The 54,443-nt window shown below is 65.2% G+C and carries 50 protein-coding genes; 21 read left to right on the forward strand and 29 right to left on the reverse strand.

From position 1 onward, the window contains the following. Positions 1 to 127: 127 nt before the first annotated feature. Positions 128 to 1,501, reverse strand: a complete 1,374-nt coding sequence (locus Q376_RS0117665) for an L-serine ammonia-lyase (protein WP_027351431.1) — start codon at positions 1,499 to 1,501, stop codon at positions 128 to 130. Between the two features lie 180 nt (positions 1,502 to 1,681). Between Q376_RS0117665 and Q376_RS0117670 the strand changes: the two genes are divergently transcribed. After that, positions 1,682 to 2,608: a LysR substrate-binding domain-containing protein gene (locus Q376_RS0117670; protein ID WP_027351432.1), complete on the forward strand. Its 927-nt coding sequence runs from the start codon at positions 1,682 to 1,684 to the stop codon at positions 2,606 to 2,608. A gap of 97 nt (positions 2,609 to 2,705) precedes the next feature. Here Q376_RS0117670 and rpoD read toward each other — a convergent pair whose 3' ends face one another. The 4 genes from rpoD to Q376_RS0117690 form a co-directional block, all read right to left on the reverse strand. Then, positions 2,706 to 4,559, reverse strand: coding sequence for an RNA polymerase sigma factor RpoD (rpoD, locus tag Q376_RS0117675; protein WP_027351433.1), 1,854 nt, complete (start codon positions 4,557 to 4,559; stop codon positions 2,706 to 2,708). A 259-nt stretch (positions 4,560 to 4,818) separates the two neighbouring features. Then, on the reverse strand, positions 4,819 to 6,684 hold the full coding sequence (gene dnaG, locus Q376_RS0117680; protein WP_027351434.1) for a DNA primase: 1,866 nt from the start codon (positions 6,682 to 6,684) through the stop codon (positions 4,819 to 4,821). A 143-nt stretch (positions 6,685 to 6,827) separates the two neighbouring features. Next, on the reverse strand, positions 6,828 to 7,043 hold the full coding sequence (gene rpsU, locus Q376_RS0117685; protein ID WP_027351435.1) for a 30S ribosomal protein S21: 216 nt from the start codon (positions 7,041 to 7,043) through the stop codon (positions 6,828 to 6,830). A gap of 165 nt (positions 7,044 to 7,208) precedes the next feature. Next, positions 7,209 to 8,675, reverse strand: a complete 1,467-nt coding sequence (locus Q376_RS0117690; RefSeq protein WP_027351436.1) for an alanine/glycine:cation symporter family protein — start codon at positions 8,673 to 8,675, stop codon at positions 7,209 to 7,211. 152 nt (positions 8,676 to 8,827) lie between these two features. Here Q376_RS0117690 and tsaD point away from each other — a divergent pair, with 152 nt between their 5' ends. Genes tsaD through folK form a run of 3 tightly spaced genes read left to right on the forward strand, consistent with a single transcriptional unit; the run spans position 8,828 to position 10,775 of the window. After that, positions 8,828 to 9,877 carry a tRNA (adenosine(37)-N6)-threonylcarbamoyltransferase complex transferase subunit TsaD gene (gene tsaD / locus Q376_RS0117695; RefSeq protein WP_027351437.1) on the forward strand — a complete coding sequence of 350 codons (1,050 nt, stop codon included), beginning with the start codon at positions 8,828 to 8,830 and terminating at the stop codon, positions 9,875 to 9,877. Positions 9,878 to 9,885: 8 nt separating this feature from the next. Then, on the forward strand, positions 9,886 to 10,248 hold the full coding sequence (gene folB, locus Q376_RS0117700; RefSeq protein ID WP_027351438.1) for a dihydroneopterin aldolase: 363 nt from the start codon (positions 9,886 to 9,888) through the stop codon (positions 10,246 to 10,248). Beyond that, entirely contained in the window at positions 10,245 to 10,775 is a 531-nt protein-coding gene (gene folK, locus Q376_RS0117705; RefSeq protein WP_043448622.1) for a 2-amino-4-hydroxy-6-hydroxymethyldihydropteridine diphosphokinase, read from the forward strand. Before folB ends, folK begins: the two co-directional genes overlap by 4 nt. Before the next feature lie 13 nt (positions 10,776 to 10,788). On the opposite strand, the gene Q376_RS0117710 is transcribed toward folK, so the two are convergent. From Q376_RS0117710 to Q376_RS0117735, 6 genes are all read right to left on the reverse strand, one after another. Beyond that, positions 10,789 to 11,916 (reverse strand): tRNA nucleotidyltransferase/poly(A) polymerase-related protein, encoded by a 1,128-nt coding sequence (locus Q376_RS0117710; protein ID WP_027351440.1) that lies wholly within the window; start codon positions 11,914 to 11,916, stop codon positions 10,789 to 10,791. Further along, positions 11,913 to 12,233 (reverse strand): thiosulfate sulfurtransferase GlpE, encoded by a 321-nt coding sequence (gene glpE / locus Q376_RS0117715; protein WP_027351441.1) that lies wholly within the window; start codon positions 12,231 to 12,233, stop codon positions 11,913 to 11,915. Before glpE ends, Q376_RS0117710 begins: the two co-directional genes overlap by 4 nt. After that, a complete protein-coding gene (locus Q376_RS23330) occupies positions 12,230 to 13,081 on the reverse strand; it encodes a symmetrical bis(5'-nucleosyl)-tetraphosphatase (RefSeq protein ID WP_052365492.1) in 852 nt (283 codons plus the stop codon). Before Q376_RS23330 ends, glpE begins: the two co-directional genes overlap by 4 nt. Continuing rightward, on the reverse strand, positions 13,078 to 13,917 hold the full coding sequence (gene rsmA / locus Q376_RS0117725) for a 16S rRNA (adenine(1518)-N(6)/adenine(1519)-N(6))-dimethyltransferase RsmA (protein WP_052365493.1): 840 nt from the start codon (positions 13,915 to 13,917) through the stop codon (positions 13,078 to 13,080). Before rsmA ends, Q376_RS23330 begins: the two co-directional genes overlap by 4 nt. Positions 13,918 to 14,045: 128 nt before the next feature. Next, complete coding sequence (locus Q376_RS23335) at positions 14,046 to 15,431, reverse strand: peptidylprolyl isomerase (protein WP_162177920.1); 1,386 nt, start codon at positions 15,429 to 15,431, stop codon at positions 14,046 to 14,048. A gap of 184 nt (positions 15,432 to 15,615) precedes the next feature. Continuing rightward, positions 15,616 to 18,087 carry an LPS-assembly protein LptD gene (locus tag Q376_RS0117735; RefSeq protein ID WP_027351443.1) on the reverse strand — a complete coding sequence of 824 codons (2,472 nt, stop codon included), beginning with the start codon at positions 18,085 to 18,087 and terminating at the stop codon, positions 15,616 to 15,618. Between the two features lie 233 nt (positions 18,088 to 18,320). Between Q376_RS0117735 and Q376_RS23340 the strand changes: the two genes are divergently transcribed. The 5 genes from Q376_RS23340 (at position 18,321) to Q376_RS0117760 (ending at position 22,804) form a co-directional block, all read left to right on the forward strand. After that, complete coding sequence (locus Q376_RS23340) at positions 18,321 to 19,370, forward strand: aminoglycoside phosphotransferase family protein (protein ID WP_043448625.1); 1,050 nt, start codon at positions 18,321 to 18,323, stop codon at positions 19,368 to 19,370. Then, a complete protein-coding gene (gene murU / locus Q376_RS0117745) occupies positions 19,367 to 20,047 on the forward strand; it encodes an N-acetylmuramate alpha-1-phosphate uridylyltransferase MurU (RefSeq protein ID WP_027351444.1) in 681 nt (226 codons plus the stop codon). The genes Q376_RS23340 and murU overlap by 4 nt, the downstream gene beginning before the upstream one ends. Before the next feature lie 55 nt (positions 20,048 to 20,102). Beyond that, the gene (locus Q376_RS0117750) at positions 20,103 to 20,522 is read left to right on the forward strand and encodes an OsmC family protein (protein WP_027351445.1); all 420 of its coding nucleotides are present in this window, start codon (positions 20,103 to 20,105) and stop codon (positions 20,520 to 20,522) included. Positions 20,523 to 20,793: 271 nt separating this feature from the next. Continuing rightward, positions 20,794 to 21,582, forward strand: coding sequence for an adenosylmethionine decarboxylase (gene speD / locus Q376_RS0117755; RefSeq protein WP_027351446.1), 789 nt, complete (start codon positions 20,794 to 20,796; stop codon positions 21,580 to 21,582). A 136-nt stretch (positions 21,583 to 21,718) separates the two neighbouring features. Next, positions 21,719 to 22,804, forward strand: coding sequence for an AI-2E family transporter (locus Q376_RS0117760; RefSeq protein WP_027351447.1), 1,086 nt, complete (start codon positions 21,719 to 21,721; stop codon positions 22,802 to 22,804). A gap of 409 nt (positions 22,805 to 23,213) precedes the next feature. Here Q376_RS0117760 and Q376_RS23345 read toward each other — a convergent pair whose 3' ends face one another. The 4 genes from Q376_RS23345 to Q376_RS0117780 form a co-directional block, all read right to left on the reverse strand. Further along, positions 23,214 to 23,756: a prepilin peptidase gene (locus tag Q376_RS23345; protein WP_052365495.1), complete on the reverse strand. Its 543-nt coding sequence runs from the start codon at positions 23,754 to 23,756 to the stop codon at positions 23,214 to 23,216. Between the two features lie 69 nt (positions 23,757 to 23,825). Continuing rightward, complete coding sequence (nirD, locus tag Q376_RS0117770; protein ID WP_027351448.1) at positions 23,826 to 24,206, reverse strand: nitrite reductase small subunit NirD; 381 nt, start codon at positions 24,204 to 24,206, stop codon at positions 23,826 to 23,828. Beyond that, positions 24,206 to 26,776: a nitrite reductase large subunit NirB gene (gene nirB / locus Q376_RS0117775; protein WP_027351449.1), complete on the reverse strand. Its 2,571-nt coding sequence runs from the start codon at positions 26,774 to 26,776 to the stop codon at positions 24,206 to 24,208. Before nirB ends, nirD begins: the two co-directional genes overlap by 1 nt. Further along, positions 26,773 to 28,032, reverse strand: coding sequence for an NAD(P)/FAD-dependent oxidoreductase (locus Q376_RS0117780; RefSeq protein ID WP_162177921.1), 1,260 nt, complete (start codon positions 28,030 to 28,032; stop codon positions 26,773 to 26,775). The genes nirB and Q376_RS0117780 overlap by 4 nt, the downstream gene beginning before the upstream one ends. A 736-nt stretch (positions 28,033 to 28,768) precedes the next feature. On the opposite strand from Q376_RS0117780, the gene Q376_RS0117795 reads away from it, so the two are divergent. After that, positions 28,769 to 31,489: a nitrate reductase gene (locus Q376_RS0117795; protein WP_245598990.1), complete on the forward strand. Its 2,721-nt coding sequence runs from the start codon at positions 28,769 to 28,771 to the stop codon at positions 31,487 to 31,489. A gap of 16 nt (positions 31,490 to 31,505) precedes the next feature. On the opposite strand, the gene Q376_RS0117800 is transcribed toward Q376_RS0117795, so the two are convergent. Next, positions 31,506 to 32,153 (reverse strand): 3-demethoxyubiquinol 3-hydroxylase, encoded by a 648-nt coding sequence (locus tag Q376_RS0117800; protein WP_027351452.1) that lies wholly within the window; start codon positions 32,151 to 32,153, stop codon positions 31,506 to 31,508. A gap of 135 nt (positions 32,154 to 32,288) precedes the next feature. Continuing rightward, positions 32,289 to 33,647, reverse strand: coding sequence for an MFS transporter (locus tag Q376_RS23350; RefSeq protein ID WP_052365496.1), 1,359 nt, complete (start codon positions 33,645 to 33,647; stop codon positions 32,289 to 32,291). 419 nt (positions 33,648 to 34,066) lie between these two features. On the opposite strand from Q376_RS23350, the gene Q376_RS23355 reads away from it, so the two are divergent. Both Q376_RS23355 and Q376_RS23360 read left to right on the forward strand, forming a co-directional pair. After that, positions 34,067 to 34,696 (forward strand): ANTAR domain-containing response regulator, encoded by a 630-nt coding sequence (locus Q376_RS23355; protein WP_052365497.1) that lies wholly within the window; start codon positions 34,067 to 34,069, stop codon positions 34,694 to 34,696. Continuing rightward, on the forward strand, positions 34,693 to 35,934 hold the full coding sequence (locus tag Q376_RS23360) for a CmpA/NrtA family ABC transporter substrate-binding protein (protein ID WP_043448630.1): 1,242 nt from the start codon (positions 34,693 to 34,695) through the stop codon (positions 35,932 to 35,934). Before Q376_RS23355 ends, Q376_RS23360 begins: the two co-directional genes overlap by 4 nt. Positions 35,935 to 36,373: 439 nt before the next feature. On the opposite strand, the gene Q376_RS0117820 is transcribed toward Q376_RS23360, so the two are convergent. Genes Q376_RS0117820 through purD form a run of 3 tightly spaced genes read right to left on the reverse strand, consistent with a single transcriptional unit; the run spans position 36,374 to position 38,973 of the window. Continuing rightward, complete coding sequence (locus Q376_RS0117820) at positions 36,374 to 36,715, reverse strand: histidine triad nucleotide-binding protein (RefSeq protein ID WP_027351453.1); 342 nt, start codon at positions 36,713 to 36,715, stop codon at positions 36,374 to 36,376. A gap of 27 nt (positions 36,716 to 36,742) precedes the next feature. Beyond that, on the reverse strand, positions 36,743 to 37,615 hold the full coding sequence (locus tag Q376_RS0117825; protein WP_027351454.1) for a phosphoribulokinase: 873 nt from the start codon (positions 37,613 to 37,615) through the stop codon (positions 36,743 to 36,745). Between the two features lie 53 nt (positions 37,616 to 37,668). Beyond that, positions 37,669 to 38,973, reverse strand: a complete 1,305-nt coding sequence (purD, locus tag Q376_RS0117830; protein ID WP_027351455.1) for a phosphoribosylamine--glycine ligase — start codon at positions 38,971 to 38,973, stop codon at positions 37,669 to 37,671. A 127-nt stretch (positions 38,974 to 39,100) separates the two neighbouring features. On the opposite strand from purD, the gene Q376_RS0117835 reads away from it, so the two are divergent. The 8 genes from Q376_RS0117835 to mnhG all read left to right on the forward strand — a co-directional run bounded on the left by Q376_RS0117835 (position 39,101) and on the right by mnhG (position 47,151). Continuing rightward, entirely contained in the window at positions 39,101 to 39,829 is a 729-nt protein-coding gene (locus Q376_RS0117835) for a 16S rRNA (uracil(1498)-N(3))-methyltransferase (protein ID WP_027351456.1), read from the forward strand. Positions 39,830 to 39,880: 51 nt separating this feature from the next. Next, positions 39,881 to 40,783, forward strand: a complete 903-nt coding sequence (locus Q376_RS0117840) for a cation diffusion facilitator family transporter (RefSeq protein WP_027351457.1) — start codon at positions 39,881 to 39,883, stop codon at positions 40,781 to 40,783. A 467-nt stretch (positions 40,784 to 41,250) separates the two neighbouring features. Beyond that, entirely contained in the window at positions 41,251 to 44,079 is a 2,829-nt protein-coding gene (locus Q376_RS0117845) for a monovalent cation/H+ antiporter subunit A (protein WP_027351458.1), read from the forward strand. A 1-nt stretch (position 44,080) separates the two neighbouring features. Next, complete coding sequence (locus Q376_RS23365) at positions 44,081 to 44,470, forward strand: Na+/H+ antiporter subunit C (protein ID WP_052365498.1); 390 nt, start codon at positions 44,081 to 44,083, stop codon at positions 44,468 to 44,470. Next, a complete protein-coding gene (locus Q376_RS23370; RefSeq protein WP_043448633.1) occupies positions 44,467 to 45,999 on the forward strand; it encodes a monovalent cation/H+ antiporter subunit D in 1,533 nt (510 codons plus the stop codon). The genes Q376_RS23365 and Q376_RS23370 overlap by 4 nt, the downstream gene beginning before the upstream one ends. Further along, positions 45,996 to 46,493 (forward strand): Na+/H+ antiporter subunit E, encoded by a 498-nt coding sequence (locus Q376_RS0117860; protein WP_027351459.1) that lies wholly within the window; start codon positions 45,996 to 45,998, stop codon positions 46,491 to 46,493. The genes Q376_RS23370 and Q376_RS0117860 overlap by 4 nt, the downstream gene beginning before the upstream one ends. Before the next feature lie 11 nt (positions 46,494 to 46,504). Beyond that, a complete protein-coding gene (locus tag Q376_RS0117865; protein WP_027351460.1) occupies positions 46,505 to 46,774 on the forward strand; it encodes a K+/H+ antiporter subunit F in 270 nt (89 codons plus the stop codon). A 14-nt stretch (positions 46,775 to 46,788) separates the two neighbouring features. Further along, entirely contained in the window at positions 46,789 to 47,151 is a 363-nt protein-coding gene (gene mnhG, locus Q376_RS0117870; RefSeq protein ID WP_043448637.1) for a monovalent cation/H(+) antiporter subunit G, read from the forward strand. Between the two features lie 82 nt (positions 47,152 to 47,233). Here the strand turns inward: mnhG and hemH are convergent, their stop codons facing one another. The 9 genes from hemH to rlmB form a co-directional block, all read right to left on the reverse strand. Further along, on the reverse strand, positions 47,234 to 48,223 hold the full coding sequence (hemH, locus tag Q376_RS0117875) for a ferrochelatase (RefSeq protein ID WP_027351462.1): 990 nt from the start codon (positions 48,221 to 48,223) through the stop codon (positions 47,234 to 47,236). Between the two features lie 235 nt (positions 48,224 to 48,458). After that, on the reverse strand, positions 48,459 to 48,722 hold the full coding sequence (locus Q376_RS23375) for a hypothetical protein (RefSeq protein ID WP_155834405.1): 264 nt from the start codon (positions 48,720 to 48,722) through the stop codon (positions 48,459 to 48,461). 475 nt (positions 48,723 to 49,197) lie between these two features. Next, a complete protein-coding gene (locus tag Q376_RS0117885; protein WP_027351463.1) occupies positions 49,198 to 49,497 on the reverse strand; it encodes a hypothetical protein in 300 nt (99 codons plus the stop codon). A gap of 43 nt (positions 49,498 to 49,540) precedes the next feature. Beyond that, a complete protein-coding gene (gene dnaB / locus Q376_RS0117890; RefSeq protein WP_027351464.1) occupies positions 49,541 to 50,929 on the reverse strand; it encodes a replicative DNA helicase in 1,389 nt (462 codons plus the stop codon). A 222-nt stretch (positions 50,930 to 51,151) separates the two neighbouring features. Further along, entirely contained in the window at positions 51,152 to 51,598 is a 447-nt protein-coding gene (rplI, locus tag Q376_RS0117895) for a 50S ribosomal protein L9 (protein ID WP_027351465.1), read from the reverse strand. A gap of 12 nt (positions 51,599 to 51,610) precedes the next feature. Next, entirely contained in the window at positions 51,611 to 52,465 is an 855-nt protein-coding gene (locus Q376_RS0117900; RefSeq protein ID WP_043448644.1) for a hypothetical protein, read from the reverse strand. Between the two features lie 10 nt (positions 52,466 to 52,475). Continuing rightward, entirely contained in the window at positions 52,476 to 52,703 is a 228-nt protein-coding gene (rpsR, locus tag Q376_RS0117905) for a 30S ribosomal protein S18 (protein ID WP_027351467.1), read from the reverse strand. 22 nt (positions 52,704 to 52,725) lie between these two features. Next, the gene (gene rpsF, locus Q376_RS0117910; protein ID WP_027351468.1) at positions 52,726 to 53,151 is read right to left on the reverse strand and encodes a 30S ribosomal protein S6; all 426 of its coding nucleotides are present in this window, start codon (positions 53,149 to 53,151) and stop codon (positions 52,726 to 52,728) included. A 198-nt stretch (positions 53,152 to 53,349) separates the two neighbouring features. Continuing rightward, positions 53,350 to 54,126: a 23S rRNA (guanosine(2251)-2'-O)-methyltransferase RlmB gene (gene rlmB, locus Q376_RS0117915; RefSeq protein ID WP_027351469.1), complete on the reverse strand. Its 777-nt coding sequence runs from the start codon at positions 54,124 to 54,126 to the stop codon at positions 53,350 to 53,352. Between the two features lie 63 nt (positions 54,127 to 54,189). Between rlmB and Q376_RS25245 the strand changes: the two genes are divergently transcribed. Beyond that, the coding region (locus Q376_RS25245; RefSeq protein ID WP_043448649.1) for a hypothetical protein at positions 54,190 to 54,443 on the forward strand (254 nt) is incomplete at its 3' end.

A 54,443-nucleotide genomic window follows, 5' to 3' on the forward strand; every position in this document is an offset into this window, starting at 1 on the left:
CGCGCCTTTTGCGACATCCATGTCGCAAACCCCGGTGCAATCGATTGCCGGCCAGCGCGCTCTCGGAGGCGGCTGGAAGCCATCGTGGCATCTTCGAATACTTTGTCAGCAGTCTGCGACCCAACGCTCAGCACTCGATCGCGTTGACCGCAAGCCCTCCGAGCGAGGTCTCCTTGTACTTGCTCTGCATGTCGCGCCCGGTATCGCGCATGGTGCGGATCACCTTGTCGAGAGAGACGAAATGCTCCCCATCGCCCTGCAGGGCGAACTGAGCGGCGTTGATCGCCTTCACCGAGGCGATCGCGTTGCGTTCGATGCAGGGGATCTGCACCAACCCGCCGATCGGGTCGCAAGTCAGGCCGAGATTGTGCTCGAGTCCAATTTCCGCGGCGTTCTCGACCTGCTCGGGAGAACCACCGAGCAGCTGGGCGAGACCGGCCGCAGCCATCGCGCAGGCGACGCCGACCTCTCCCTGGCAGCCGACTTCGGCCCCCGAGATCGAGGCGTTCTTCTTGCACAGGATACCGATCGCCCCAGCGGTCAGCAGGAAATCGACCACATCCCGCTCGGATGCCCCCGGCTGGAACTTCATGTAGAAATGCAGCACGGCGGGGACGATACCGGCTGCGCCATTGGTGGGCGCGGTCACCATCCGGCCACCAGCGGCGTTTTCCTCGTTGACTGCGAGCGCGAACAGGTTGACCCAGTCCATCGCTGAAAACGTCGTCGCGATCAGGTTGCCACGCTCGGCGCGCGAAAGGCGCTCGTACAGCGCTGCCGCTCGACGCCGCACCCCCAGCCCGCCAGGCAAAATCCCGCGCTGGTGCAAACCGCGTTCGACGCACGCCTGCATAGCACCCCAGATGGTGATCAGCTTCGCCCGCACTTCTTCTTCGCTGCGCCAGGCGCACTCGTTGATCATCATCAGCTCAGCGATGCTCAGCCCATGCTCCTTGCACAGCGCCATCAGTCGATCCGCACTGTCGAAATCGAAAGGCAGGCTGGTCGCGCCGTCATCGGCCGGCTCGTTGACTTCGGCGGCCGACAGCACGAATCCGCCGCCCACCGAATAGTAGGTGTTGCCGTAGCGGCTACCGTCACGGTAGCGCGCGACCAGGCTCAGCGCATTGGGATGATACGGCAGCGGCTCCACCGACCAGAGCAAGTCACGCTCCCAGACGAACGCCACCGCCACACGACTGGCCAGCCGCAGCGCCTGGGACTCGAGCAGCTCCTCGATACAGGGTTCGATGATGCCCGGGTCGATGGATTCCGGAAGCTCGCCCATCAGCCCCATGATCACCGCTCGATCGGTAGCGTGCCCGGCCCCGGTGGCGGCCAGGGAGCCATGCAGGTGGACCTCGATGCCGACGACGCCCTCGAGACTGCCCTGCGCATCGAGCTCGTCGAGAAAACGCCGGGCGGCCCGCATCGGACCAACGGTATGCGAGCTGGAAGGACCAATGCCGATATTGAATAGCTCGAAGACGCTGATGGACATGGAATCAGATCCTTTCTGTGCTAGAGGCCGAGGCGCTTGGAACAGATCGCTTTGAAAGAGCCTGGCTAAATCCTATGAATTCTAGGCACAGCTTGAAGGCCACTAATACGCATCTCAATGGATACTTTCTAAGCCCGTGTTTAGTTATTCTAAACCATCGACGCTCGATGGACGTCTCACATGCAAAGACTCAACGCTACCACCTACGCCGGCCTGCACATCTTCGCCATCGCCGCCGAGGAGCTCTCCTTCACTCGCGCAGCCGCCCGCCTGAGCGTCACCACCGGCGCGGTCAGCCAGCAGATCAAGCAGCTCGAGGAGCGGCTGGGCTTTCGCCTGTTCCGCCGCCATCCGCGACGCCTCGAACTGACCGCCGAGGGCAAGCGTCTCGCCGCCACCGTGAGCGGCGCCTACACCGAGGTCGATGACGAAGTGCGCCGCCTCTCCCACGGACTGATGAGCGGCGAGCTGCGCCTTCGCTCGGTACCCTCGTTCCTGTCCAAGTGGCTGATGCCGAGGCTGCCGAGGCTGCAGGCGAGGTTTCCGGACATCGCCCTGCACCTGCGCGCCGAGGACAGCGACCGCGCGCTGATCGAAGGCGAGTTCGACCTCGCCCTCGATCTCAACGATGGCCACTACCCGGGGCTACGCACCAGCGCCCTGTTCGAAGAAGAGATATTCCCGGTCTGTGCGCCACAGCTGCTCAAGCGAAGGCCGGCGCTCTACCAGGCCAGCGACCTGGCCTACTATCCCCTGCTGCATGACGTGACCGCCTGGCGAGGCAGCGGAGAGCATGCCGAATGGGAGTACTACCTGCGCGCCATCGGCACCACCGGGGTCAACGTACGCCGCGGCTACACGTTCAATCGCAACAGCCTGACCATCGAAGCGGCGATCCGCGGCATGGGTGTCGCGATCGCCCGCCGGACATTGATCACCGACGAGCTGGCTTCGGGCAGGCTGATCATGCCGCTCAAGCGAGCAGTGGCCACCGGCAAACGCTACGTGATCGTGCACGCCCCGGGCGCACTGGACGATCCCAGGGTCCGGGCGCTGCACGACTGGCTGCTCGAGGAGGCGCAGCGCGATAGCGCACCCCTCGCCTGACCCCTGAACGAAGAAAGGCCCCGCCGTCGCGTGAGCGACGGCGGGGCCTTTCCATCCAAGGCGACTCGGCGGCCTCCTGGGCGACTGCCTTGCGCGACTACTCCTCGATGAAGGAGCGCAGCGCCTCGGAGCGCGAGGGGTGGCGCAGCTTGCGTAGCGCCTTGGCTTCGATCTGACGGATACGCTCGCGCGTGACGTCGAACTGCTTACCAACCTCCTCGAGGGTGTGGTCGGTGTTCATATCGATGCCGAAACGCATGCGTAGCACCTTCGCCTCGCGCGCGGTAAGGCCGCCGAGCACGTTGCGCGTCGCCTCGATCAGCCCTTCGCCGGTGGCGGAGTCGATCGGCGACACCATGGTGCCGTCTTCGATGAAGTCCCCAAGGTGCGAATCGTCGTCGTCGCCGATCGGCGTCTCCATCGAGATCGGCTCCTTGGCGATCTTGAGCACCTTGCGCACCTTCTCCTCGGGCATCTCGAGGCGTTCACCCAGCTCTTCAGGGGTCGGCTCGCGCCCCATTTCCTGGAGCATCTGGCGCGAGACGCGATTGAGCTTGTTGATCGTCTCGATCATATGCACCGGGATACGAATGGTGCGTGCCTGGTCCGCGATCGAGCGGGTGATCGCCTGCCTGATCCACCAGGTGGCATAGGTCGAGAACTTGTAACCGCGGCGATACTCGAACTTGTCGACCGCTTTCATCAGGCCGATGTTGCCCTCCTGGATGAGGTCCAGGAACTGCAGCCCGCGGTTGGTATACTTCTTGGCGATCGAGATCACCAGGCGAAGGTTGGCCTCGACCATCTCTTTCTTGGCCCGGCGGGCCTTGGCCTCGCCGATCGACAGCCGACGGTTGACCTCCTTGAGCTCAGCGACGGTCAGATTGACCAGCTCCTGCTCGAAGGCGATCTTACGCTGCGCGCGCAGCACTTCGACCCGATAGTCGCTGAGCGCCTCGGCATACTTGGAGTGGGTGGCGACGAAGTTGTCGAACCACTCGAGATCGGTCTCATGGCCGGGGAACGCGCTGATGAACGTCTTGCGCGCTACCTTGCAGCGCTTGACGAATATCTGCATGACCAGCTTTTCCTGCGTCCGCACCTGGTCGACGCTGAGCCGGATCTGACCGATCAGCCGTTCGAAATGCTTCGGCACCAGCTTGATCGGCGCGAACAGCTCGGCCAATCGGTTCTGCTGCGCGACGGCTTCACGCGAACCGGGACCATGCTCTTCGATAGCAGCCTTGACCAGCTCGTTCTGCTCGCGAATCTGCTCGAAACGGACGCGGGCAAGCTCCGGATCCGGCCCACCTTCATTGGTGGTCGAATCGTCGCCGTCCTCGCCATCCTCATCGTCGTCGTCGAGATCGCTGTCGCTGCCCTCGTCATCGGAGAGATTCAACTCCTCCTCGACCTCGGCAACCCCCGGGACCCCTTCATCCGGATCGATGAAGCCGCTGAACAGGTCGGACAGGCGCCCGCCCTCTTCACCCTGGGTACCGTCGAACGCCTCGAGGATGGAATCCACCGCACCCGGCAGGAAGGCCAGCGCCGACATCACTTCGCGGGTGCCTTCTTCGATCCGCTTGGCGATCTCGATCTCACCCTCACGGGTCAGAAGCTCCACCGTGCCCATCTCGCGCATGTACATGCGCACCGGGTCGGTGGTACGGCCCACGTCGGTTTCGACCGCCGCCAACGCCGCCACCGCCTCTTCGGCGGCGGTGTCGTCGGTCGAGCTGTCCGACATCATCAGAGTGTCCTCGTCGGGCGCCTCCTCAACGACGTTGATTCCCATGTCGTTGAACATACTGATGATGTCTTCCACCTGATCCGGGTCCGCGATGTCCTCGGGCAAGTGGTCGTTGACTTCCGCGTAGGTCAGAAAGCCCTGCTCCTTGCCCCGCGCGATCAACTCCTTCAGACGCGACTGCGGTGTGTGTCCAGCCATAGAAACCTATCTCGACGAAGAAAAATGGAAACACCCGAACGCTCGTACGTACATCACCAGGAAGAGAGCCGGGAGCGCCGAACGACGAAGTATAGCGTATCGACTCACAGAGCGCCCGGCCTCGCTGCGCCCTCGGTTTGAATCCTGAATCGGGTGTGCTAGATTGGCCAGTTAAATTTCGAAAGCATCGAAGCTTTCATCTTCTGCCCGCCTAGATGGGGGCCAGTGCGCTGAATTCAAGCCCGGAGCAGCCAACACCTCACCCGGGCCCTGCGTTAAGCACGCCGATCAACTCCCACAAACGCTTCTTTTCCTCTACCCCGAGCGCTTCGCCGCGCTGGCTGCGCGCCAGCAGCTCACGATACTCCTCCTCGGGAGAAAGTCGCTCGCGTCTACGCTCGAACAGCTCGACCAGCGCCTTGAGCTCGGCCTCCCGCGCCTGCGCGGGGATCATCGGCTCGCGGCGCATCAGCGCTTCGAGCTGCCGTCCCCGCTCGCTGCCGTAGAAGTGCGCAAGAATCACCTGCGACGAGCGATAGCCTCCAGCACGCAACAGTCGTGCCACTTCCTGCAGCAGCACGCCATGTTCGTCGTCGGGGCACCACCCCTCCCCCTCGGGCAGCATGCCGACCAAGGTCGGCGCATGCAGCAGCAGATGCAGCGCACGCAGGCTGAGCGGTACAGATCCCCGGCGCCCAGCGGCAGTGGCGCGCGCAGACGAGACCGGCGCCCTCTCCCACTGCGTCTCGTCATCCGCCCGGCCTGCCGGCTCGAATTGCATCGCCGCCGGATCGGCACGCTTGGTCGCGGGTGCGGCGAAGCGCTCGAGCTGATCCATTTCGACTCCGCTGCGGTTGGCGAGTTCACGCATCAAAAGCGAGCGTAGCAAACCTTCCGGAAGCAGGCGCAGACGCTCGAGCACCCTACTGACGAAGCGTTCACGCCCTTCGACCCGCTTCAGATCCAGCCCTTCGCGCGCCTGATCGAAAAGAAACTCCGACAGCGGGCTGGCGCATTCGATACGAGCCTCGAATGCCTCGCGGCCTTCGCTGCGTACCAGCGAATCAGGATCCTCTCGCTCGGGCAGGAAGAGAAAACGCGCCTGGCGCCCATCGATCATCACCGGCAACGCGACCTCGAGCGCACGCCGCGCAGCGCGGCGCCCGGCGTCGTCGCCGTCGAAACAGAACACCACCTCGTCCACCAGGCGGTAGAGCCGTTTGAGATGATCCTCGGTGACCGCGGTACCAAGCGTCGCCACGGCATTACCGATGCCATGCTGGGCGAGCGCGACCACGTCCATGTAGCCCTCGACCACCACCAGGCGCTCGAGCCGCGCCCCGCCGCGCCGGGCCTCGAACAGTCCGTAGAGCTCTCGCCCCTTGTGAAATACCGGCGTCTCGGGAGAGTTGAGATACTTGGGCTTGGCATCGCCCAGCACCCGCCCGCCAAAACCGAGCGTACGCCCTTTCCAGTCGCGGATCGGAAAGATCACCCGATCACGGAAACGGTCGTAGGTACGCCCCGTCTTCTCATGCTGGACCAGTAGACCGTATTCGGCCTGTACCGCCTCACTCACGCCGTGTTCGGCGAGGTGGCGCTTCAGCGCGTCCCAGCTTTCCGGAGCGAAGCCGATGGCGAAAGCATCGATGATCGAGGCATCGAGCCCCCGGCCATCGAGGTAGCGCCGCGCGTGCTCGGCCTCGGGCGCGCCCAGCCGGTGACGAAACCAGTCGCTCGCGAGCTCGAGCAGGTTCGCCCCCTCCTCACGCTTGCGCTCGCGCGCCTGAGCCTGCTCACGCTGATGAGGCGAAAGCTGATCGTCCTCGCGCTCGACCTCGATACCAAGGCGCGCCGCGAGCTGCTCCACCGCCTCGGGAAAACGCAGCCGATCGTATTCCATCAAAAAACGCAGCGCATTACCGTGGGCACCACAGCCGAAGCAGTGATAGAACTGCTTTTCACGGCTGACCGTGAAGGAGGGGGATTTTTCGTCGTGAAAAGGACAGAGCCCGCTGAGATTGCGCCCCGCTTTCTTGAGCGTCACACGCTCGGCGATCAGTTCGGCGACATCGGTACGCGCCAGTAGATCATCGATGAAGCGCTGGGAAATCTGTCCGGCCATGAGTTTCCCCACTGGGCAATCCACGATCGCCGCGCGTCAAAGCGGCACCACCTTCGCCCACGACGGCGACAAACACGAACGGCCGCCCTGGGGCGACCGTTCGAAACCCTCTGGAAGCGGCGGGCAACCGCTCCGGGTACGGATCAATACAGACGTTCGAAACGCTTGCGCTCGCGCTGCAGCTTCTTAGCGTGACGCTTCACAGCAGCCGCTGCTTTGCGCTTGCGCTCAGAAGTCGGCTTTTCGTAGTGCTCGCGACGGCGAACTTCGGAAAGAACGCCAGCTTTTTCGCAAGAGCGCTTGAAGCGACGCAGAGCGACGTCGAACGGCTCGTTGTCACGTACTTTAACGGAAGGCATTAAGCGATCACCACCTTAGGGTAAGTCGGTTCATTTCGATCGCATCCGAGAGGAACTCTCTCGACGCCGAGGCTGAAATAGCGCTCGCCGCCTTGCCCCCTGAACGCGGCCCAGTTACAGAGGTCGGAGATTATAGCGGCGAGGCAATAGCTTTGCAATCAGGCCTCAGCTCGCCTTTTCCTGCGCCAGCAGCGCCTCGCGGTCATCGCGGTGCGTGACCGGATCGCTGCCGTCCCAGCACTCGATGTTCTTCAGATCCGGCATGTCGTCGCGGTGGAAAATCGGCTCGAGCCCTGCCCTGCGCTGCTCCATATAGTGGCCCAGCAAGCGTGCCACGGTCCCCGAGAGCGGCAGGATCGCCACCAGGTTGATCAAAGCGAGCAGCGGCATGAACAGATCGGCCATCGCCCACACCATCGAGACCTGCGCCACCGAGCCGAGCAGTACGAACGCCACGACCAGCAGACGAAAGAGCAAGAGCCAGATACCGCCACCGAACATGTACTGGATGTTGGACTCACCATAGTAGTAGTTGCCGATCACGGAGGTGAAGGCGAACAGCAAGATGGCGAAGGTCAGGTAATGGACCGCCCAGCCGCCCAATTGCTGCGCCAGCGCCCACTGGGTCAGGCTGGCGCCGGTGGTGGCGTCTCCGTAGGCATGCTCTGGGCCGGCGAGCAGGATGATCAGCGCGGTCATGGTGCAGATCACCAGGGTGTCGAAGTAGACCCCGAGGGTCTGGACCAAACCTTGCTTGACCGGGTGGGAAACCGCTGCGGTGGCGCTGGCATTGGGCACCGATCCCATGCCTGCTTCATTGGAGAAGAGCCCGCGCCGAACCCCCATCATGATCGCGATACCCATGCCGCCGCCGGCGATCTCGCGCCAGCCGAACGCGTGGGCGACGATGTCGGCGATCACCCCGGGCACCCGCTCGAAGTCGAGCGCTACCACCACGGCGCCAATGCCGAGATAGAGCAGGGCCATCACCGGCACCACGGTCACCGATACCTTCGATATGCTCTGCACCCCGCCGAAGATCACCACCGCGGTGAGCAGCGCAAGCGCGATACCCACCGTCCAACTCAACGCGACGCTACCCTGCGGGCCGCCGAACGAGCCCTGCATCGCATCGACGATCGAATTGGCCTGTACCGAGTTGAACACCAGGCCGTAGGTGACGCTGATCATCAGCGCGAACGATACCGCAAGCCAGCGCCATCCGAGCGCCTGCTGAATGTAGTAGGCCGGCCCGCCGTGGTAGCGGTAGAGACGGCCGGACTTGTAGAGCTGGCCGAGCGTGGACTCGACGAACGACGTGGCACCGCCGAGCAGTGCCACCACCCACATCCAGAACACCGCGCCGGGCCCGCCCAGCGCGATCGCCGTCGCAACGCCTGCGATGTTGCCGGTGCCCACCCTCGAGGCGGCGGAGATGGTGAAGGCCTTGAACGAGGAGATCGAGCCCTCCTCCCCTTTGGTGCGTTCGCCGAGCACACGGAACATCTCGGGGATCATGCGGATCTGCATGCCTCGGCAGACGAGGGTGAGATAGAGCCCGCTGAGCACCAGCATGGGAATGGCGAGATAGGTCCAAAGCGATCCCGAAAGGGTATCGAGGAGCTCGGTCATGGAATCGTTCCTAGGCAGTCAACGATGAATGGCCGCGCCCGGACGTATGGCCGGACGAGAGAAAGCGGCGCATTCTGCGTGATCGAGAGGAAGACGTCTAATCACTAAAAGCATAAAATGCCCGGCTTTGACGCCAAACAGCGGAGACCAGCATGCGAGTGCTCGGCATCGAAACCTCGTGCGACGAGACCGGGGTGGCGCTCTACGACACCGAGCGGGGGCTGCTCGCGGACGCCCTCTACAGCCAGGTCGCGATGCATGCCGACTTCGGCGGCGTGGTGCCTGAGCTTGCCTCGCGCGACCATGTGCGCCGGCTGCTGCCGCTGATCGAGCAGGTGCTCGACGAAGCCGGCATAGCACGCGATGGCATCGATGCGATCGCCTACACGGCGGGACCGGGACTGATCGGCGCGCTGATGGTGGGCGCCGCCACCGCCCACGGTCTCGCCCGCGCGCTCGGAGTGCCGGTGCTCGGCGTGCACCACATGGAGGGGCATCTGCTCGCCCCGATGCTCGAACCCTCCCCGCCCGAGTTTCCCTTCGTCGCGCTACTGGTCTCCGGTGGCCACACCCAGCTGATCGACGTCACCGACCTGGGCGACTACCGGCTGCTCGGCGAATCGGTGGACGACGCCGCCGGCGAAGCTTTCGACAAGGTCGCCAAGATGCTCGGCCTGAGCTACCCCGGCGGCCCGGCCGTGGCTGAGCTCGCCAGCCGTGGAGACCCCGCGCGCCTGCGCTTCCCGCGGCCGATGACCGACCGCCCGGGGCTCGATTTCAGCTTCTCCGGACTCAAGACCCACACCCTGACCGCGCTGCGCACGCTCGATGCAGGAGGAGAGCTCGACGACCAGGCCCGGGCCGATGTCGCCCGCGCCTTCGAAGAGGCAGTGGTCGATACCCTGATCATCAAGTGTCGACGCGCGCTCGAATACAGCGCCCGTAGCCGTCTCGTCGCCGCGGGCGGGGTCAGCGCCAACCGCCGCCTGCGCGAGCGCCTCCAGCCCGGCCTGCGCAAGAGCGTGGAGAACGCAGAGGTGTTCTATCCTCGCGGCCGCTTCTGCACCGACAACGGCGCGATGATCGCCTATGCTGGCGCCCTGCGCCTGGCCGCCGGCGAACACGACCCAGAAGGACCCAGGCTCACCGCCCGCTGGCCGCTCGAGCGCCTCGCCGCCCCCGCCAGAGAACGCATCTCGTAGGAGCGATTATGGATCGGATATTGATCGAAGGACTCGAGTTCGACGCCGTGATCGGCGTCTATGACTGGGAGAAGCGCATTCACCAGCGCCTCACGCTCGATCTCGAGCTGGGCTGGGACATCCGCGCCGCCGCCGCTGGCGACGACCTCACCCAGACCCTCGACTACGCCGCGATCAGCGAACGGATCACCACCTTCGCCACCAAGCATCACTTCGAGCTGGTCGAGACCTTCGCCGAGCGGATCGCGGCGCTGCTCAAGGAGGACTTCGGCATAGACAGCGTGCGCCTCACCCTGCGCAAACCCGGCGCGGTGGCCAACGCCCAATCCGTCGGCGTACGCATCGAGCGCGGTGAGTGGAGCGGACGATGAAGCCAGAGGCTCGCTGGGTGCTGATCGGCATCGGCACCAACCTGGAGCGCGAGCGCCACGTCTCCCTGGCGCTGGACGCGCTCGAGCAGCGCTTCGGCACGCTCGAGATATCGAGGGTGTTCGAGAGCGAGCCGGTCGGCTATTCGGGCGGGCACAACTTCTACAATCTGGTGGTGGGATTCGAAAGCGGGATCGGCGTGGCGGAGCTCTCGGCCTGGACCAAGGCGCTCGAGCAGCGTACCGGCCGCCGCCCGGAAGACCCCAAGTACGGGCCGCGCCGACTCGACCTGGACCTGCTCTGCATTGGCGACCTGGACGGCGTCTTCGACGGCGTGGAACTGCCGCGCGGTGAAATCCTTACCAGCGCCTTCGTCCTGCGCCCGCTCGGCGAGAGCTTCGCCACACTGCGCCACCCTCACCTTGGACGACGATTCGACACGCTGTGGAGCGAGTTCGACCCCGGCGAACAGCGGCTCTGGCCGGTCGAGTTCAGCTGGCACGGCCGCCGGATCTCAAGACCAGATTAGGGCGCGTTCGCGCTCAACCGCCCAACGAGCGGCGTATCGCCTCACCTCGCGCCTCGCGCAGCCGCGTGCCGACTTCCGCCCCCTTGACCCCCGCGGCCACCAGCGCTCGTGGCGAAACCGCCTGTGCCGCCCTGGCCGCTTGGTCGAGCCGGGCGACCGGCAGCTCGGGCGCGACCAGCTCGATCAGCGCCAGCAAAGGCGCGAGCCGTTCAGGGCGACGCCACAGATCGATGCCCTCGCACCACTCGAGTATCGCCTCGGCGCTTGGATCGACAGCCAGACGAACGAGGCTGAACCTCAGCAGCCGCGCGCGCTCGCGGGGAAGATTGGGCAGTTTGAGCCGCTCAGCGAGCCTTCCCTGCTCGTCTTCATCGAGACCCGACACCAGTGCGGCCCAGCGGTCCTCGACCGCCTCCAGACCACCCGCCACCACCGCCTCGAGCCGTGCCAGCGCGACCTCCAAGCGGGCCGCAGCGGCGAGTTCAGGAAACCACACCGCCAAGGCACCACAGCGCTCGAGCAGCGCGAAGTAGGCCGAGGGAGTACGTTCACCGAGCGCCTTCTCGCTTTCTTTCCATACCCGCTCGGGCACCAAGTGGACCAACTCGCCCTGCGCTACCATATCGGCCAGCAGCGCGTCGGTGCGGTCGTCGAGATGAAATCCCAGATGGGCATAGCGGGCGAGAAAGCGCGCGACCCTCAGCACCCTCAGCGGATCTTCCGCGAACGCATCTCCGATATGCCTTAGCCTGCGCGCGGCGAGGTCACGCGCGCCACCGAAGGGGTCGACCAGCGAGCCGTCGGCACCGCGTGCCATCGCGTTGATGGTCAGGTCGCGCCGCTCGAGATCCTGCTCGAGCGTCACCTCTGGCGAGGCATGCACGACGAACCCCGAGTAGCCATGACCGGATTTGCGCTCGGTCCGTGCCAGCGCGTACTCCTCGTGGGTTTGCGGGTGGAGGAACACAGGAAAGTCGCGCCCGACCGGACGGAACCCGCGAGCGACCATCTCATCGACGGTGGCACCGACCACCACCCAGTCGCGCTCGACGAAGGGATAGCCGAGCAGCGCATCGCGCACCGCACCGCCCACCAGGTAGACCTCGAGGCCTTCGGTGGCGCGCGCACCGCTCGCACTCATGAGGCGACTCGGTCGGGATACTCCGCCTGCCAGGCGGTGAAACCGCCATCGAGGCTGTGGACCTCGGCGAAACCCTGGCTGGAAAGCCAGCCGGCGGCGCCCTGGCTCGAATTGCCGTGATAGCAGATCACCACCAGCGCCGCCGCCTTGTCGGCCTGGTCGAGAAAATCACCGAGATTGAGATTGTCGAGCCGTGTGCTGCCGGGAAGATGGCCCGATGCGAAGCTCATCGGGTCGCGGATATCGACCAGGGTCACCGCCCGGGATTCATCGAGCCAGCTTGCCAAGGTGGCGATATCGAGATGGGAAAAACTCATCGGCGAGACTCCGAGCGAGGGGTGAACGAAGGACCCTGGGTGCCGGCCGGCACCGCGATACGCTTGCCGCTCTCGAGTTCCAGCGCGGTCAACGCGCGGCCCCAGACGCAGCCGGTGTCGAGTGCTTCACAGTCGATCCGTGCGCCTGGCACGGCGCCTTCGAGCGCAGCCCAGTGGCCGAACAGCACCCGCAGGTTATCCTCCCGAGGATACTGAAACCACGGGATGAAGCCTGAAGGAGCGGCGTCCAACCCCTCCTTGGCGGTGAAGTCGAGCACACCGTCCTCGGCGATGAACCGCATCCGGGTGAAGGCGTTGACGATCGCCCGCAGCCGCTCCCAGCCGGTCAGGGACTCATCGAAGCCGGCGGGCCGATCTCCGTAGAGCCGGCTCATGAACTCGGTCCAGCGTGGCCCGCGCAGCACTGCCTCAACCTCGCAGGCCAAGCGACGCGCGGTATCGAGCGACCACTGCGGCGGCACGCCGGCATGCGCCATGCACAGCGGCTGCCCCGAACGCTCATCGCAGACCAGCAGCGGGCGTCGACGCAGCCAATCGAGCAGTTGGTCGCGATCGGGAGCATCGAGGATCGCATCGAGCGTATCCGAGCGCTTGAGCGACTGTGCACCGGCCGCTACCGCGAGCAGGTGGAGATCGTGATTGCCCAGCACCACCTGCGCGTCGAGGGCACGGGCGAGACGAAGGCAGTCGAGCGAGCGCGGGCCGCGATTGACCAGGTCGCCGACCAGCCACAGGCGATCTCTCCCCGTTTGGAAGTCGAGCCGCGAAAGCAGCGATTCGAACTCGTCACAGCAGCCGTGCAGATCGCCGATCACGTAGGTGCTCACGCCGGCGGCTCCCCGCGGTCGCGATGCCAGCGGTTGGCCAGACGCACGAACTCCTCGAGGCTCACCGTCTCCGGGCGCCGCCCGGGATCGACGCCGAGCTCCGCGAGCGTATCGGCGTCGAGCCAGCCCTTGAGATTGTTACGAAGCGTCTTGCGCCGCTGGGAGAACGACTGGCGCACCAGCGCGGCCAGCGCTTCGGCATCGTCGACCGGATGGGGCGGCGCCTCGTGGGGCACCAGGCGCACGATCATCGAGTCGACCTTGGGACGCGGCACGAAGGCCTCGGGCGGCACCACGAACAGCGACTCGACCCGGCAGTGGTACTGCGCCATGACCGAGAGCCGCCCCCACTGCCCCGACCCAGGCACTGCGGCAAGCCGCTCCACCACCTCCTTTTGCAGCATGAAGTGCATGTCGAAGATCGACCCACGCGCCGCGAGCAAATGGAAGATCAGCGGCGTGGAGATGTTGTAGGGCAGGTTGCCGACCACCCGCAGCGGCGCGCCCTCCCCCTTCAGCGCCGCGAAGTCGAAGGCGAGCGCATCGGCCTGATGGACGCGAAACCCCGGATAGTTGAAGAACTGGGTACGCAGCCCCGGCACCAGGTCGCGGTCGAGCTCGATCGCATCGAGTTCGCCGACCGCATCGAGCAGCAGTTCGGTGATCGCTCCCTGACCGGGGCCGATCTCCACCAGGCGCTCGCCTGGACGCGGACGGACGGCGCGGACGATTCGGGAGATCACCCCGCTGTCGCGGAGAAAGTTCTGGCCGAAGCGCTTGCGCGCCCGATGCCCACCGGTAGGCAGGAGGTCGACGCCGGGGACTGGTCTGGACATGACGGATTCCGATCGAGCTGGTCGCCATGCCACGCAGGCACGGCGGATGAAAAAAAACGACACCCGCCGATCGGCGGGTGTCGTCGAGTTTACCTCATTCAGGCGACGGCGTCGGTGTCGCCCGCGGGTCAGGGCTGCCCGCCCTGGGAGGTAGGCGTCAGCGCTCCGATCCCCGGATCGTTGGGATAGAGCCGATTGTCGACGTAGGCCTCTGCGCGAATTTCCTGCAGCCAGCCCTCGAGCTGGTCTTCCGCCTTGCGCTGGAACAGCGCGCGGCGCGCCTGCTCGCGCTGGGTCTGGACGGTGACGTCCTGCTGGCGGCGGTCCTCGACCTCGATCAGGTGCCATCCGTACTGGGTCTGCACCGGCTGGGAAAGCTCGCCGAGCGGCGCACTCTTGAGCACCGCGTCGAAGGCGGGCACGGTGTCCCGATCGCTGACCCAGCCAAGCTCCCCGCCAGCCAGCGCCGTGCCGCGGTCATTGCTGTACTCGCGGGCCAGGGCGGCGAAATCCTCGCCATTGAGAATCCTATCGCGCAGCTCGAGCGCAAGCTGGTGCGCCTGCTCGGAGGAGCGGATCGGGTTGGGGGATATCAGGATGTGCCGCGCCTGGTACTGCTCGATGATCTGCGGGGTCTGGTTGCCGCCGCGGCGCTCGAGCAGCTTGATCAGGTGGAACCCGCTGGCGCTGCGGATCGGCTGGCTGACGTCGCCGACGGTCATGTTGGGCACCACGCCTGCGAACAGCGAAGGCATGTCCGCCTGGCTGCGCCAGCCCAGGTCGCCACCCTCGAACGCCTGCCCGTCGGCGGAGTTACCGGCCGCCGCGGTAGCGAAGTCCTGGCCTGCGTGTACCTCGCGACGCACGCCATCGATTCGCGCACGCGCGGCGGCGACCTGTTCGTCGGTGGGATTCTCGGGCAGCGGCACCAGGATGTGGGCGATATGGTACTCGACCCCGGCAGCGGCGTTGGCGTTTTCCAGATACTGGTCGACTTCGCCGTCCGTGACCCGTACCTGGCTGCCGACACTGCCCTGCTGGACTTGCGAAATCAGCATTTCACGACGGATCTGCTCGCGCACATCGGCGAACGAGAGCCCTTCGCGCTCCACGGTGTCGGCGAACTGGTCGAGCGTCATCTGGTTACGCTCGGCCACCTCGCGCAGCGCGGCATTGAGCTGGTTGTCATCGACGCTGAGATTGGCACGGCTCGCCATCTGGAGCTGGATCTGCTCGACGATCATCCGTTCGAGCACCTGGCGGCGCAGCTGATCCTCGTTCGGCGGCTGGACACCATTCTGGGCCAGCTGGTCATGCACTTGGCGCATACGCTGCTCGAGCTCGCCACGCATGATCGCATCCTGGTTGACCACCGCGGCGATGCCGTCGATGGACTGGGCCTGCTGTGCTTCGGCGAGGGGGGTGAGCCCGAGAGCCAGGGTGAAACCAACGGAGGCGAGCACCGCCTTGGCCATCGGCGAGCGGCGCACGCACGCGATTGTCTTGCCTTTCATCATCGTCTGAACCTTGAGGTGAATCGAGAGCCGGCCCGCGGTCAGCCACCACTGGGCGCTCGGGCCGGCGAGCCTGGATGGCACTCGCGTTCTGCGCCCGGGCGCCGAGAGTGCGCCAAGCATCCCAACTGCGGCCCGGCTTGTCCAGGGGCTCGGCGATTCGCCGAGCCCCTGGGCCGGGAGATCAGAAGCCGGCGCGCTGATAGCCAGGGACCGCTTGTTCGAAGTACGTATCGGGATTCTGGCCGACGCCGCCCAAACCCTTGAAGATGAAGCGCAGGAACAGGCCGCGCTTGGTCTCATCGTCGCGGATGGTGTTGAGCGTATCGTCGTCATCGACGTACTCGCGCCAAGCGACCTCGATGCCATAGCAGCAGTCGTTGAACTGCACGCCGGCGAGGGTCTCGAGCGAACGGCTGTTGGTCTGGTCGTAGAGATAGCGCCCGACCAGCGACATCGAGGCATTCATCCGCCAGGCGAAGGAGACGTCGTATTCGTTGCGGTTGTAGCCGAGGCGGTCTTCCTCGTCACCAGAAGGGTCGAACCCTTCACGCTGCCAGCGATAGCCGAGATTGAGCAGGCTGCCGCTCGGATGGCGATAGCTCACATAGGTCTCGTTGCGCTCGGTGGCACCGTTTTCGGTGTCGTAGAACAGCGCGTAGCGGGTGCTCCAACGATCGTTGATCTGCCACTCCAGCTGGCCGATCGCGGGGGAGTAGTCGCGCACCAGATCATAGCCATAGCGGCTATTGACGTTCTGGTACTCGTCGTACTTGGTCGGATCGTCGTCGGTGACCCGGCGATCGTCGAAGAAGCGGCTCTGGCCGACCGAAGCGGTGAAGCGCTGATGCCCGGTCGCGTCGTCGAGGAAGCGCGAGCTGACCCCGTAGGAGACCTTGTTGACGTCGCCGATGCGGTCGATGCCGTTGAACCTGAACGGCGACCACAGCTGCGCGTAGGACGGCGCCTGCAGCGCGGTGTCGAACTGCGGCAGCTGGCTCTGGTCACGATACGGCACGTAGGCGTAGTAGAGCCTCGGCTCCAGGGTCTGACGCCAGCGGGAACCGAACAGCGAAGTATGACGCTCGAAGATCAGTCCAGAGTCGACGCTGAAGACCGGGATGGTGCGATGGGGGCTCTCGTCCCAGTCGTCGGTGGCGCCGGGGGCGACGTAGTCGTTGCCGGAAAGATTCTCCCAACTGAGATCGTACTGGGTCAAGAACAGCTGTGCCCGAGGCTCGAAGAAGCCCCAGCTCGGATCGCGGCGGAATCCGATCGCCGGCGCGATGTTGAGCCGGGCACCGGTGGCGGTCTCGGTCGGGTTGTTGAGACGGCTCTCGTCTATGTCGCGATAGAAGTAGGTCGCGCTCGAGTTCCACTCCTGATAGGTGCCGCTCGACTGTGTCCATCGAGCGTCGGCGGAGAGCGACGGAAGCTCGTAGAACGGCTTGTCGTTCGGGCTCACCGGGTAATCCATCACCTGGTAGCCGCGCGCCCTCGCCCGCAGGTGCCAGACGTCGCCGCGATAGTCTAGATTCGCCAGCCGCTCCAGGTTGTCGCGATTCTGCTCGTCGAAGTTGGTGCCGAAATCATCGAAGTAGTCGCCATCGCTGGCAGCGCCGTAGCGCAGGCTGTAGGTCAGCCGATCGCTGAAGCGACCATCGTGCATGTAGTTGAAGAACCAGCGATCTTCATCGTAGAAATCATCGTTGCGGCCATCCGAGCCGCCGTCGTCGGAGGGCAGATAGTTACCTTCGACCTGGCCCCGGTCGGTGCCGAACAGATAGCGGAACTGTCCTCCCAGCATCACGCCGCGGTCGGACATGTAGCGCGGCACGATGGTGGCATCGTAGTTGGGCGCCAGGTTGAGGTAGATCGGCTGGGCGTAGTCGAAGCCGTTATCGCTATTGAACCCGACGGTCGGATAGAGCAGCCCGGAGAGCCGTCGATCGTCGATCGGGAAACGCAGCCAGGGCCAGTAGAACACCGGCACGTCATAGAGCCGCAGGCGGGTACCGCTGGCGGTGCCGTAGCCCTCCTCGCGGTTGATCACGATCTCGTTGCCCTGCAGCTTCCAAAGGCTGCTCTGCGGATCACAAGTGGTGAAGGTTGCATTGCGCATCCGGTAGCGACCATCGGCCAGCCGTTCGACACGGCTGGCGTCGCCACGCGCATGGGAGGAATGGAAGACGTAGTGGGCGCCTTCGATGTCCGCCGCGTCGCTGTTCAGCGACACGCTGCCCTGCTCACCGCGAACCAGCACGTTGGGCTGGCGGTAGGTGATCGGCCCCTCGAGGGAGACGCGGTCACGCGCCTCGTTGAGCGTCGCCTGGCGTGCCTGGAGCTGCTGGTCCTGCTGGCGCAGCACCACATTGCCGGTGAGCGTGGTGATGCCGCCCTGGCCGTAGCCCGCATCGTCGGACTGCCCGCGCACCTGTTCAGGGTCGCTCGCCGCCTCGAGCTCGTAATCGGGCATCAGGTAGTAGCCGCTGCACAGTTCGTTGGACGGCCGATCATCCCCCCAGGCATGCCAGTCGAGCTGATCGGCCGGCAGCGACGGAAGGGGGGGCGCCGCCAGCGCTGGAGTCGCCGCTGGCAGCAGCGTATAGAACAGGCTCGTCAACGAGGCGGCGGTCCAGAGGGTGCGCTGGGCCATGGTGCTTGGTGTCCTTGCTCTTGGAGTCCAAATTTTCGTCATCGCGCAGCGCGCCTTGACGCGGACGCGTCGCGAAGTCATCTTCCCTGGCCATTGACGACGCGGTCGCGAGCGCCCGTGAAATGCGCCTAGCATGCGGTGACGAACCGATAGCGTCAACCTGAAGCGAAAGCGTCCGGGGACGGCCCGCGCCATCGCCGCGCCCTTATCCACCCCTTCTTCCAGGAGTATCGATGACTGCCCGTTCGTCCGCGCTGAGGCAATGGCTCGCGCATCGCCACGGCCTCGATGCGGCTATGCTGGTACTCGAATCGATCGCAGACGATGCCAGCTTCCGCCGCTACTTCCGCCTGCGACTGCCGCAGCCGGGCGGCACCCGGGTGGTCATGGATGCGCCTCCAGAACACGAGCCGAGCCGCCCCTTCGTCGCCATTGCGCTGGCCTGGGCCAACGCCGGCCTGCCGGTGCCTGCCATCCATGCGGCGGACCTGTCGCGCGGCTTTCTCGAGCTCGAGGACCTCGGCGACACCCTGCTGCGCCGCCGCCTGAACGACGCCGCCCCAGCGGTCCAGGACGCGCTGATCGACGACGCGATGGCGCTGTCGGTGCGCATCGCCTCCCAGCCCAGCACGGCGCTGCCACCCTATGATCGTCGCCGCCTCGCCTTCGAGCTGGGGCTGTTTCCCGAATGGGCGCTGGACCGCTGGCTGGGGATCGCGGCGCCCGCCTGCTTCACCGCGCTGTGCGAGCGACTGATCCAGCGCCTGCTCGGTCAGCCAAGGGTCACTACCCATCGCGACTACCACCCCGAGAACCTGCTGCTTGGCGCCGACGACGAACTGGCCGTGATCGACTTCCAGGGCGCGTGGGGCGGCCCGCTCGGCTACGACCCCGCCTCGCTGCTGCGTGATCGCAACCCGCCTTGGCCGATCGCGCGGCAGCATGCGTGGTACGCCACCCACCAGGCCCTGGCGCTGGAAGCAGGGCTTTGCAGCGAACGCTCGACCGAGCGCTATCTCTGCTGGATCGCCGAGGCCAGCGCCCAGCGTTCGATCAAGGTGCTGGGCCTGTTCTGCCGGCTGGCGCTGCGCGACGGCAAACCCGGCTACCTGCTCCGCCACCAGCGCCACTTCCTCGCCCACCTGCGCCAGGCCATGGCTGAGCTGACCGCGGCCGGCGGCGCGGACGCACCGCTCTGGCGTGCCTTCGATGAGTGGCTGGACGGCGAGTTCGAGCCGCGTATGCAGGCGCAGCTCGCTGCGCTGGCGGGGGCGGCGCGATGAGGGCGATGATCCTCGCCGCCGGTCGCGGCAGCCGGATGGCCCCGCTCACCGACGACTGCCCAAAGCCGCTGCTCGAAGCCGGCGGCAAGCCTCTGATCGTGCACCAGATCGAGCGGCTGCGCCGGATTGGGGTAACGGAACTGGTGATCAACGTCTCCTATCTCGCCGAGCGACTCATCGGCAGGCTCGGCGATGGCACGGCGCTCGGGGTCGATATCCGCTGGAGCGTCGAGCCACAACCGTTGGAGACCGCCGGCGGCATCCGCCAGGCACTCGGCCTGCTCGGTGACGCACCGTTCTTGCTGGTCAATGGCGACGTATGGAGCGACTTTCCGCTCGAGCGCCTGACCGCCCCGCTCGAGCGCGATCTGGCTCGGCTGGTGATGATCCCCGAAGCGGCGCACCATCCCGGAGGCGACTTCCACCTCACCGAGACCGGGCGGCTGCGCCTCGAGGGCACGCCGAAACGGGTCTACGCGGGCATCGCACTGATCGCTCCCGAGCTCTGCGCCGCACTGGCACCGGGTGAGAAGAGAAAGCTGGTCGAACCTTTGCGCCAGGCGATCGGCGACGACCGTGTGGCCGGGGTGCTCCATCGCGGTGAATGGCTCGATGTCGGTACCCCCGAACGCCTGGGCGAGCTCGATGCGCGGCTGCGCGGGATCGACCGAGCGTGAGCCGCCCGAAGCTTGATACACTGCGGCGAAAATCAAGCCATGGAGTCGATCCCGGATGAAAGCGCGTATCAAATGGACCGATGGACGCCAGTTCGTCGCAGAATCGGGCAGCGGCCACAGCCTGGTGATCGATGGTCATCCGGACCACGGTGGCCGCAATACCGGACCGCGGCCGATGGAACTGCTGCTGATGGGGCTCGGCGGCTGCTCGTCGTTCGATGTGATCGATATCCTCGCCAAGGCGCGGGCGCAGGTGACCGACTGCGTCGCCGAGCTCGAAGCGGTACGCGCCGACGCGGTGCCGGCGGTGTTCGAGAAGATCCATCTGCACTTCGTGGTCAGCGGCCATGCGCTGAAAGAGGCGCAGGTCAAGCGCGCGGTCGAGCTGTCCGCGCAGAAGTACTGCAGTGCCTCGATCATGCTCGCCAAGGGTGGGGTCGAGATCACTCATTCGTTCGAGATCCGGGAGTCCTGAGCCTGACCTCGGACGAAGCGTTCACCGTGCGGTAAAAAGCCGAGTGCATCCTCCTCGGGGGCTGTGCATAATACGCGGCTTTCCCGAATCGCGATGCCATTCGTCATCGTCCGCGAAGCGCCCTGCCTGGGGTCGTCTTCGCAAGCCACGCCCGCACCCGCCGTCCAATGGGGACAGTGGGCGCAGGCGCTCAATCGCGAGATCGTTCTCGCCAGGTTCCGGTGCCAGCTCTCCGGATCGAGCAAACCGCCACACTTCAGGAGGTTCGGAATTGACCGACAGGCTCCGACTCCACGGGTTCAACAACCTGACCAGCTCGCTGAGCTTCAACATCTACGACATCTGCTATGCGCAGACGCCGGAGCAGCGCGAGGCGTACATCGACTACATCGATGACCTCTACAGCGCTGATCGTCTGACTCAGATCCTCAAGGACGTCACCAATATCATCGGTGCGCACGTGCTCAACATCGCACGTCAGGACTACGAGCCCCACGGGGCGAGCGTCACCATCCTGATCGCCGAGCACGAGCTCGAAGCGCCGGTGAGCAGCGAGCCGGGCCCCGGGCCCTTGCCCGAGACCATCGTCGGCCATCTCGACAAGAGCCACGTGACCGTGCACAGCTATCCGGAATCACACCCGGACAACGGCATCTGCACCTTCAGGCTCGACATCGACGTCTCGACCTGCGGCATGATCTCGCCGCTGAAGGCGCTCAACTACCTGATCCACAGCTTCGACTCCGACATCGTCACCATGGACTACCGGGTGCGCGGCTTCACCCGTGACGTCGACGGCCGCAAGCTGTTCATCGACCACGACATCACTTCGATCCAGGACTACCTGGCCGAGGATACCAAGCGGCAGTATCAAATGATCGACGTCAACGTCTATCAGGAGAACACCTTCCACACCAAGATGCTGCTCAAGGACTTCGATCTCAACAACTATCTCTTCGACATCACCCGGCGCGACCTTTCCTTCGAAAACGCCGCGGACATCGAAGGGCGGCTGCGTCGCGAGATGCTCGAGATCTTCTACTCGCGCAACCTCGACTAACGACGCTTACGCCAATGCGACCGAGACCCGGCCCCGCGCCGGGTCTCGTGTTTATCGACCGGTCGAGGATTGGGGTAGACTGGGCGCGCCGCTTCCAGCGCGCTGCCGGACAATCGTTCAACGTCAAGGAAGGACTATGAACACTTCGATTCAACGCAAAGCATTTCTACTTTTGCTTGCCCTGGTCACCGTCGCCTTCATCTGGCTGCTGCTGCCCTACTACGGCGCGGTGTTCTGGGCGGTGATCCTGGCGATCATCTTCCAGCCGATGCAGCGCGGCCTGGAACGATGGCTCGGCGGGCGACGCAACCTCGCTGCGCTGATCAGCGTGCTGGCCTGCATCTTCATCGTCATCATTCCGGTCTCGGCGATCGTCGGTTCGCTGATCCAGGAAGGCGCGAGCCTGTACCAGCGGGTGCGCAGCGGCGAGATCGACTTCAACGCCTATCTCGCCCAGTTCCAGGCGGCGCTGCCGCCCACCCTCGAGGAGTGGATGGTGCGAGTGGGGATCGGCGACTTCGCCGAACTGCGCCAGAAGCTCTCTGCCGCGGCGATGCAGGTCAGCCAGCTGCTCGCAGGCCAGGTCCTGAGCATCGGCCAGAACACCCTGCAGTTTTTGGTCAGCCTCGGCATCATGCTCTACCTGCTGTTCTTCCTCTTCCGCGATGGGCGCTCGCTGGGCCGCGACATCCGTGTCTCGATCCCGCTCAGCGACGACTACACCCGTCAGCTGCTCGGCAAGTTCACCGCAGTGGTCCGTGCCACGGTCAAGGGCAACGTGATCATTGCCGCCATCCAGGGGGCGATCGGCGGGGTGACCTTCTGGCTGCTCGGTATCGAGGCCGCCTTGCTCTGGGGGGTGCTGATGGCATTCCTCTCATTGCTGCCGGCGATCGGCGCGGCGGTGGTGTGGGTGCCTGTGGCGGCCTACCTGCTGCTCACCGGCGACTACGTCAGGGGAGCGATCCTGGTCTTCGTCGGCGTGGTGGTGATCGGCTTGGTCGACAACCTGCTGCGCCCCCCGCTGGTCGGCAAGGAGACCAAGCTCCCCGACTACGTGGTGCTGATCTCGACCGTCGGTGGGATGTCGATGTTCGGCATCAACGGATTCGTCATCGGCCCGTTGATCGCGGCGCTGTTCATCTCCGCCTGGGCGCTGTTCAAGGCCGAGCAGCAGGAGCAGCCGCTACGGGACGACTCAAGCGACCCCACCGAAGAGTAGAAGCGCAAGCGGGGCGCCGGATCGCGCCCCGCGGCGCAGATTAATGACAAACCCCTTTTGACCCAGCGACGCTCTCGATCCTGGCGAGTCGAGAACCGTTTGGGTCCTAACGCGCCTCTTGCTCGCTTAGATGCGAGGGGCGGACCCCTCGCGCTCCCCCTAAAAGGGGACGCGCCGCCACGAGATCGCGAAACCCTGGCCGATCAATCGCTTGCCCTCGGGTCGGCGCGCATGGACGTCCCTGTCCGGGCGCGCCTTTTGCGACATCCATGTCGCAAACCCCGGTGCAATCGATTGCCGGCCAGCGCGCTCTCGGAGGCGGCTGGAAACCATCGTGGCATCTTCAAATACTTTGTCAGCAGTCTGAAGCGGGGCGCCGGATGGCGCCCCGCGGCGTCGCTTGCGCGGTTCAGCGACCGAGCGGGGCATGCCACCAGAGCCAGCCCCAGCCGGCGAGCGCGAGACAGGGGCCGAAAGGGATCGTCGCGGCGCCGGATCTCGCCAGCAGGCCCCATAGCAGCCCGAGCGGCGCCGCAAGCGCAAGCACCGGCGCCAGCGCACCGCACCCAAGCCAAGCGCCAAGGGCGGCGAACAGCTTGACGTCTCCGCCGCCCAGGCCTTCGCGACCGCGCAGCCGGCGATAGCCCCGCCGACACGCCTCGAGACTCAGATATCCAAGCGCCGCGCCCAGGATCGCCACAGCGGGCGCGGCGAACATGCCTGCCGCATTGAGCACCAGACCACTCCAGAGCAGCGGCAGCACCAGGCGGTCGGGCAGCAGCCTGCGCTCGATGTCGATCGACGACAGCCTGGCAAGCATCGTGCCCAGCCCGGTCATCGCCAAGGCCTCGGCGCCGATACCGAACCGCCATCCCGACGCCGCGCCAAGCACGCCGACAATCAGCCACCACCAGGGCTGCACCGCCGCCCGCCGCCAAATCCCACCCGCCATCGCGCTCTCCTCGTATCGGCCGCGTGCTTCGATTGCATCGGCCGCGCGCGAGCGCCTTTGACGCCTCCCTCAGCTATCCATGTCGATCTCGACCCAGCCGTCGCGCAGCCGCACGGGCCAGGTACGCAGCGCGATCTCCGGCGACTCGATGCAGCGCCCGTCGGCAAGGCGGAAGTGCTGCTTGTAGAGCGGAGAGGCGACCACCGGCTGCGCCGCGATATCTCCGACGATGCCCCGCCCGATCACGTTGGCGCCGGAAAATGGATCTCCATTGGCGAGCGCGTAAACGTTCCTCTCGCTGCCCGCGAGGAGCAGGAACAGAGCGATCTGCTCGCCCCGACACCAAGCGGTGACGCCAGCGCCGGGCACCAGCTCGTCGATGCTGCACAGTCGCCGCCACTGACCGGCGCTCTCGGCATCGAGGGCCTTTTCGCTTCTATCGAGGGTCATCAGGCACTCTCCTCACTGACGACCGAGGGAATCTCATCGGCACGCGCCGGGCGACGCTGGCCACGCTCGCGCACGTAGCGCAGTCCCGGGTCGCCCTGGGTCTGATTGACGAAGGTACGAAAGCGCTTGAGCTTCTCCGGGTCGGAAAGAGCGTTGGCCCACTCGCATTCGTAGCGCTCGACCACCAGCGCCATCTGGCGCTCGAGCTCGGCGCAGACACCCAGGCAGTCATCGATCACCACCGACTTGAGATAATCCAGGCCGCCATCGAGGTTCTCGCGCCATACCGACGTGCGCTGCAGGCGATCCGCCGTGCGCACGTAGAACATCAGCAGCCGGTCGATGTAGCGAACCAGGGTCTCATCGTCGAGATCGGTAGCGAACAGCTCGGCGTGACGCGGACGCATACCACCGTTGCCGCAAACGTAGAGATTCCAGCCCCGCTCGGTGGCGATCACGCCGATGTCCTTGCTCTGCGCCTCGGCGCACTCGCGGGTACAGCCGGAGACCGCGAACTTGAGCTTGTGCGGGGAGCGCAGCCCCTTGTAGCGGTGCTCGAGCCGTAGCGCCATGGCGACGCTGTCCTGCACCCCGTAGCGGCACCAGCTGCTGCCGACGCAGGACTTCACCGTGCGGGTCGACTTGCCGTAGGCGTGGCCGGTCTCGAATCCCGCGGCGATCAGTTCGGCCCAGATCGACGGCAGCTGATGCAGCTCGGCACCGAACATATCGATACGTTGACCGCCGGTGATCTTGGTGTAGAGATCGTACTTCTTCGCCACCTCACCGAGCACGATCAGCTTGTCCGGGGTGATCTCGCCACCAGCGATCCGCGGCACCACCGAGTAGGTACCATCCTTTTGCATGTTGGCCATGAAAGCGTCGTTGGTGTCCTGCAGCGGCGCGAGCGCCGGGTCGAGGATCGGCCGGTTCCAGTTGGAGGCCAGAATCGATGCCACCGCCGGCTTGCAGATGTCGCAGCCAAGCCCTCCGTTGCCGTGACGGCGCATCAGCGTGTCGAAGTCCTCGATACCCTCGAGCCGGACCAGGTCGAATAGCGCCTGGCGGGTGTGGGAGAAGTGCTCGCAGAGGCTCGCGTCGACCGCCATTCCACGCGCGGCCAGCTCGGCCTCGAAAGCCTGCTTGAGCAGCGCGCTGCAGCCACCGCAGCCGGTCGAGGCACGGGTCTCTCGCTTGAGCGAGGCCAGATCGAGACATCCCTGGTCGACCGCCGCGCGGATCGTACCCTTGCTGACGTTATGGCAGGAGCAGATCGTCGCGCTGTCCGGCAGCGCATCGATACCGAGCGCAGGAGCGCCCTCGCCCGCCGGCAGGATCAGCGCCTCAGGCGCAAGCGGCGCGGCGATCGCGTTGGCGACGTACTGCAGCAGCGTGTCGTAGAAGCTGTTGTCGCCGACCAGCACCGCACCTAGTACCCGCTTGCCGTCCTCGCTGACCACCAGGCGGCGATAGCTTGCGCTGCGCTCGTCGACGAAACGGTAGCTGCGCGCGCCGGGGCTCGCGCCGTGGGCATCGCCGATCGAGCCGACATCGACGCCGAGCAGCTTGAGCTTGGTCGACATGTCAGCGCCGGTGAACAGCTCGCTCGGCTGGCCGGCGAGCCGCTCGGCGACCAGTCGCGCCATCCGGTAACCCGGCGCCACCAGGCCGAACACCCGATCGCGCCAGGAGGCGCATTCACCGATCGCGTAGATCGCCGGGTCCGAGCTTGCGCAGTGGTCGTTCACCACCACCCCACCGCGCGCGGCGATCTCGAGCCCGCAATCACGAGCCAGCCCGTCCTGGGGACGGATACCGGCGGAGAACACTACCAGGTCGGTATCCAGCGCGGTGCCATCGGCGAAGCGCATCCGATAGCGATGGCCATTCTCCCCGGCGACGATCGCCTCGGTCGCCTTGGAGAGATGCACACCCACGCCGAGCGCCTCGATCCTGGCCGCAAGCGCAGCGCCGCCCTCGGCATCGAGCTGCACCGGCATCAGCCGGGGGGCGAACTCGACCACGTGGGCCTCGAGGCCGAGGCGCTTCAACGCATTGGCCGCCTCGAGGCCGAGCAGGCCACCGCCGACCACTACGCCACGGCGGGCGTTCGCCGCGGCAGCGCGGATCATGTCGAGATCGTCCAGGGTGCGATAGACCAGCCGGGCGTCACCCTCGCTGCCCGGAATCGCCGGCACGAAGGGATAGGATCCGGTGGCCAGCACCAGCCGGTCGAAGCGATAGCGCCCGCGCAGGGTCACCACCTCGCGCGTGGTGCGATCGATCTTCTCTACCTTCTCGCCAAGATGCAGCACTACGCCATGATCCGCGTACAGTCCGGCTTCGCCGAGCGCCAGTGAGGCAGCGTCGCGTCCAGAGAAGTATTCGGAGAGATGGACCCGGTCATAGGCCGGATGGCGCTCCTCACCGAATACCGAGATCGCGTGGTGATGATGCGCACCGAGCTCGATCAGCCGCTCGACGCAGTGGTGACCGACCATGCCGTTGCCGATCACGATCAGCGATGGGCGTCTATCGACAGGGACGCTGAGGTTCTTGTCCTGGTTCATGCGATCTCCTCGATCGGATCTTGACGTTGGGACGACCGGGCGATCGGCGCGGCGTCGAACAGCCAGTCGTCACCCGGCTCGACCGGCGTCCTGGCGAGAAAGTGGTGATACCAGGCAGGCCCGAGGCGGGTGTCGTTGATCAGATTGCCGGCACGTATCGCGCCCCCGTTGAGGCACAGCGCGCGATAATCCCCACTGCCAGGGTCGACGTAGCGCAGCCAGCGGTCGCCTGGGCGTGGATGAGGATCACCGAAGGCGTAGAGCGCGATACCGCTGATCTTCAGCCGCGTCGCGCTGGGAAGGGGTTCGAAGCCCCCGGGCTCGCCGCAGAGCACGGCGGCGAGTACCTCCACCTGCGCCCAAATCGGCTCGACCAAGCCAAAGGTGGCACCACGGTGCTCGCAACACTCGCCGAGCGCGTGAATCAGCGGATCGCTGCTGACCAAGCGGTCATCGACGCGGATACCCCGGCCGCACTCGAGCCCGGCATCCCGCCCCAGCTCGAGATTCGCCTCGATCCCGGCGGCATGGATCAGCCGCCGCGCCTCGATCCAGCGACCATCGTCGAGCTTCAGCGCCTGGAGCCGGCCATCGCGGTCGGCGCGCATTTCCGCCAGGGTGCGCTCGAGCTCGAAGACCAGTCCTCTCGAGGCGAGCCTGGCCGCCAGCTGCCTACCGCCCTCGGCGTCGAGCTGCCGATTCATCGGCCAGGCACCGCGATGCACCACGGTCACGCGCGCACCACGCTGGCGCAGTCCTTCGGCGGCCTCCAGGCCGAGCAGTCCGGCGCCGACCACGCACACCGGCAGGTCCGCCAGATCGTCCTCGAGCAAGGCATCGACATCACCGAGGGTGCGAAACTCGCCGACGCCTTCGCAGACGTCACCGAGGACGATGGCTCGCCGGGTGCGCGAACCGGTGGCGATCACCAGACGGTGATAATCCACCCTGGCGCCCGAGGCGGTGGTCAACCGACGCCTGCTGCGATCGATCGCGACCACCGGGTCGCCACGGTGGAGCTCGATGCCCTCGTCTCGATACCACCCGGCTGGACGTCCCCACAGCGCGTCGCGCTCGACTTCGCCCGCAAGCAGCGGCGAGAGCAGGATCCGGTTGTAGCCCACCGCCGGCTCGGCACCGATCAGCACGATGCGCAGACCGGTGCGCGCCTGGAATCCCTTGGCCACCAGCGCCTCGAGCAGGCGCTGGCCGGCCATACCGCCGCCGACGATCACCAGGGCCGGCCGCTCGTTCATCCCCATCCCGTTCCTCCTCGCACCAAGTCGATGTACCGGGCGAAAAACAAAAAAGCGCCTGAAGCTCCGAAGGGAGCTTCAGGCGCCTTTGCCTGATCTGGCGGGCCCTGGATTATTCTTGTTGGCACGGGCCGCACCGAGGGTGATCGCTTGTTGTCTTTGTCTTGCGATCCCTGCTTTTAGATGATGCCGATCCCATCGAAGTCGAAGCGGATGGCGATCAGGTCGCTCACGCGACCACCGGAGCGACGACGAGGATCTTCGTTGATCGGCATCATCGTGCTTGTTCGGCCCGCATCTCTATACAAGCGATACGCCAACACCGAAAAAATTTTTTAAATTCAAGTCATTAAAATCTTCCACTCTTGCCTCCCCCACCGCTGGAGTCTGGTCGACCACTCATCGATCTCGGTTTCAAGGTGCAAACACCCCCTTGATTGCACCGTCTCGGTGCCGTGAATCACCGAGGATTTGGCGCACGTTCCCCTTCCTCCCGCCCGCACGGAAACGAGGGCAAACTGGCCCGGTTATTGCTGCGTTTCGAGCCTAAAGCCGCCGCTGGACCAGGTCATCACGTCAATGCAGACGGGCCCGGGCGCCAGGGCGGATGCATCGACATCGAGCAGGAAGACCGAGCAAAGGGGCTCGTTTCGCATTCGCGAAACGAGCCCCTTTTGCGTTCGATGCCCTTTCAACCCCGCAGGCGAATACCACTGCGCGACCAAGAGGCCACGCGATGAGCGAGCACCAAGACCAAGCCGCTATGATCACCACTGCCACCACCTGCCCCTACTGTGGTGTCGGCTGCGGCGTGCTGGTCCAGCATGACCGTCAGATGCCGATCGCGGTATCCGGCGACCGCGCTCATCCGGCCAACTTCGGCCGCCTCTGCGTCAAGGGCAGCGCGCTGCACGAGACGCTCGGCGAGCACGGCCGCGTGCTTCATCCCCGCGTCGATGGCGTCGAGACTCGCTGGGACGATGCGATCGATGCCGTCGTTACCCGCCTGCGCGCGACCATCGAACGACACGGCGCCGAGTCGGTGGCGGGCTACCTCTCCGGCCAGCTGCTCACCGAGGACTACTACGTCGCCAACAAGCTGTTCAAGGGGTTCATCGGCACCCCGCACCTGGATACCAACTCGCGGCTATGCATGGCCTCGGCGGTGGCCGGACACAAACGAGCCTTCGGCGCGGATGCGGTACCCTGCTGCTACGAGGACCTCGAGCAAGCGCGGCTGCTGGTGATAGTCGGCAGCAACCTGGCCTGGAACCACCCTGTGCTGTTCCAGCGGGTGAGCGAGGCGAAGCGTCGCGATCCAGCGCTCAAGGTAGTGGTGATCGACCCCCGAATGACCGAGACCTGCGAGATCGCCGATCTGTTCCTCGGCCTGCGCGCCGGAGGCGACATTCGCCTGTTCAACGGTCTGCTCGCCTATCTCTCCAGCGAGGGCGGGCTGAACCGTGACTTCATCCGCACGCATACCGAAGGCTTCGAGGAGGCGCTGGCAGAAGCTCAGCGTGCCCCCGACACGGTGGCCGAGATCGCCAAGGCCTGCGGCCTGGATCCTACATCGGTCGAGACTTTCTACCGCTGGTTCGCCAGCGAGTCCCGCGTAGTGACCCTGTTCTCCCAAGGGACCAACCAGTCCGACCGCGGCACCGACCGGGTCAACGCGATCATCAACTGCCACCTCGCCGGTGGACGGATCGGCTACCCCGGCGCCGGCCCCTTTTCGATCACCGGCCAGCCCAATGCGATGGGCGGACGAGAAGTGGGCGGGCTGGCCAACCAGCTCGCCGCGCACATGGATTACCACACACCCGGCGCACTCGAGCGGGTGACACGCTTCTGGGCGACGCCGGCGCTCACGCCCCGGCTACCGTCGGCCCCTGGGCACAAGGCGGTGGCGCTGATCGAGGCGCTCGAGCGCGGTGAGATCCAGGCGCTGTGGGTGATGGCGACCAATCCGGCGGTGAGCCTGCCGGATAGCCAAAGGGTGCGCCGTGCGCTGGAACGCTGTCCGCTGGTGATCGTCAGCGAAGCGATGGAATCGGCGGATACGCTGGCCTACGCCGACATCGTGCTGCCGGCGAGCAGCTGGGCGGAGAAGGATGGCACGGTGACCAACTCGGAGCGGCGCATATCCCGCCAGCGCGGCATGCTGCCACCTCCAGGCGAGGCCCGTCATGACTGGCAGGCGCTGTGTGAGGTCGCAGCAGGGCTGGGCTATGGAGATGCGTTCGACTACCAGGCGCCGTGGCAGATCTTCGACGAACATGCCCGGCTCTCGGGCTTCGAGAACGACGATGCCCACGGTCGCAGGCTCTTCGACATCTCAGCGCTCGCCGGGCTCGACGCCGCCGGCTACGACGCGCTGGTCCCGATCCAATGGCCGGTCAACGTCACGGCACCGCACGGCACCGCGCGCCTGTTCGAGGATGGTCGCTTCGCCACGCCCAACCACCGCGCCCGGCTGGTGCCGATCGTCGACGAGGCTGAGGCAGCGGCGAATCGAGACTTCGTCCTCAATACCGGCCGGATCCGCGACCAGTGGCACACCATGACGCGCACCGCCCGCTCGACGCGATTGAATCGCCACCGCGCTGAGCCTTTCGTCGAGCTGCACCCGGACGACGCCGCGGCTTTGCAGATCCGCCAGGACGCACTGGTGCGGCTCGACAACCCACGCGGCAGCTTCATCGGACGGGCTCGGCTCACACCAGGGCAACGGCGCGGAGAGCTTTTCGTGCCGATCCACTGGAACCATCACTTCACTACCGCAGCCCTTGCCAGCGCGCTGACCGAGCGCCGCTGCGACCCCATTTCAGGCCAGCCGGCGAGCAAGTCGGCGCGAGTGCGGATCACGGCGCTGCCGACCCGGTGGGAAGCGAGCGTGCTGCTCGAGCGTATGCCAGAGCGCAACCGGCTTGCGGAGCTTGGGATCGACTACTGGGCCCAGACGCCACTACGCCGATGCGTGCGGCTCCAACTAGGTGCAAGCGTCGCGCCTGCCCGGAAGACGCTGTTCGAAGCCCTGTTCGGCGGCGAACCAACGCTTTGGAGCGAACCGAGCGACGGCGTCCATTTTCGCGCCGCTTGGCTCGAGGCCGGGCGGCTGCGTGGGTGGCTGCGGGTCGCTCCGGTGCCCTTCGAGTTCGACGATGACTGGCTCGATCTGCGCTTCGCCGACGCCAGCCTCGATCTTGACGCTCGACGCCGGCTGCTCGCCGGGCGCGGCCTCGATGAGCGTCCCCAGGGCAGGATCATCTGCAGCTGCCATCAGGTCGGCCAGCGGCCGATCCAACAGGCGCTAAAGGAAGGCTGTCTGGACGTCGAAGCCCTGGGCCAGCGCCTGCGCTGCGGTACCCAGTGCGGCTCCTGCATCCCGGAACTGAAGCGGATGATTGGGCAGGCCAACCATGCCCGTGAGGCGAATGTTTCGGATGCCGGTTGACCACCCTCGCCCGCTTCTAGATCCGTCGCGCCACGCTGGCGACGGCCTTGGATAGCGCAGCGAAACCGAGCCTCAGCGGCGCGGCGGCGCGCTTGCCGCCGGCCTCGAGCGCGATATGGGCCTGCTGCGCTTCACGCTCGGCGATGCGCTCGAGGATCGCCCGCGAGCGCTGATCGGCAGCGGGCAGTGCGCTCAGGTGACGATCGGTCCGGTCACCGATACGCTCGGCCTGGGCATTGACCAGGCCGAGGCCCCAGCGGTCGTCCAACCGGGCGCTGATCGCGCCGCCGCCGAGCGAGGCGAAATAGATCAGCGGCGCGAGCAGGCTCGGCTTCGCCTCCAACTCGCGCAGCCTCGCGCGACACCAGAGCAGCCGGTCGAACCCCTCTTCGGCGTAGCGCAGCATGCGCCGACGCCCTTCCTCGCTGGGCGCGCCGAGCGCCCGACCGCGATAGAGCGCAACGCTCGCCAGCTGGTCGATGTGGTCGATGCGCAGCAGCTGAGCAGCGGCGTGCCGCTCCTCCTCGGTGAGGCCGGCATCGTTGACGCCCACCGCGGGCGATGCCTGGGCAGGCACGACCGTCGATGGCGCCAGCGTACGCAGCGCAGCGTCGAACTGCTCGATCAACCGGTCGGTGAAACTGTACTGGCGAGACGGCGGCATGAGGGCACTCCCTTGGCGACTGCGAAAACACGCGACACCCTCCCATCATAGCCGCTCGCGCCGATACCGGCCCACTACGGCGCGCCCAAGGTCGCGCCGTACGCTATCCATCCCATCGCGCGACCGATCTTGCGTCTATACGTGGACGCCGAGACGTGCGAAGCGATTGCCGCGGCGCAGGTAGCAACCCCAGACGATGGCGATGCACAGCAGATAGAAACCGATGAATGCATAAAGCGCCATCACCAGCGATCCACTCAGACTGGAGGAGAGCGCGAAGCCGCGCGGAACCAGGAAACCGCCATAGGCGCCGACGGCTGCGATCACGCCGATCGCCGCTGCCGCATGGCGCTTGACCACATTCATCGCCGCATAGTCCCGGGTATCCACGCCGGCGCGGAAGATCGCCGGGATCATCCGGTAGGTCGCGCCGTTACCGACCCCGGTGAATACGAACAGCAGCATGAAAGTGGCGAAGAACAGCAGGAAGCTGCCGATCTCGAGCGCATGGATCACTCCCAAGGCGCCGATGATCATCATCGCGAAGGAGACCACCGTCATCCGCGCGCCGCCGAAGCGATCGGCGAGCGATCCACCGAGGGGACGGGCGAGTGAGCCGACCAGCGCGCCCATGAAGGCGAGTCCCAGGCTTACCTCGGGAAAGGCGATGGAGATCAGCGTCGGAAAGGCGCCGGAGAAACCGATGAAAGAGCCGAAGGTGCCGATGTAGAGCACCGACATGATCCAGGTGTGGCGATGGCGAAAGGCGCCGGCATAGCCTGAGAAGTCGGTCTTGGCGGTGCTGAGGTTGCTCATGTAGCGCCAGGCGAGCAGCGCCGAGAGCAGCGCCAGCGGGATCCACAGCAGCCCCGCCCGCTCGAGCGCGATACCGCTGCCCGACACCACCACCAGCGGAATCACCAGCAGTGCGACCGCGACGCCGAGGTTGCCGCCGGCGGCATTGAGCCCAAGCGCCCGGCCCTTTTCCGCCTCGGGGTAGAAAAACGAGATGTTGGCCATGGAGCTTGCGAAGTTGCCGCCCCCTACGCCCCCGAGCGCGGCGAGCAGCAGCATCACGGTGAAAGAGGTGCCGGGATTGAGCACCACGTAGACCAGCCCGAGGCAGGGCAGGATCAAAAGCAGCGAGGAGATCACCGTCCAGTTGCGCCCGCCGAAGCGGGGCACCGCGAAGGTATAGGGGAATCGCAGCGTGGCACCGACCAGGTTGGGCACCGCGATCAGCCAGAAGATCTGATCGGGGGTCAATGAATAGCCGACTCGATTGAGCATCGGCGCGGTCACCGCCCAGAGCTGCCAGACGGCGAAGCCGAGAAACTCGGCGAAGATGGAAAGCCACAGGTTGCGCTTGGCGATGCGCTGCCCATGGGTCTGCCAGAAATGCTGGTCCTCGGGATCGAAATGCTCGATCCAGCTGCCGCTGGCGACTAGGGGCGTACGGGCGTCACGAGACAACGGGGTAGTGTTCGATTCCACGATCGATTCTCCGCAGGTCGGAAGGAGATGACGAAACGTTATGAATCGACGCACTCGTATCCGGCCGGCGGATCTGGTCCACGTCGAGATGCCCGGCCCGGGAGGAGCGGCGGCATCTACGCGCCTTTAGCGAAGCAAGCGGCGTACCAATCAGCGCCATTCGGCGAGAAAGGCTCGGATATCCCCCAGCGGACTTGGTTCGAGGGCCAGCCAGGGTGGCGATAGCGCACCACCGGCGTGCATCTTGGAACCACCGCGCATCATCCAGACACCTGCACGCGAACGCTTGTCGCCGCGTCGCACTTACGGGAACATGGCTTACCGGAACACGGCTCACCCGGACACGCCGTAGCCGGGCGACGCGCAAGCCCCGCCGTTGCCACGCCGATCCCCTGACCGTCCTTTACCGAGGAATCTCGATGAGCGTGCGAGTGCTGATCGTCGATGCGCGTTCCGAGCGCTCGCACACGCTTGAACGCGCGCTCGTCGAAGCCGGCTTCGAAGTGCTGATGGTCACCGACGAGTCCTGCGACCTGCATGGCCTGGTCGAACGCCTCGAGCCCGATGCGGTGCTGATCGATACCCGCCTGCCGAGCCGCGACGTTCTCGAGCACCTCGGCCATATCAACCGCCGATACCCACGACCGATGATAGTGTTCTCCCGGGAAGCGGATTCGGCGCTGACCCGGCAGGCCGCGCGCGCAGGCGTCAGCGCCTATGTGGTCGAGGGGCTGGTGCCTTCGCTGGTGCGTTCGCTCATCGATGTGGCGATCGAAAGCTTCGAGACTCACCGCCAGCTCAAGCATGAGCTCACTCGCGCGCGCGAGACGCTGAACCAGCGGCGAACCATCGACCGCGCCAAGACCGCGCTCATGGAGCGTTACGGGGTCAGCGAGGCAGTCGCCTATGGGCAACTGCGCAAACTCGCCATGGACCGCAGAACCACGGTATTCGAACTCGCCGGGGAGCTGCTCGAACAGCTCGTCGACACCCGGCCGCGCAAGCCTGGGGCAAAATCGCCCGATGGCGACGAAGGAGACGATCGATGAGCGCGCTTGAAACCCACCACCTGCGCCTGGCGATGCTGCCGCTGTCGGACAGTGCACCGCTGGTGGTCGCCGCCGACCAGGGCTTCTTCGCCGAGGAGGGACTCGATGTCGAACTGCGCGTGGAGAGTTCGTGGGCCGCGGTGCGCGATGCGATCCAGCTCGAGCAGGTCGAGGCAGCCCACCTGCTGCCGCTGATGCCGCTCGCAGCGACCCTCGGGCTCGATGGCCGCCCCACGCCGATGCTCTCAGCGTTGACGCTCAACCTCAACGGCAATGCGATCAGTCTCTCGCGCCCGCTGTTCGAGCAAATGTGCACGCTGCTTCCCGAGGCCACCGCGCACCCGCAGCGGCGTGCCGAGGCCCTCGCTCGGGTGATAGCGGCAAGGCGCGAGGCAGGTCTCGAGCCTCTCAGGCTGGCCTGCGTCCACCCGTTCTCCTCCCACCACTACCTGCTGCGTGCCTGGCTCGACGCCGCGGGGATCGATCCGGACCGCGACGTGGAACTGCGGGTGGTGCCACCCCCGCTGATGGCCGACCAAGTGGAGGCGGGGTGGGTCGATGGCTACTGCGCCGGTGCGCCCTGGAATGACCTCGGGGTCGAGCGCGGCGTCGCAGTCATCGTCTGCGAGGGCTACGCGATATGGCACAACGCCGGGGAGAAAGTACTGGGGGTTCGCGAGCAGTGGGCCGAACGTCATCCGAACACCCACCATGCCCTGCTGAGAGCGCTGATCAGGGCCGGCCACTGGCTCGACGCCGATGCCGAGCATCGACTCGCCGCATGCCGGATGCTGATCGACGGCGGCTATCTCGCGCTGCCCCACAGCGTGGTCGAAGCGGAACTCCATGCTCGCTTCGTTGCCGGTGAGGGGCGCGACGCCCAGCGTGACATCCACTTCGCCCGCTTCAATGCCCAGCACCCTTGGCGCACTCATACGCTTTGGTTCGCAGCGCAGCTGTATCGCTGGGGCCACTTCGACGACGAAATCCGGCTGCGCGAGGCGGTCGAGCGCTGTGTACGTCCGGACATCTATCGGGCCGCCGCGCATTCGCTGGGGATCGCGGCCGCTCGCACCGAGCTCTGCTCGCTAGGCGAGCATGCGCTGCCCCACCGCATCGATGCCGATGACGGCGGCAGCCTCCTGCTCGGCGCCGATTCGCTGCTCGAGGGCGGACGCTTCGATCCCTCCGCGCCTTTCCCTGCAAGCCGCGCGCAAAAGCCATCGAGGCAGCGGTGAACGACGGCGGCCCGGGCTAGGTGCCCAGGCCGCCATCACAGACTGCTGACAAAGTATTTGAAGATGCCACGCTGGCTTCCAGCCGCCTCCAAGAGCGCGCTGGCCGGCAATCGATTGCACCGGGGCTTGCGACATGGATGTCGCAAAAGGCGCGCCCGGACAGGGACGTCCATGCGCGCCGACCCGAGGGCAAGCGATTGCCGGCCAGGGTTTCGCGATCTTGTGGCGGCGCGTCCCCATCAGGGGGAGCGCGAGGGGTCCGCCCCTCGCATCTAAACGAGCGATAGGTTCGTTGGGGCGAAAACGGTTCTCGACTCGCCAGGATCGAAAGTATCGCTGGGTCTAAAAGGGGTTTGTCATTAATCTGTGAACGACGGCGGCCCGGGCTAGGTGCCCAGGCCGCCGTGATCGATCGCGCAATGCTCGCGAAACCGGCGCCTCAGCCCGGCGGCCAGTTGAACCGGCGCCCGCCGAGCAGATGCATATGGATGTGGTAGACGCTCTGGCCCCCGTACTCGTTGCAGTTCATCACCACCCGATAGCCCTCTTCAGCGAAGCCGAGCTGCTTGGCGAGCCGGGCGGCGACGAGCGGCAGACGCCCGACCAAAGCGGCATCCTCCTCGGTGAGATCGTTGAGCGTGGCGATCGGCTTCTTGGGGATGATCAGCACATGGGTCGGTGCCTGAGGGTTGATGTCGTTGAAGGCCAGCACCTGATCGTCCTCGTAGACGATCTCGGCGGGGACCTCGCGGGCGATGATCTTGTCGAACAGCGTGCTCATGAAATCCTCGTGGTTATCGGCGGGGAACTAGCGGAAACGCCGCTGGGCGAGCAGCGACTCGATCTTCGGTGCGATGATCAGCTCGATCGCGAGCGGCATCTTGGCACCCGGGACCACCAGGGTATGCGGGCGGGTGATGAACGACCCCTGGATCATCGCCAGCAGGTAGGGGAAGTCGACCTGCATGCGATCGCGAAAACGGATCACCACGAACGACTCGGCGTCGGTCGGAATCGACTGCGGCTCGAAGGGGTTGGAGGTATCGACCGTGGGCACCCGCTGGAAGTTGATATGGGTGCGCGAGAACTGCGGCTGGATGTAGCGCACGTAGTCCTGCATCCGGCCGAGGATGGTGTCGACCACCGCCTCGTGGGAGTAGCCGCGCATGTTGATATCGCGGTCGATCTTCTGGATCCATTCGAGGTTGACCGTCGGCGCCACACCCACCAGCAGGTCTACGTGGCGGGCGATATCGTACTCGTCGGTGACCAGGCCTCCATGCAGGCCCTCGTAGAACAGCAGATCGGTGCCGGCAGGCAGCGGCTGCCACTCGGTGAAGGTACCGACCCGATGGCCGGCCTCAAGCATCCGCTTGTCTTCGGCATGGATGTAATGGCGATAGTCGCCGGTACCGCGCGCATTGTACTCGGCGAACAGCGCCTCCAAGCGGTCGAGCAGGTTGGCCTCGACATGGAAGTGCGAGAGCTGGTGCTTGCGCTCCGGCTCCTCACGGCGAATCCGCGCGAGATCATCGCGGGTATAGCGATGGAAAGCGTCGCCATCGACGTAGGCGGCATGCACCGCTTCGCGCTCGAACATGCGCTCGAAGGCGCGGCGCACCGTAGTGGTGCCTGCGCCCGACGAGCCAGTCACGGCGACGATCGGGTACTCACGCGACATCGACTCCCTCCCCTCTGATAATCCCGACGACCCGCTCGGGCCAGAGCCCCAGATTAGGCGTTTTCGCGCGCGATCGCACGATGGGCGATGTCGCGCCGATACACCGCTCCCTCCAGCTCGATCTCCTCGAGCCCGCGATAGCTCGCCGCCGCCGCATCGAAAACGCTCTCTCCCAGTGCCGTGACGCAGAGCACCCGACCACCGCTTGAAAGCACTCGTCCATCGCCGTCCATCGTGGTACCGGCATGGAACACCTTGGCGCCGAGCGCCTCGGCGGCGTCGAGCCCAGTGATCGGATCGTTTCTGCGGTAGCTTCCGGGGTAGCCGCCGGCCGCGAGTACCACGCCGACCGCCGGACGCGGGTCCCAGTCGCAGGCGACCCGGTCGAGCCTTCCCTCCAATGCCGCAAGGCAGAGCGCGACCAGATCGGAGCGCAGCCGCAGCATGATCGGCTGGGTCTCGGGATCGCCGAAGCGGCAGTTGTACTCGATCACCTTGGGCGCGCCTTCGGCGTCGATCATCAGCCCGGCATAGAGGAAGCCGACATAGCGCGCGCCCTCTTCCTTCATCCCGCGCACGGTCGGTTCGATCACCTCGCGCATGATCCGCGCGTCGATCTCGGCGGTGACCACGGGTGCCGGCGAATACGCCCCCATGCCTCCGGTATTGGGACCGAGATCGCCGTCGAGCGCGCGTTTGTGGTCCTGGCTGGTGGCCATCGCCAGCACCTTGTCGCCATCGACCATGACGATGAAGCTCGCCTCTTCACCGTCGAGGAACTCCTCGATCACCACCCGCGCGCCGGCATCGCCGAAGGCGTTGGCCTCGAGCATGTCGCGCACCGCCGCGCGCGCCTCCTGCTCGGTGGTGGCGACCACTACCCCCTTGCCGGCGGCAAGGCCGTCGGCCTTAACCACGATCGGCGCAGCGCGGCCTTCGACGGCGAGCGCATCGAGGTAGGCAAGCGCCTCGCCGACCTCGGTGAAGGTGCGGTACTCGGCAGTGGGAATCGCATGGCGGGCAAGGAAGTCCTTGGTGAACGACTTCGAGCCCTCGAGCTGGGCGGCCTTGGCGCTGGGGCCGAAGATCTTGAGCCCCTCGCGCTCGAAGCGATCGACGATGCCGGCGACCAGCGGCGCCTCGGGACCGACGATGGTCAGCTCGACGGCCTCGCGCTTGGCGAAATCGACCAGCGCATCGAAATCGTCGATATCGATCGCCACGTTCTCGAGCTTCTCCTCGCGTGCGGTACCCGCGTTGCCCGGAGCGACGAAGACACGCTCGACCGCGCTCGACTGCGCCGCTTTCCATGCCAGGGCGTGCTCGCGGCCGCCACCGCCGATGATCAATACCTTCATGGATACCATCCCGCTTGAACTTGAGTCGGATTCAGCCGCCGATTATGCCAGAAAACCGCGCCAGCGGCGGCGCGACCGAGATGTGCCCGAACTGCTATGCTAGCGGCTGGCAATGAGTCACGAATCGATGAACCTGATCCTGTTTCCCTCCGAATCCCTGCACCACTCCCCCGATGGAACCGCCTATGTGGAGCTACGCGATCCACGCAGGCTGCGCCATCTCCACGAGGTGCATCGCGCCACCATCGGCGAGCGCTACCAGCTCGGCGAGATCGACGGCGATATCGGCGAAGGCGAGCTGCTCGCCTTCGACCGCGGCCTCGCGCGCTTCGCCTTCACCCCGCGCCGCGCCGCGCCGCAGCCGCTGGACCTGCACCTGCTGCTGGCGCTGCCGCGTCCGCGCATGCTCGCACGCAGCCTCGAGAATATCGCCACTCTCGGGGTCAAGCGCCTGACCCTGCTCCACACCGCGCGGGTCGAGAAGAGCTACTGGCAGTCCCCGGAGCTGGGAGCGGAAAAGATCCGTCAGCATCTCGAGCTCGGGCTCGAGCAGGCCCGCGACACGCTGATGCCGGCGGTCGAGCTGGTCACCCGCTTCAAGCCGTTCGTCGAGGACCAGCTGCCCGCGCTGCTCGAGGGGCGCCGAGGATTGGTCGCCCACCCCGGCGCGGCGGCAGCCTGTCCACGCGGATTGCCGCTCGATGCGCCGCTGCTGCTGGCGATCGGTCCCGAGGGAGGGTTCATCGACTACGAGGTCGAGCGGCTGATCGACGCCGGCTGTGAAGGCATCCATCTCGGCGAGCGTATCCTGCGGGTAGAAACCGCAGTGGTGGCGCTGCTCTCCAGGCTCTACTGAGCCCGGCGCCTTCTCCCCACCCATCCCTCCCATCAATCATCGAGACCAATCATGGCCTCACTCGAACAGCGGCTGCTCAAGCAGTCGACCCTGATGATGGCGCTGGTCGCCGTCTGCGGTATTTTCTTCGGCCTCTTCGCCGCTTCGCAGTCGATCCTCTTCGATGGGATCTTCTCGGTCGTCGCCACCCTGATCAAGATCCTGATGCTGGTCACCGCCCGGCTGATCGCCCGTGAGTCGAGCCGTCGCTTCCAGTTCGGCTACTGGCATCTCGAACCGATCGCGATGCTGGTCGAGGGCGGCTTCCTGCTGCTGATCGCGGTCTATGCGATGAGCTCCGGCATCCTCGGCCTGCTCAGCGGCGGCCACGCGATCGACTTCGGCCTGGCGTCGATTTATGCGGCGCTCTTCACCCTGATCGACTTCGGCTACTACGCCTACCTGCGCCGGCGCAATCGGCGGCTGAACTCACCGCTGGTGCGTTTCGACACCCTGAGCTGGATGACCGACGGCATTCTCTCCCTCGGCCTGCTGTGCGCCTTCGTCTGCGCCTGGATACTCGCCGATACCGGATACCGCGCGCTGACCCCCTACCTCGACCCGCTGATCCTGGTGGTGATTTCGCTGATCATCGCGCCGACCGCCCTTCGCGCCTCGATGCCGGCGTTCAAGGACCTGCTGCAGATGGTGCCTAGCTCACTGGATCAACAGGTGCGGGAGACGATGCAGGCGTTCGTCGCACGCCACGGGCTCGCCGGCTTCACCTCCTACGTCCAGCGCAGCGGACGGGCGCGCTTCATCGAGATCCACGTACTGCTCGCCGAGAATGCAGAGATCGGCACCATCGCGCGGCTCGACGGCTGGCGGGAAGAGATCGCGAACGCGCTCGGGGAAGCGGCGCCGGAGCGCTGGCTGACCATCTCTTTCACCAGCGATCCACGCTGGGCGCAGTGATCCTGGAACCCGCCAGAAGGGGGATGACGAGAGGCCAAGCGGCACGGCGAGGAAAATGTTGGCTTAAGCTTGGTTTGCTGGCGACCGACACTGATGAATGTTACATTTTTGGAGCTCGAACATTAACTTAGCGTCGCTCGAGCGGTGTACCGAGCGCTGTCGTGAATTCATTTTACAGCTAACTAATGAAATCGCCGCGACAGCGCGAAGGGAGCTCCAATCGACCCTGGGTCGGCTGCCATCCCCTTCCCCGAGCGTTTCGCCGAGCACCGAACCAATTGCCATCCTCGGCTTGGCCGTGAGCCACCTAATCCGCCTGAATCCGCGCAAGCGAGAAGTTCCCGCCTGCCACGGCGACAGGCGCCCGGCTCACAGCACCCGGCCGATAAAAAAGCATGCATGCCCTTCGCCACGACGTCGAACCGGACGAGGCAGGGCCCGTCGAACCGAAGCCTGAGAGCGCGTACATGACCTTGCCGTTGATCGTCCTGCTCCCGCTGCTGGGCAGTCTCGTTCCCCTCCTGGGCGCGCGTGCCGGGCGCACGGGAAGCGCCTGCCTCACCGCCATACTGCCGCTGTGCGCGCTGGTGTTGACCATCTTCCTCTCGGTCTCGGTATTCGATGGCCAGATCGTCCGCTACAGCCTGCCATGGGTGCCGCAGCTCGGACTCGAACTCGCCTTCCGCCTCGACGGCCTGTCACTGCTCTTCGCCCTGCTGATTCTCGGCATCGGTCTGCTGATCATCGTCTATGCGCGCTACTATCTGGCGCCCGAGGACTCGATGGCGCGGTTCTACAGCTACCTGATGCTGTTCATGACCTCGATGCTCGGGATCGTCACCTCGGACAACCTGCTGCTGCTGTGGTTCTTCTGGGAGCTGACCAGCATCTCGTCGTTCCTGCTGATCAGCTTCTGGACCCACCAGAGCAGCGCGCGCAAGGGGGCCAGGATGGCCCTGGCGGTCACCGGCGCCGGCGGCCTCTGCCTGCTCGCGGGCTTCATGCTGATCGGCAAGATCGTCGGTACCTTCGATATCGGCACGATCCTCGATTCGGGTGACATGATCCGCGAGCATCCCGCCTACATGGTGGTGCTGGTGCTGGTACTGATCGGCGCATTCAGCAAGTCGGCGCAGTTCCCCTTCCAGTTCTGGCTGCCCCACGCGATGTCCGCGCCCACCCCGGTGAGCGCCTACCTGCACTCCGCCACCATGGTCAAGGCGGGGATCTTCCTGATGATCCGCCTCTACCCGGTGATCAGCGGCACCGATGCCTGGTACTACATCGTCACCCTGGTCGGGCTGTTCACCATGTTCTACGGCGCCTACATGGCCATGGTGCAATACGATCTCAAGGGACTGCTCGCCTACTCGACGATCAGCCACCTCGGCCTGATCACCATGCTGCTCGGCCTCGATACCCGGCTCTCCACCCTCGCCGCGGTCTTCCACGTAGTCAACCATGCGATCTTCAAGGCGTCGCTGTTCATGGCGGTGGGCATCGTCGACCATGAATGCGGCACCCGGGACTCGCGCAAGCTCGGCGGCCTGCGCAAGTACATGCCGTTCACCGCCGCCCTCGCCACCGTGGCCGGCGCCTCGATGGCCGGGGTGCCGCTGCTCAACGGCTTCATCTCCAAGGAGATGTTCCTCACCGAGAGCCTGCAGACCCAGAACCTCGGCGGACTCTCCTGGCTGATCCCGGCGCTTGCGACGGTAGGCTCGGCACTTTCGGTGGCCTATTCGCTGCGCCTGGTGGTCGATGTGTTCTACCGCGGCGCACCGCGCTTCCTGCCCAAGGAGCCCCACGAGGCGCCGAGGCCGATGCGCCTGCCGATCGAGGTACTGATCCTTCTGTGCCTCGCGGTCGGGATGTTCCCGGCGCAGATCGTAGGCCCCCTGCTCGACGTGGCGATGAGCGCGGTCGCCCCGAACGCCATGGACGGCCAGGATCTGTCGCTGTGGCACGGCTTCAACCTGCCGCTGATGATGAGCATCGCGGCGATGGCCTTCGGCGCCGTGCTCTATTTGCTGCGCGGCGGGCTCAACAGCTTCCGCCGCGACTTCCTCGTCACCGACGCCAAGTACGTGTTCGAGGGCGCGGTGCAGCGCGCCACCGCGTTCTGCGCCCGCGCCCTGGACCGCTTCGACTCACGTTCGCTGCAGCGCTACGTGTTCCTGATGATGGCGATGATGCTGGTGCTGGCCAGCTTCGGCCTGCTGCGCATGCCGGTGCTGATGGGTGAGGTGCCGATGCAGCCGCTCGATCCCTACATCATCGTCGGTGCCACGCTGATGGCCACGGGGGCGATCGCTACGGTCTACTTCCAGCGCCAGCGGCTGATCGCCTTGATCTGCCTGTCGATCACCGAGCTGATGGTGATCCTCACCTTCCTGCGCTTCTCCGCACCGGATCTCGCGCTGACGCAGCTGGTGGTATCGACGGTCACCGTTATCCTGATGCTGCTGACCCTGTTCTTCCTCCCTCAGCAGACGCCCAAGGCATCGAGCGGGATCCGCATCCTGCGCGACCTGATTCTCGCCGGGGCGATCGGCATCGTGATCGCGAGCATCAACTTCGCGGTCCTGACCCAGCCCTATGAGACCATCGGCAACTTCTTCACCGAGCAGGCCAAGCCCGGCGGCGGCGGCTACAACGTGGTCAACGTGATCCTGGTCGACTTCCGTGGCTTCGATACCTTCGGCGAGATCGCGGTGCTCGGCATCGCCGCACTCGGCGTGCTCAAGCTGCTCAACCGGATGAAGATCTTCGTGCCGACCACCAGCGCGGAGAACCGTCCCTGGTCGCCGGAGTACTACCCGACGATCTTCGGCTCGGTTTCCCAGGTGCTGTTCCCGCTGGCGCTGATGGTCTCGGTCTACATCTTCCTGCGCGGCCACAACCTGCCGGGCGGAGGATTCATCGGCGGGCTGGTCGCCGCGTCGGCGCTGATCATGCTCTACATGGCGCGTGGCGTGGAATGGACCCTGCGCCGGCTGCGGGTCGACTACCAGCACGTGATCGCCGCCGGCCTGCTGGTCGCCGCCTTCACCGGCATGGGCGCCTGGGCCTTCGGCGAGCCGTTCTTGACCTCCTGGTTCGACTACTTCCACCTGCCGCTGATCGGCGAGCTCGAACTCGCCACCGCCCTGGTGTTCGATCTCGGCATCTACCTGGTCGTAATCGGCTCGACGATGATGATTCTCGCCAATCTGGGCAAGCTGGCGACGCCGCACAGCCCGGCGCGCGAAGCGCGCAAGGCGTCGACCAAATCCACCACGATGGAGCACCATTGAGATGGAAGCGCTGTTTTCCGCCGCGGTCGGAATCCTGACCACTTGCGGCATCTACTTGACCCTGCGAGGGCGCACCTTTCCGGTGGTCCTCGGTCTGACCCTGCTGACCTACGCGGCCAACCTGTTCCTGTTCTCGATGGGGCGGCTCAAGCTCGGCGCCAGCAATCTGGTCAACGACGGCCTTCCCGATGTCGACCCGCTGCCACAGGCACTCGTACTGACCGCCATCGTGATCGGCTTCGCGATGACAGCGTTCGTGATCATCCTGGCGATTCGCGCTCGCGGGGATCTCGGCAGCGACCACGTCAATGGGCGTCGGCGCCAGTCACGGCGCAGCAAGCACGATGACCCGCTCGAGCTCAACCAGGCTCGTGGAGGCATCAAAAGGTGAGTGACCATCTGATCATTGCTCCCATCGTCCTGCCGCTGCTGCTCGGCGCGCTGATGCTGTTCAAGCGCGGCGACAGCCAGCGATTCCACCGCACGCTCGCCGCCATCGGCATGGTCGCGCAGCTGGCGGTGGCGATCACTCTGCTGGTCCAGAGCAGCGACGGTACGATCCGCAGCTACGCGCTGGGCGGCTGGCAGCCGCCGTTCGGGATCATTCTGGTGCTCGACCGCCTCGCCGCCTACATGGTGCTGATCTCCACCCTCCTCGGCTCGGCGGCGCTGCTCTATTCCTCCGGCGGTCAGGACGCCCGGGGCAGCAACTTCCACGCGCTGTTCCAGTTCCAGCTGATGGGGATCAACGGCGCCTTCCTGACCGGCGACATCTTCAACCTCTTCGTCTTCTTCGAGATCCTGCTGATCGCCTCCTACGGACTGATCCTGCACTCCGGCGGACGCAAGCGGACCCTGGCCGGGCTGCACTACGTGGTGCTCAACATCGCGGCGTCGTCTTTCTTCCTGATCGCGATTGGCACGCTCTACGGCACCCTCGGCACGCTCAACATGGCCGATCTCGCGGTGCAGGTCACCAATATGGATCCGCGCCGCGCCGCGCTCGTGCAATCGGCCGCGCTGCTGCTGATGGCGGTGTTCCTGCTCAAGTCGGCGATCCTGCCGCTGCATTTCTGGCTGCCCCGCGCCTACGCCGCGGCGCCGGGGGCGGTGGCGGCGATCTTCGCGATCATGACCAAGGTGGGTATCTACTCGATCCTGCGGGTGTATACGCAGGTCTTCGGCGACCATGCCGGAGAGCTCGCCAACTTCGCCCACGTCTGGCTATGGTGGGGCGGCCTCGCCACCCTGGCGATCGGCGGCATCGGTGTATTCTCGAGCCCTGACCTACGCCTGCAGGTCAGCTACCTGACCCTGATCTCGGTCGGCACCATGGTCGCCGCGCTCGGCATGAGCCATCCGGCGAGCTATAGCGCCCTGCTCTTCTACCTGCCCCATACCACTTTCATCAGCGCGGGACTGTTCCTGCTCTCCGAGGTGATCGGCCGCCAGCGCGGACGCGCCAGCACCCGCATCGTCAAGAGCCGGCGGCTGCGCCAGCCCTATCTGCTCGGTGCGCTCTACATGGTCGGCATGCTCGGCATCCTCGGTTTGCCGCCGTTCTCCGGCGCGCTGGCCAAGACCCTGATCCTGTTCAGCGCCCAGGGCAGCGAGGGAGCATGGCTCTGGCCGCTGGTGCTCGGTTCGACCCTGCTGGGCATCGTCAGCATCTCGCGCGCCGGCACCACGGTGTTCTGGCGCTCGGGCGCGAGCGCCTCGACCAAGGGGCCGCTGCTCAACCTGCGCACAGGCGGTGCCGTGGTCATGCTAATCGGCGTGGCCGTGCTGATGCCGATCTTCGCCGGCCCGATTAGCGCCTACACCGATACGATCACTGCGCAGCTGCTCGATACCAATGCCTACACCGAGGCGCTGCTCGGTATCTCCATCGACACCGCCGGAGAGGAGAGCGGATCATGAAACGCTTCTTCCATTGGCTCATCACCCATCCCTTCATTTCCACGTTGATCTTCTTCACGTGGCTGCTGCTCACCTCATTCACCCCGGGCAGCGCGGTACTGGCGTTCTTCCTCGCCCTGATCATCCCCAAGCTCACCGATGCGTTCTGGGTGCCGCAGCCGAAGATCCACAAGCCGTTCAAGCTGGTGCTCTTCGTCTTCCACGTGTTCTACGACATCATCGTCGCCAACCTGGCGGTCGGGCGTAAGGTGCTTTCGCCTAGCCATCATTCACGGCCTGGATTCATCATCTATCCGCTGGCGATGCAGGAGCCATTTCCGATCACCCTGCTGACCAGCACGATCTCGCTGTCGCCGGGCACGCTGTCGGCGCACCTGCGCCCTCACGACAACACCCTGCTGATCCATGCCCTCGACGTCGATGACCGGGAGGCGCTGGTCAACTTCATCTACGAGCGCTACGAACGCCCGCTCAAGGAGATCTTCGGATGCTAGGTTCGATGTCGATCCTCGAATGGGGGATCTGGATCAGCGCACTTCTCTACATGGTCGCGTTCTGCCTGAACGCCTACCGCGTCCTGATCGGCCCCAGCCTGCCCGACAGGATCGCGGCGCTCGACACCATGTACATGAACGCGATCGGCCCGGTGATTTTGATGGGTATCAGCACCGGCACTCGCTTCGATTTCGAAGCAGCGATGCTGATCGCGATGTTCGGTTTCCTAAGCATCGCCGCGCTGTGCAAATATTTGCTGCGCGGCATGATCATCGAGTAAAGGAGGCAATTCCAATGGAATACCTGGGCTTTTTGGTCGAGCTCGTCGTCGCCCTCCTGCTGGTATGCGGCGGCCTGACCGCAGTGGTCGGCGGTATCGGCATGGTGCGATTCAACGACTTCTACATGCGCATGCACGGGCCGGCGATGAGCTCGACGATGGCGCTCGGCTGCATGATCCTCGCATCGATCCTGTTCTTCTGGTTCCACACCGGCACGCTGCGTTTTCCCGAGCTGATCCTTACGCTGTTCGTACTGATCTCCGCGCCGGTGAGCGCCCACCTCCTGACCATGAGCGCACTCCATCTGAAGCTCCCGCGGCAGTCCAATACCCAGGGCGGGCCATTCGAGCTCAACGAAAAGATCGACCAGGACTGAGCGTTCGGTTCTTTTCGGGCCAGCAAAGGAAAAAGGGCCGCCTCGCAGCAGTGCGAGGCGGCCCTTCTTTTGCACTCGATGACTACCAGCCTTGGGTGTGCTGGACGACCAGATCGGTGAAGAGCGCCAGGTGATCCTCACGGTCATTGAGCGCGGGAATGTACGCATAGCGCTCACCGCCCGCCTCGAGATAGTTCTCCTTGTTCTGGATCGCTAGCTCCTCGAGGGTCTCTAGGCAGTCGGCCGCGAATGCGGGACTCATGATGTCGATGGCGTCGAAGCGCTTCTGCTTGCCCCAGGCAGCGAGCGTCATGTCGGTGTAGGGCTTGAGCCACTCCTCGCGCCCGAATCTCGACTGGAAGGTCATCGTCCACTCCCCATCCTCAAGCCCCAGCGCTTCGGCAAGCAAGCGGCTGGTCGTCGCACATTCGCTCGCGTAGGGATCGCCCTCCTCCGCGTAGCGCTTCGGCACGCCGTGGTAGGACATCACCAAATGGCCTCGATAACCCTGATGATCCCAATGCTCACGGACGCTGGCGGCGAGCGCCGAGATATAGCCCGGATGATCGTGGTAGCTGCGTACGGTGCGAAGCTCCGGATGCGCCGGGCACGAGGCCAGAACACGCGCCAAGCTGTCGAACACCGAAGCGGTGGTGGAGCGAGAGAACTGTGGATACAGAGGGAGCATCAACAGCCGCTGCACTCCCTTGGCCCGCAGCGCCTCGATCGCCTCCTCCATGCTCGGTCGACCATAGGTCATCGCAAGCTCGACCGGGATCTCCTCGTCGAAGCGCTCAGCGAGGCGCTCGGCAAGCGCACGCTGCTGACGGCGCGACATCACCAGCAGCGGTGATCCCTCATCGGTCCAGATCGAGCGGTAGGCCTTAGCGACCTTGGGCGGGCGGAAAGGCAGCACCACGCCATAGAGTATCGGCAGCCATATCGGCCGTGGCGTATCCACCACCCGGCGGTCGGAAAGGAACTCAGCCAGATAACGCCTGACAGCGGGAGCGGTAGGTGCCTCGGGCGTACCTAGATTGACGAGCAGTACTCCGAAACGCGGACTTGGCATCAACGACTCCTTGATTCTTCGACTCCGTCTCTCCTGGAGGCGGTGGCTGCCTTGGTACCATGCGGCCATCCCACCAGAACTGGCGGCATTATAGCTCCTGGGAAGAGATAGAACGGGCCAATCCTGTCTATGACAGCGGATTGAACGACACTATGAGACGCCGGCTATAGCGGCGTCTCGGCGGGAAGTAACGAGTGGGATTGAAACTAGGTGCGCGCCGAATGGTACGACATGGTCACAACGCCAGCGCGGTGCGCTCGCTGGCGGGGATATCGATCTGCGCGGCTTCGACCAGAAAGGCACGCTTGACGCCGAGGGTCCGCAGTACATCGAATGCGGCATCCAACGAGCGGAACAGTTGGGGCCGCCCCTTGCGTTCCAACAGCCAGACATGGCGGTCGTCACGACATTCGATCTGATAAAGCTGATTGCCTACCGAAGCTATGACGTTCAATTCCAATTCACCGAGTCGCTCGGTGTCATGCTCGAGTTGATGCATGTCCATATCGGTTCTCCTTCATTGCATCTTTATTGCTCTCTTGTTTCGCGGCGCGCCCTTCCTGGGCGCAAGGTCGCATGCATTGCCAGACCACCGCGAATGCGTACCGCGCCCTCCTGGGCGGTACGTACGGCCATGCTACCGACACCGAGTGTCAGCAAGATGACTGCTCCACTGTAGGACAACTAAAAGCGCCGTTCTATCCCTCACACCAGCGGGCGCATCAATGGGACGCCTCAGGCCCACCCTCTTCAGGCACGACTCAACCAGCTCTTGCGACCGATGGTCCAACGCTTCGAGGAGGGGCATGCCGGCAGCCGGCGAGGAGAAGAGCCGGGGGGAGTAGGTGAAAAGCCGAAAGAGAATGCGAGAGAACGCCGGCGGCGCTGGGACATTCAAGATCAAGAGCGCCCGCTCAAGCAGGCACTCTTGCCACCATGTGGTGGTCAACGGTCGAATCAGGACGAGGCGTCGCTCAGTCGCGCTGATAGGTGCTGGGGTCGATCGCGACGCCTAGGGAATTGCGATCGATCCATTTACCGGCCTTGGCTTCACGATAGCGGAACACCACCATGTCGCCGACCTTCACCGGCAGCTCGGCATCTTCCACCTGATAGGTATAGGTCTCGCCGCCTACCACCAGCACATGGCGATAAAGATCCGGCATGCCGAGCCACTCCTTGAACGGCCCTTCCCGATCGAGGCTCTCGAGCACACCGCGCGCCTCGAGCTTGGGTTGTCGACGCCGACCGCTGCGGCGAAATCCTGCTGCCATCTATGCCAATACCTCGTTTTCGAATCAGTGTAGAACCAGGAAATCACTCGTCGCCGAACTGGCCGTAGCTGTCCGGGGCAAGATCCTCGAAGCGGGTGTACTTGCCCACGAAGGCCATGTGCACGGTGCCGATCGGGCCGTTACGCTGCTTGCCGATGATCAGCTCGGCAAGCCCTTTGTTATCGGGGTTGTCGCGATTATAGACTTCGTCGCGGTAGACGAAGGCGATCAGGTCGGCGTCCTGCTCGATGGCGCCCGACTCGCGCAGGTCCGACATCACCGGGCGTTTGTTGGGACGCTGCTCGAGCGAGCGGTTGAGCTGCGAAAGCGCCACCACAGGGCAGCTGAACTCCTTCGCCAGCCCCTTGAGTGAGCGGGATATCTCGGAGATCTCCGCAGTACGGTTCTCGGACATCCCCGGTACCTGCATCAGCTGCAGGTAGTCGATCATGATCAAGCCGATGCTGCCCGCTTCACGGACCAGCCGCCGAATTCGAGCGCGCATCTCGTTGGGCGACAGCGCCGGCGTATCGTCGACGTAGAGCTTGCGATCCTTGAGCAGGTTGACCGCCGAGGTCAGTCGAGGCCAGTCCTCGTCCTCCAGCTGGCCGGTACGCACCCGGGTCTGGTCGATTCTCCCCAGCGAAGAGATCATCCTCAGCATCAGCTGCTCTGCCGGCATCTCCATCGAGAACACGATCGACGCTTTGTCGCTGCTGACCACGGCGTGCTCGACCAGATTCATCGCGAAGGTGGTCTTGCCCATCGACGGGCGCCCCGCAACGATCACCAGATCCGCAGGCTGCAATCCCGAGGTCATCTCGTCCAGGTCGCGAAACCCGGTCGACAACCCGGTCATCTGGCCCTTGAGATTGAACAGTTGGTCGATCCTGTCGACTGCCTTGGTGAGCAGACTGCTCATTCCCACAGGGCCGCCGAACTTGGGCCGGGACTCGGATATCTGGAAGACCAGCCGCTCGGCCTCGTTGACCAGCTCATCGGCGGGACGCCCCTGGGGAGTGAAAGCCCCCTCGGCGATCTGATTGGCGGCCTGGATCAATTTACGCAGCGTCGCGCGCTCGCGCACGATATCGGCGTAGGCGCGAATGTTGCTGGCCGAGGGGGTGTTTCGAGCCAGTTCGGCAAGATAGGCCAACCCACCCACCTGATCGAGCTGGTCGCGCAGCTCCAGCGCTTCGGAGAGCGTCACCACGTCGACGGCGCGGCTCTCCTCGAGCAGCTGCTTGACCGCATTGAAGATGCAGCGATGCTCGAAGCGATAGAAGTCATCACTGATCAGACGCTCGGAGACCAGGTCCCAGGCACTGTTGTCTAGCATCAGACCGCCCAGCACCGACTGCTCGGCCTCGACGGAATGGGGTGGCACCTTGAGCGCAGCGGTTTCTTGATCGCGCTCGGTCACTTCGCTCATATGGGGTCCGTGAAGTGAAGGCAAGCCCCGAAGGGGCGATACGAGAATTCTTCCGCGCCCACGCCGCCAATGAGCGGCCAGAGGCGTGCGGAGGTAGGAGCATGGTAATGCCACCAGCCGATTCAGGCCAGCCGCGCAGGTCGATGGACAAGGCCAGGCCAGAGCCCGAAAAGAAAGGGGCACGCTTGCGCGTGCCCCTTTCAACCACCGGTGGCGGACCGCTTATTCGGCGGTGACGACCACGCGGACGACGGCCGACACGTCCGAATGCAGCTGGAGGTCGATATCGTATTCGCCGGTGGAGCGAATCGGGCCTTCCGGCATCCGCACTTCGCTCTTGGCGACGTCGATGCCGGCCTGAGCGATGGCGTCAGCCAGATCGCGCGGACCGATGGAACCGAACAGCTTGCCTTCATCGCCGGCCTTGGCCGTCAGCGAAAGCTCGATGTCGGCCAGCTGAGCGGCGCGGCTTTCGGCTTCAGCCTTGCGGATCGCGGCTTCGCTTTCCAGCTCAGCGCGACGAGCCTCGAAGGCATCGATGTTTTCCTGGCTCGCCGGTACGGCCAGGCCGTAGGGAATCAGGTAATTACGGCCGTAGCCGGCCTTGACGGTGACTTTGTCACCCAGGGCGCCCAGCTTGCCGAGCTTGTCGAGCAGAATGACTTCCATCTCGTTGACCTCTTAACGTTGACTACCGGCGAGACGCCCGCGGAAGTTCGCGAAGCTGTCGATCAGCGCCAGTAGCAGCACTATCACTATTGCGGGCCAGGTGGTCAGCAGCAGGGCATAGAAGCCCACCAGCCAAAGCCCATTCATCCCCTTGATACCCAGCAGCCCATGCACCAGCGCGATGCCGGACACCAGCAGCGGCACCCAAGCGACCAGCAGCGCCGCGGGGGCGCCGAGCAGGCCACCGACCAGGGCGATCGCAATCACCACGCCGAGCTCGGCCGGACGCAGACGCAGCTGGTGAAACTCGCTGCGAAAGCCACCCGGATTGTAGAGCCCGGCCTGCCAACTGCGCGCCAGCGCCAGACAGGCGACCGAAGCGAGCAGCATCATCAGCCCGGTGACTACACCGATCAGCAAGCTGGCGAGCTGATCGATCGAAATGCCCTGCTGCGCGTAGCTGGTCAGCAGGGCATCGATCTCCCCGGAACTCTGACGCAGCTGCTCGATCAGCAGCCCCGCGTCGGGCGGTACGAAGATGCCGCTCTGGCCCAGCACCGCGGAGACCAGGCTGCCTGCGATCAGCGTCTCGCTCCAGCGCGTCCGGGCTCGCAGCACGCCGGCCATGAGCGCGACCAGCACGATGCAGCTCACCGGCAGCACGTCGCCCTGCGTCCACCAGAACAGGCTGGGAATCAGGGCGGCGATCAGCACCGGCGCTGCTTGCGTCGTGCCCTTGCGCAGCACGCAAAGCGCGACGACTGCGGCGCCCAGCCAGAAGAACCAAGGTACCAGGGTGGCGGCCAGCGCCACCCCGATCGCCTGGTAACGGCCCTGCATCACCCATTTGGCGAACGCTAGCAGCATGGGTACCCGCTTACTGGTGGCTGTCGGTGTACGGCAGCAGCGCCAGGTAGCGCGCGCGCTTGATCGCAGTGGCCAGCTGACGCTGGTAGCGAGCGCGGGTACCGGTGATGCGGCTGGGTACGATCTTGCCGGTTTCGGTGACGTAGGACTTCAGGGTATCGATGTCCTTGTAATCGATCTGCTTCACGCCTTCGGCGGTGAAACGGCAGAACTTACGGCGACGGAAAAAGCGTGCCATGGGTCAATCCTCCGGACGAATCTTACTCAGCGGTTGCTCTTTCAGCGTGGTAGCTTTCGCTGTCACGCTCGCCATCGTTACGCTCACCATCGCCGCGCTCGTCACGATCACGACGGCGACCGCGCTCTTCACCGGCCCTCATCATCGGAGAGGCTTCGGTGACCGCTTCATTGGTGCGTACGACCATGTTGCGGATGATCGCGTCGTTGAAGCGGAAGATGTTCTCGAGCTCGGCCAGCGCTTCGGCGCCGCACTCGACGTTCATCAGCACGTAGTGCGCCTTGTGGATCTTGTTGATCGGGTAGGCCAGGTGGCGGCGACCCCAATCTTCGAGACGATGAACGGTGCCGCCGCTCTCGGTGACGATGCCGGTGTAACGCTCGACCATCGCCGGAACCTGCTCGCTCTGGTCCGGATGAACCATGAAGACGATTTCGTAATGACGCATGATGTCTCCTTTCGGTTTGACAGCTTCGACGCGTTCCAACGCAATGGCGTGGAGCCGGAAGAAGCAAGGAGGGAGATGAATGTCGCGACGGCGAACCGTCGGAACACGATTGCGGACCACCGCTGTAGCGGCGGCCGCGAATATGACGAAAAGCCGCGATATTCTAATGATCCTGACACAGGACTACAAGCATAGCGCTCAACCGCGCTGCCGCACCGCTTCGAAAAGCCCGATGCCGGCCGCCACGGAGACGTTGAGACTCGACACCCTGCCCGCCATCGGCAGCTTGACCAGCGCATCGCAGCGCTCGCGCGTCAGCCGCCGGAGCCCCTTGCCCTCCGCACCCATCACCAGCGCGCACGGTCCGCGCAGATCGACCTCGAACAGGCTTTGGGTCGCCTCCCCGGCGGTCCCATAGACCCACACGCCATGGCTGCGCAATGCCTCCAGCGTACGGGCAAGGTTGGTGACCTGATAGACCGGCACCGCTTCCGCCGCACCGGAGGCGACTTTGCGCACAGTGGCGTTGAGCGGTGCGGCGCGATCCTTGGCAACGATCACGCCGTGGGCACCGGCCGCATCGACACTGCGCAAGCAAGCCCCGAGGTTATGGGGGTCGGTGACGCCATCCAATACCAGCAGCAGCGCAGGCCGAGCCTCACGCCAGTCGTCGAGGCGCCAGAGCAGGCTCTGCTCCGCCTCGGCGACCAGCGGCGGACAGAATGCCACCACTCCTTGATGATTGCCGCCTTTCGCGACGGCATCGAGCGCCTCGCGCGATGAGCGCTGGATGTCGATGCCCCGCTCGGAAGCGATGGCACAGAGCTCGGCGAGACGCTCACCCGCATCGCCCTCCTGAATCCACAGCTGCCTCGGCGGCTCGACCCGACCGTTCTCGACGGACAGCAAGGCCTCAACGCTGTGTACCCCATAGACCGCCTCACACCCCTTGGGCGGCACCGGCGAGGCGCCCATCGTACGCGCGGGGCGCCTCGTCGCGACACCGTCCGTACCAGGAGTACGGCGGGAGAGATTCTGATGACGACGCGCCATCAATCACGCCCTTGCGGCTTCTTGCCGCTGCGTCTCGGCCTGGAGGTTTTACCCGCAGAGGAGGAACGCTCGCTCTCATCGGCCGCGTTTTTGGTAGCACGCTTCTTCGACCCGGCCGCAGCAGCGCTCTCGGTCTTGGCCGCCTCAGTCGTCTTGGCAGTGCGCTTCTTCGACCTAGCAGGAGCAGCGCTCTCGGTCTTGGCCACTTCAGTAGTCTTGGCAGTGCGCTTCTTCGACCT

It is taken from the genome of Halotalea alkalilenta DSM 17697 (assembly GCF_000621205.1).
GTDB lineage: Bacteria > Pseudomonadota > Gammaproteobacteria > Pseudomonadales > Halomonadaceae > Halotalea > Halotalea alkalilenta.

Bases quoted from the DNA above. Each gene is read 5' to 3' on its own strand.
- Q376_RS0117670 (WP_027351432.1), top strand. From the start codon at position 1,682: ATGCAAAGACTCAACGCTACCACCTACGCCGGCCTGCACATCTTCGCC.
- Q376_RS0117860 (WP_027351459.1), top strand. From the start codon at position 45,996: ATGAAACGCTTCTTCCATTGGCTCATCACCCATCCCTTCATTTCCACG.
- Q376_RS0117750 (WP_027351445.1), top strand. From the start codon at position 20,103: ATGAAAGCGCGTATCAAATGGACCGATGGACGCCAGTTCGTCGCAGAA.
- Q376_RS23345 (WP_052365495.1), bottom strand. From the start codon at position 23,756: ATGGCGGGTGGGATTTGGCGGCGGGCGGCGGTGCAGCCCTGGTGGTGG.
- Q376_RS0117795 (WP_245598990.1), top strand. From the start codon at position 28,769: ATGAGCGAGCACCAAGACCAAGCCGCTATGATCACCACTGCCACCACC.
- Q376_RS0117885 (WP_027351463.1), bottom strand. From the start codon at position 49,497: ATGGCAGCAGGATTTCGCCGCAGCGGTCGGCGTCGACAACCCAAGCTC.
- rpsF (WP_027351468.1), bottom strand. From the start codon at position 53,151: ATGCGTCATTACGAAATCGTCTTCATGGTTCATCCGGACCAGAGCGAG.
- folK (WP_043448622.1), top strand. From the start codon at position 10,245: ATGAAGCCAGAGGCTCGCTGGGTGCTGATCGGCATCGGCACCAACCTG.
- rpoD (WP_027351433.1), bottom strand. From the start codon at position 4,559: ATGGCTGGACACACACCGCAGTCGCGTCTGAAGGAGTTGATCGCGCGG.
- mnhG (WP_043448637.1), top strand. From the start codon at position 46,789: ATGGAATACCTGGGCTTTTTGGTCGAGCTCGTCGTCGCCCTCCTGCTG.
- Q376_RS0117710 (WP_027351440.1), bottom strand. From the start codon at position 11,916: ATGAGTGCGAGCGGTGCGCGCGCCACCGAAGGCCTCGAGGTCTACCTG.
- nirD (WP_027351448.1), bottom strand. From the start codon at position 24,206: ATGACCCTCGATAGAAGCGAAAAGGCCCTCGATGCCGAGAGCGCCGGT.
- Q376_RS23340 (WP_043448625.1), top strand. From the start codon at position 18,321: ATGACTGCCCGTTCGTCCGCGCTGAGGCAATGGCTCGCGCATCGCCAC.
- Q376_RS0117900 (WP_043448644.1), bottom strand. From the start codon at position 52,465: ATGCTGCTAGCGTTCGCCAAATGGGTGATGCAGGGCCGTTACCAGGCG.
- nirB (WP_027351449.1), bottom strand. From the start codon at position 26,776: ATGAACCAGGACAAGAACCTCAGCGTCCCTGTCGATAGACGCCCATCG.
- purD (WP_027351455.1), bottom strand. From the start codon at position 38,973: ATGAAGGTATTGATCATCGGCGGTGGCGGCCGCGAGCACGCCCTGGCA.
- Q376_RS23365 (WP_052365498.1), top strand. From the start codon at position 44,081: ATGGAAGCGCTGTTTTCCGCCGCGGTCGGAATCCTGACCACTTGCGGC.
- Q376_RS23360 (WP_043448630.1), top strand. From the start codon at position 34,693: ATGAGCGCGCTTGAAACCCACCACCTGCGCCTGGCGATGCTGCCGCTG.
- Q376_RS0117665 (WP_027351431.1), bottom strand. From the start codon at position 1,501: ATGTCCATCAGCGTCTTCGAGCTATTCAATATCGGCATTGGTCCTTCC.
- rplI (WP_027351465.1), bottom strand. From the start codon at position 51,598: ATGGAAGTCATTCTGCTCGACAAGCTCGGCAAGCTGGGCGCCCTGGGT.
- murU (WP_027351444.1), top strand. From the start codon at position 19,367: ATGAGGGCGATGATCCTCGCCGCCGGTCGCGGCAGCCGGATGGCCCCG.
- dnaB (WP_027351464.1), bottom strand. From the start codon at position 50,929: ATGAGCGAAGTGACCGAGCGCGATCAAGAAACCGCTGCGCTCAAGGTG.
- hemH (WP_027351462.1), bottom strand. From the start codon at position 48,223: ATGCCAAGTCCGCGTTTCGGAGTACTGCTCGTCAATCTAGGTACGCCC.
- Q376_RS0117835 (WP_027351456.1), top strand. From the start codon at position 39,101: ATGAACCTGATCCTGTTTCCCTCCGAATCCCTGCACCACTCCCCCGAT.
- dnaG (WP_027351434.1), bottom strand. From the start codon at position 6,684: ATGGCCGGACAGATTTCCCAGCGCTTCATCGATGATCTACTGGCGCGT.
- Q376_RS0117690 (WP_027351436.1), bottom strand. From the start codon at position 8,675: ATGACCGAGCTCCTCGATACCCTTTCGGGATCGCTTTGGACCTATCTC.
- Q376_RS23335 (WP_162177920.1), bottom strand. From the start codon at position 15,431: ATGAAAGGCAAGACAATCGCGTGCGTGCGCCGCTCGCCGATGGCCAAG.
- Q376_RS0117840 (WP_027351457.1), top strand. From the start codon at position 39,881: ATGGCCTCACTCGAACAGCGGCTGCTCAAGCAGTCGACCCTGATGATG.
- glpE (WP_027351441.1), bottom strand. From the start codon at position 12,233: ATGAGTTTTTCCCATCTCGATATCGCCACCTTGGCAAGCTGGCTCGAT.
- Q376_RS23375 (WP_155834405.1), bottom strand. From the start codon at position 48,722: ATGCATCAACTCGAGCATGACACCGAGCGACTCGGTGAATTGGAATTG.
- rlmB (WP_027351469.1), bottom strand. From the start codon at position 54,126: ATGGGCGCCTCGCCGGTGCCGCCCAAGGGGTGTGAGGCGGTCTATGGG.
- Q376_RS0117735 (WP_027351443.1), bottom strand. From the start codon at position 18,087: ATGGCCCAGCGCACCCTCTGGACCGCCGCCTCGTTGACGAGCCTGTTC.
- Q376_RS0117780 (WP_162177921.1), bottom strand. From the start codon at position 28,032: ATGAACGAGCGGCCGGCCCTGGTGATCGTCGGCGGCGGTATGGCCGGC.
- Q376_RS0117760 (WP_027351447.1), top strand. From the start codon at position 21,719: ATGAACACTTCGATTCAACGCAAAGCATTTCTACTTTTGCTTGCCCTG.
- Q376_RS0117820 (WP_027351453.1), bottom strand. From the start codon at position 36,715: ATGAGCACGCTGTTCGACAAGATCATCGCCCGCGAGGTCCCCGCCGAG.
- rpsU (WP_027351435.1), bottom strand. From the start codon at position 7,043: ATGCCTTCCGTTAAAGTACGTGACAACGAGCCGTTCGACGTCGCTCTG.
- Q376_RS23355 (WP_052365497.1), top strand. From the start codon at position 34,067: ATGAGCGTGCGAGTGCTGATCGTCGATGCGCGTTCCGAGCGCTCGCAC.
- Q376_RS0117825 (WP_027351454.1), bottom strand. From the start codon at position 37,615: ATGTCGCGTGAGTACCCGATCGTCGCCGTGACTGGCTCGTCGGGCGCA.
- Q376_RS0117800 (WP_027351452.1), bottom strand. From the start codon at position 32,153: ATGCCGCCGTCTCGCCAGTACAGTTTCACCGACCGGTTGATCGAGCAG.
- folB (WP_027351438.1), top strand. From the start codon at position 9,886: ATGGATCGGATATTGATCGAAGGACTCGAGTTCGACGCCGTGATCGGC.
- rpsR (WP_027351467.1), bottom strand. From the start codon at position 52,703: ATGGCACGCTTTTTCCGTCGCCGTAAGTTCTGCCGTTTCACCGCCGAA.
- rsmA (WP_052365493.1), bottom strand. From the start codon at position 13,917: ATGTCCAGACCAGTCCCCGGCGTCGACCTCCTGCCTACCGGTGGGCAT.
- tsaD (WP_027351437.1), top strand. From the start codon at position 8,828: ATGCGAGTGCTCGGCATCGAAACCTCGTGCGACGAGACCGGGGTGGCG.
- Q376_RS0117845 (WP_027351458.1), top strand. From the start codon at position 41,251: ATGACCTTGCCGTTGATCGTCCTGCTCCCGCTGCTGGGCAGTCTCGTT.